Origin of the sequence: Streptomyces sp. T39, from assembly GCF_008042045.1 — a bacterium.
Lineage (GTDB): Bacteria > Actinomycetota > Actinomycetes > Streptomycetales > Streptomycetaceae > Streptomyces.
Map to the genome: position 1 here is coordinate 2,950,754 of NZ_RDBP01000012.1, position 57,671 is coordinate 3,008,424.

Here is a 57,671-nt window from a genome sequence, read left to right on the forward strand (position 1 = left end):
GGCGGTGACGGACAGCCTGGCCCGGTTCAACCGCCACGGCGTGCGCCGCTACGTCGTCCGCTACACCGACCAGCTCGTGGACGAGTTCGCCAAGACCGGCCGCGCCGACCTGGTCGCGGACTTCGCGCAGAAGCTGCCCATCCTGGTGCTCGCCCGGCAGTTCGGCGTCCCGGAGGAGGACGCGCTGCCGATCGGCGCCGCCGTCCGCGACATGGTCAGGGGCACCGAGACCGCGCTCCAGAGCAACCAGTACGTGCCGACCGTCATGTCCGACCTGGTCAAGCGCCGCAAGGAGAAGCCCGCCGACGACTGCCGCTCCTGGTGGCGGGCCCTGCTCCGCCCGGCGCCGTGCGAGGGGGCGCGTCCGGGACGTGCCAAACAGGCCAGGCCCGGGCTCCGACCACTCCATCCCGGACAAACGACCGTGCCGGTCCCCGGCCCTACCGTGTGCAGTGAACGACGCGACAGCACACTCCCCACCCCTCGGAAGGGCCGGAACCAGCGACATGACTTCCACCCACGCCTTCTGGCTCGCCGGCCGCCAGGCCACCGGCGAGACCGCCTTCGACGTCACCTCTTCGTGGGACGGCCGACTGGTCGGCACCGTCTCCGTGCCCACCGAGGCCCAGGTCGAGGAGGCCGTCGCGGCCGCGCACGCGGTGCTCGACGAGTTCGCCGCCACCCCGGCGCACGTCCGCGCCGCCGCCCTCGACCACGTGTCGAAGCGGCTCGCCGAGCGGACCGAGGAGATCGCGCAGCTGATCTCGGCCGAGAACGGCAAGCCGATCAAGTGGGCCAGGGGCGAGGTCGGCCGGGCCGTGTCCGTCTTCCGGTTCGCCGCCGAGGAGGCCCGCCGGTTCAACGGCGGCGAGGCCCAGCGCCTCGACACCGACCCCGGCGGCCAGGGCCGCCTCGCGCTCACCCGCCGGATCCCCAAGGGTGTCGTCCTCGGCATCGCCCCGTTCAACTTCCCGCTGAACCTCAGCGCGCACAAGGTCGCCCCGGCCATCGCGGTCGGCGCCCCGATCATCCTCAAGCCCGCGCCCGCCACACCGATCTCCGCCCTGATCCTGGGCGAGCTGCTGGCCGAGACCGATCTGCCCGCGGGCTCCTGGTCGGTGCTCCCCGTCCCCAACGACCGCATGCCGGCCCTGGTCCAGGACGAGCGCCTGCCGGTGATCTCCTTCACCGGCTCCGGCCCGGTCGGCTACGCGATCATGGACTCGGTGCCGCGCAAGCACTGCACCCTGGAGCTCGGCGGCAACGGCGCGGCCGTGGTCCTCGCCGACTGGTCGAGCGAGGCCGACCTGGACTGGGCGGCGACCCGCATCGCCACCTTCTCCAACTACCAGGGCGGCCAGTCCTGCATCTCCGTGCAGCGGGTCGTCGCCGACGCGAGCGTCTACGACCGCCTGCTGCCGAAGATCGTCGCCGCCGTGGAGGCCCAGGTCACCGGCGACCCCTCCGACGCCGCGACCGATGTCGGCCCCCTCGTCAGCGAGGACGCCGCCAAGCGCGTCGAGGCGTGGGTCGACGAGGCCGTGCGGGACGGCGCCAAGCTGCTCACCGGCGGCACCCGCGACGGCGCGAGCTACGCGCCCACCGTCCTCGCGGACCTTCCCGCCGGCACCACCCTCGCCTGCGAGGAGGTCTTCGGCCCGGTCCTCAGCGTGGCCAGGGCCGACGGCGAGGCCGAGGCGTTCGCCGCCGTCAACGACTCCCCGTACGGACTCCAGGCGGGCGTCTTCACCCACGACCTCCGGACCGCCTTCCGGGCCCACCGCGCCCTGGAGGTCGGCGGCGTGATCATCGGCGACGTCCCCTCCTACCGCGCCGACCAGATGCCCTACGGCGGCGCCAAGCAGTCCGGTGTCGGCCGCGAGGGCGTGGCCTACGCGATGGACGACTACACCTACGAGCGGGTGCTGGTCCTCACCGGCCTGGCGCTGTAACCCCCGCGTACCACCGGAGCGGCCGGAGCCCTATGTGCGGGGGCTCCGGCCGCTCCGGCATGCCCCGGGTGCCGTAGGCAGGCTGGTGGTGGTGCCCGTATTCGGGTAGTACGAACGAGTAGCACCGACTGGTACACGCCCCGGCAGACCCCCCGACTCGCGGCGAGGTGACCCTCATGTCCGCCCCACCCGACAAGCCGATCGACACCGCCCCCGGCACCGCGTCCCACAAGGACCCGGCTGCGCCCAAGGTCTCCGAACGCGAAGCACGCGAGGTCGCCGAGGCGGCGCGCGAACAGGACTGGCGCAAGCCCAGCTTCGCCAAGGAACTCTTCCTCGGCCGCTTCCGGCTCGACCTGATCCATCCCCACCCGCTGCCCACCGGCGAGGCCACCCGGCGCGGCGAGGAGTTCCTGGCCAAGCTGCACCGCTTCTGCGAGACACGGATCGACGGCGCGCAGATCGAGCGGGACGCCAGGATCCCCGACGACGTCATCGACGGCCTGCGCGAACTCGGCGCGCTCGGCATGAAGATCGACCCCCGCTACGGCGGCCTCGGCCTCACCCAGGTCTACTACAACAAGGCCCTCGCCCTGGTCGGATCGGCGAGCCCCGCGGTCGGCGCGCTGCTGTCCGCGCACCAGTCCATCGGCGTGCCCCAGCCGCTCAAGCAGTTCGGCACCCAGGAGCAGAAGGACGCGTTTCTGCCGCGACTGGCCCGCCACGACATCTCGGCGTTCCTGCTCACCGAGCCGGACGTCGGATCCGACCCCGCCCGGCTCGCCACCACCGCCGTCCCGGACGGCGACGACTACGTCGTCGACGGCGTGAAGCTGTGGACGACCAACGGCGTGGTCGCCGACCTCCTCGTCGTGATGGCCCGGGTGCCGAAGTCCGACGGGCACAAGGGCGGCATCACCGCCTTCGTCGTCGAGGCGTCGAGCGAGGGCATCACCGTCGAGAACCGCAACGCCTTCATGGGCCTGCGCGGACTGGAGAACGGCGTCACCCGCTTCCACCGCGTCAGGGTCCCGGCGGCGAACCGCATCGGGCCCGAGGGCGCCGGCCTCAAGATCGCCCTCACCACCCTCAACACCGGCCGCCTCTCGCTGCCCGCGATGTGCGTCGGAGCCGGCAAGTGGTGTCTGAAGATCGCCCGCGAATGGTCCGCGGAACGCGAGCAGTGGGGCAGGCCGGTCGCCCGTCACGAGGCGGTGGGCGCCAAGATCTCGTTCATCGCCGCCACCACCTTCGCCCTGGAGGCCGTGCTCGACCTCTCGTCGCAGATGGCCGACGAGGACCGCAACGACATCCGCATCGAGGCCGCCCTCGCCAAGCTGTACGGCTCCGAGATGGCCTGGCTGATGGCCGACGAGCTGGTCCAGATCCGCGGCGGACGCGGCTTCGAGACCGCCGCGTCGCTCGCCGCCCGCGGCGAGCGCGGGGTCCCCGCCGAGCAGTTGCTGCGCGACCTGCGCATCAACCGCATCTTCGAGGGCTCCACCGAGATCATGCACCTGCTGATCGCCCGCGAGGCGGTCGACGCCCACCTCGCCGTCGCCGGGGACATCATCGACCCCGACAAGCCGATGGCCGACAAGGCCAGGGCCGGCGCGAACGCGGCGGCCTTCTACGCCCGCTGGCTGCCCAAGCTCGTCGCCGGACCGGGACAACTGCCCCGTACCTACGCCGAGTTCCACCCCTCCGGCCACCCCGACCTCGCCCGGCACCTGCGCTACGTGGAGCGCACCTCCCGCAAACTCGCCCGCTCGACGTTCTACGCCATGTCCCGCTGGCAGGGCCGCATGGAGACCAAGCAGGGCTTCCTCGGCCGGATCGTCGACATCGGCGCCGAACTCTTCGCGATGAGCGCCGCCTGTGTGCGGGCCGAGCATCTGCGCGCGAGCGCGGACCACGGCCGGGAGGCGTACCAGCTGGCGGACGTCTTCTGCCGCCAGTCCCGGCTGCGGACCGAGGAACTGTTCGGCCGGCTGTGGTCCAACACGGACGACGTCGACCACCAGGTCGTCAAGGGCGTGCTGTCCGGCACCTACACCTGGCTGGAGTCCGGCATCGTCGACCCCAGCGGCGAGGGCCCCTGGATCGCCGACGCCACCCCCGGCCCCTCGGTCCGGGAGAACGTCCACCGGCCCATCGCCTGACACCGCGCACCGCCCGGCGGGGCGCGTCCACACACTGGACGCGCCCCGCCCGCGCGCGCCCGAGACGGCAGCATGGGCGCACGTGACCGTCATCGACATCCCCGGCTCCAAGTCCGTCACCGCCCGCGCCCTGTTCCTCGCAGCGGCCGCCGACGGGACCACCACGCTGCTGCGGCCCCTGGCCTCGGACGACACCGAAGGGTTCGCCGAAGGACTGCGCGCACTCGGGTACGGGATCGAACGCACACCCGGCGCCTGGCACATCGAGGGCCGGCCCGAGGGACCCGCCGCCGCCGAGGCCGACGTCCACTGCCGCGACGGCGCCACCACCGCCCGCTTCCTGCCCACCCTCGCCGCCGCCGGGGCGTTCGGCACCTACCGTTTCGACGCCTCGCCGCAGATGCGCCGCCGCCCCCTCGGACCGCTGACCGGCGCCCTGCGCACGCTCGGCGTCGACCTGCGCCACGAGCGGGCCGAGGGACACCACCCGCTGATCATCGCCGCCCACGGCATCAAGGGCGGTGACCTCACCCTGGACGCGGGCCAGTCCTCCCAGTACCTGACCGCGCTCCTGATGCTCGGCCCGCTGACGGCCGAAGGGCTGCGGATCACCGTCACCGACCTGGTCTCCGCGCCCTACGTGGAGATCACCCTCGCCATGATGCGCAGCTTCGGCGTCGAGGTGGCACGGGAGGGCGACGTGTTCACCGTGCCGCCCGGCGGCTACCGCGCCACCACGTACGCCGTCGAACCGGACGCCTCCACGGCGAGCTACTTCTTCGCCGCGGCCGCGCTCACCCCGGGCCGCGAGGTCACCGTCCCGGGCCTCGGCACCGGCGCCCTCCAGGGCGACCTCCGATTCGTGGACGTGCTGGGCCGGATGGGGGCCGACGTGCGGATCGCCGCGGACGCCACCACCGTCCGCGGGCCCGAACGGCTCGCCGGCCTCACCGTCAACATGCGCGACATCTCCGACACGATGCCGACCCTCGCCGGGATCGCGCCGTTCGCCGACGGTCCCGTCCGCATCGAGGACGTCGCCAACACCCGCGTCAAGGAGTGCGACCGGCTCGACGCCTGCGCCGAGAACCTCACCCGGCTCGGCGTCACCGCACGCACCGGCCCCGACTGGATCGAGACCGCGCCCGGCACCCCGCACGCCGCGGAGATCGCCACCCACGGCGACCACCGCATCGTCATGTCCTTCGCGGTCACCGGGCTGCGCACGCCAGGCATCACGTACGACGACCCCGGCTGTGTGCGCAAGACGTTCCCCGGCTTCCACGAGGCCTTCGCGGATCTGCGGAAAGCCTGGCGGGCCTGAGGGCCGGTGGCCCACAATCGTGCGGCGGTCACCCCGAGGCGACCGCACCGTGACGATCACGCACTCCAGGGGAACGGGGCAGGGATGTTCGGCAGCGGCACGGCCCGGACCGGGCGGCGGACGACCGGCGTCCTCGTCGCCGGGATGCTCGCCCTGACGGCGGCCTCGGCGGCGGCGGGTCCCTCGGGCCGGCCCTCGATGTGCCAGGCGCCGGGTGTGCGTTCGATCCCGTACCCGAGTGCGCGCAGTCCTTCGGCGAACCCTTCGGTGTCGTCCGAGGCCAGGGGCCGCAGCAGCGTGGTGGTCCCGTCGGCGGCCGCTGCGAGGAACAGGGCGCGGGCGGTGACGGACTTGGAGCCGGGGATGTCGATGACGGTCACGTGCGCCCATGCTGCCGTCTCGGGCGCGCGCGGGCGCCGCCCCCGACCCGGCACCGCCCGCGCCGGGCGGCCTCGACGCGGCGGCGCTCGCCGACGGGCGGCGCGTCGGCCCGTACACCGTGCGCAGGACGGACGATCCCCCGTTCAGCGAGACCTACACCGCCGATCCCGCCTCCTGCCAGCCGCTGGTCAGCCTCGCGGCGGGCGCCACCGCCCACGACCCCGTCGCCGAGGTCCACCGGCAGGCCGACATTCCCGAGGAGACGGCCGGCATCGGCGTCCTCGTCCAGCTGCGCCGTTACGAGGGGGACGGCGCGGCCGCCGTGCTCCGCGACCTCGCCGCCGCGGGGGAGTCCTGCGCCGCGGGCTTCACCGAGGTCCGCACCGTCGCCCGCGCGAAGGTGCTCGCGGTCGAACCGGCCGAGGCCCCCGCCCTCGGCGACGAGGCGAAGGCGTTCCGCATCACGGTCCAGGACGTCAAGGGCCGGCTGAAGCTGTACGAATACCTCACCGTCGTGCGGTCGGGGGCGACGACCCTCTCCTTCCGTGCCGAGTACCTGGGCACCAAGGACATCGGGGGCGTCCCGCGGGAGATCGTCGACGCCCAGTGGAAGCAGTTCACCGACGCGGGATCCGGCAGTGCGTAGCATTTGGCTGCCACGAGCGGGGGACACCCTGTCGGGAAGCACGGCTTCTGCGGCCACAATGGGGGGATGAGCGACAGCCCATCACCCCTCGCCGATCCGCACCTGGTCTTCGACGGCACGCCGGGACGGCGCGACATCGTCGTCCTCGGCTCGACCGGGTCCATCGGCACGCAGGCGATCGATCTCGTCCTGCGCCATCCCGACCGCTTCCGTGTCACCGCGCTGTCCGCCGCGGGCGGCCGCGTCGGCCTCCTCGCCGAGCAGGCACGCGCCCTGGACGTGCGGACCGTGGCCGTCGCCCGCGAGGACGCCGTGCCCGCGCTGCGCGAGGCGCTGCGGGAGCAGTACGGCACCGAGCCGCTGCCGGAGATCCTGGCGGGCCCGGACGCCGCCACCGACCTCGCGGCCTCCCCGTGCCACACCGTGCTCAACGGCATCACCGGGTCCATCGGCCTCGCCCCGACCCTCGCCGCCCTGGAGGCCGGCCGCACCCTCGCGCTGGCCAACAAGGAATCGCTCATCGTCGGCGGCCCGCTGGTCAAGGCGGTGGCCAAGCCCGGCCAGATCATCCCGGTCGACTCCGAGCACGCGGCCCTCTTCCAGGCCCTCGCCGCCGGCACCCGCGCCGATGTGCGCAAGCTCGTGGTGACCGCCTCGGGCGGCCCGTTCCGCGGCCGCACCCGGGCCGAGCTCGAACACGTCACCCCGAAGGACGCCCTGGCGCACCCCACCTGGGCCATGGGCCCGGTGATCACCGTCAACAGCGCCACGCTCGTGAACAAGGGCCTGGAGGTCATCGAGGCCCATCTGCTCTACGACATCCCCTTCGACCGCATCAAGGTCGTCGTCCATCCGCAGTCCTACGTCCACTCGATGGTGGAGTTCGCCGACGGCTCGACGCTCGCCCAGGCCACCCCGCCGGACATGCGGGGACCGATCGCGATCGGCATCGGATGGCCCGAGCGGGTGCCGGACGCCGCCCCCGCCTTCGACTGGTCCACGGCCTCGGCCTGGGAGTTCTTCCCCCTGGACGACGAGGCGTTCCCCTCCGTGGGACTCGCCCGGCACGTGGGCGAGCTGGGCGGCACGGCCCCGGCGGTGTTCAATGCGGCGAACGAGGAGTGCGTGGAGGCATTCCTCGCCGGACGGCTGCCGTTCAACGCCATCATGGATACGGTCACCGAGGTGGTTTCCGCACACGGCGTCCCCGCCGCGGGAACCTCCCTCACGGTGGCGGACGTCCTCGAAGCGGACGCCTGGGCCCGCGCCAGGGCCCGTGAGACGGCAGCGAAGTACGCCCACAGCGGCGACGAACGGCCTGCGGAGGCTCGCGCATGACGATTCTGTTGACGGTCCTCGGCATAGTGCTGTTCGGCGTGGGGCTGCTGATCTCCATCGCCTGGCACGAGCTGGGCCATCTGTCGACGGCGAAGATGTTCGGCATCCGTGTCCCGCAGTACATGGTCGGCTTCGGGCCCACCCTGTTCTCCCGGCACAAGGGCGAGACCGAATACGGCATCAAGGCCATCCCGATGGGCGGCTACATCCGCATGATCGGGATGTTCCCGCCGGGCGCGGACGGCCGGATCGAGGCCCGCAGCACCTCCCCGTGGCGCGGCATGATCGAGGACGCCCGCTCCGCCGCCTACGAGGAGCTCCGGCCCGGGGACGAGACGCGGCTGTTCTACACGCGCAAGCCGTGGAAGCGCGTGATCGTCATGTTCGCGGGGCCGTTCATGAACCTCGTGCTCGCCGTGGCGATCTTCCTCGGTGTGCTGATGACCTTCGGGACCCCGGTGCAGACCACCGAGGTCGCGGGCGTGCAGCAGTGCGTCATCGAGCAGAGCGAGAAGCGCGACACGTGCGCGGCCGGCGACCCCGAGTCCCCCGCCGCGCTCGCCGGGCTGAAGGAGGGCGACCGGATCGTCGCCTTCGCCGGCAAGCCCGTCGACGACTGGAACACGCTCTCCCAGCGCATCCGGGAGACCATCGGCCCCGCCACGATCACCGTCGAACGCGACGGCCGGGAGCAGACGCTCAGCGCGACGCTCATCGAGAACAAGGTCGTCAGGAAGGACTCCGACGGCGAGGTCGTCGAGGGCTACGAGACCGCCGGCTACCTCGGCTTCGCAGCGAAGACGGAGATCCTCCCGCAGTCCTTCGGCGCCTCCGTCGGCCGTATGGGCGACATGATCGAGAACGGCGCCGAGTCGGTGATCGCGCTGCCGACCAAGGTCCCCGACCTGTGGGACGCGGCCTTCGGCGACGGCGAGCGCAAGGACGACTCGCCGGTCGGCGTGGTCGGCGCGGCCCGGCTCAGCGGCGAGGTGCTGAACCTGGACATGCCGACGCAGAACATCGTCGCCACGTTCCTGATGCTGCTCGCAGGGTTCAACCTGTCGCTGTTCCTCTTCAACATGCTGCCCCTGCTGCCCCTGGACGGCGGCCACATCGCCGGCGCCCTGTGGGAGTCCGTCCGGCGCGGCTTCGCCAGGCTGTTCAAGCGGCCCGACCCGGGCCCCTTCGACGTGGCGAAGCTGATGCCCGTCGCCTATGTGGTGGCCGGCATCTTCATCTGCTTCACGCTGCTCGTGCTCGTCGCGGACATCGTGAATCCGGTCAAGATCAGCTGACGGGAGCATCCGTACGACGGCCGGACACCCTTCGTGTCCGGCCGTCCCCTTTGGGGGGACATCGGTGTGCGATGTGCCCGGCCGAACGCCAGTGCCGTAATCTCGGGTGCTGGAGCCCGCCGATCTCGGGACCTCGATCCATACCTTGGGGTTGCACAGCAGATGACTGCAATTTCTCTCGGAATTCCGTCCGTTCCGACGAAGCTCGCCGACCGGAGGGTCAGCCGGAAGATCCAGGTGGGCTCCGTCGCGGTCGGCGGCGACGCACCCGTCTCGGTGCAGTCCATGACGACGACGCGGACGTCCGACATCGGCGCCACGCTCCAGCAGATCGCCGAGCTCACCGCCTCCGGCTGCCAGATCGTGCGGGTGGCCTGCCCGACCCAGGACGACGCCGACGCGCTGGCGACCATCGCGAAGAAGTCCCAGATCCCGGTCATCGCCGACATCCACTTCCAGCCGAAGTACGTCTTCGCCGCGATCGACGCCGGCTGCGCCGCCGTCCGGGTCAACCCGGGCAACATCAAGCAGTTCGACGACAAGGTCAGGGAGATCGCCAAGGCCGCGGGCGAGGCCGGCACCCCCATCCGGATCGGCGTCAACGCCGGCTCCCTCGACCGGCGCCTGCTGGAGAAGTACGGCAAGGCCACCCCCGAGGCCCTCGTCGAGTCCGCCCTGTGGGAGGCGTCCCTCTTCGAGGAGCACGGCTTCCGCGACATCAAGATCTCGGTCAAGCACAACGACCCCGTCGTGATGGTCAACGCCTACCGCCAGCTCGCCGCCCAGTGCGACTACCCGCTGCACCTCGGGGTGACCGAGGCGGGCCCGGCGTTCCAGGGCACCATCAAGTCCGCCGTCGCGTTCGGCGCGCTGCTCTCCGAGGGCATCGGCGACACCATCCGCGTCTCCCTCTCCGCCCCGCCGGCGGAGGAGGTCAAGGTCGGCATCCAGATCCTGGAGTCCCTCAACCTGCGCCAGCGCCGCCTGGAGATCGTCTCCTGCCCGTCCTGCGGACGCGCCCAGGTCGACGTCTACAAGCTCGCCGACGAGGTCAGCGCCGGACTGGAGGGCATGGAGGTCCCGCTGCGCGTCGCCGTCATGGGCTGCGTCGTCAACGGCCCCGGCGAGGCGCGCGAGGCCGACCTCGGCGTCGCCTCCGGCAACGGCAAGGGCCAGATCTTCGTGAAGGGCGAGGTCATCAAGACCGTGCCCGAGTCCAAGATCGTGGAGACCCTCATCGACGAGGCGATGAAGATCGCCGAGCAGATGGAGAAGGACGGCATCGCCTCCGGCGAGCCGCAGATCTCCGTCGCCGGCTGACCTGCCCCCGGCATCCGTGGGCCCCGCGGCCGCGCCGCGGGGCCCACGCCTGTGCACGGCGGATTCCGGCCCCGGCGGACCCCGTCCGTTCCGGCCGGAAGCACACCGGCCGGGTCGGCGGGTACAGTGCCATGACCAGCGAACCGTATGGTGAGGCCCTTGTGTTGACGCACACCACCACCCGGGTCCTCGACCCGGGCGAACTCGGCGCCGCGCTCGCCGTCCTGGAGAGCGAGCCCGTGGCGAATGCTTTCGTCACCGCCCGCGTGCAGGTGGCGGGCCTCGACCCCTGGCGCCTCGGCGGCGAACTGTGGGGCTGGTACGAGGGCGGGACCCTGCGCTCCCTGTGCTACTCGGGCGCCAACCTCGTGCCCATCTGCGCCGGCCCGGAGGCCGTCCGCGCCTTCGCCGACCGCGCCCGCAGGACCGGCCGCCGCTGCTCGTCCATCGTGGGCCCCGCCGAGCCGACCGCCGCCCTGTGGCGGCTGCTCGAACCGAGCTGGGGACCGGCCAGGGACGTCCGCGCCAACCAGCCGCTCATGGTCACCGACCGCCTTCCGGCCGACATCGCCCCCGACCCCTACGTCCGCCGGATCCGCAAGGACGAGATGGACCTGATCATGCCCGCCTGCGTGGCCATGTTCACCGAGGAGGTCGGCGTCTCCCCGATGGCGGGCGACGGCGGACTGCTCTACCAGGCCCGGGTCGCCGAACTCGTGGCCGGCGGCCGCTCCTTCGCCCGCATCGAGGACGGCAAGGTCGTCTTCAAGGCCGAGATCGGGGCCGCCACCTCCCAGGCGTGCCAGATCCAGGGTGTGTGGGTCGCCCCCGAGTACCGGGGCCGCGGCCTGTCCGAGACGGGCATGGCGGCCGTGCTGCGCCATGCGCTCGCCGACGTCTCACCGCTCGTCAGCCTCTACGTGAACGACTACAACACCCCCGCCAGAGCCGCCTACCGCCGGGTCGGCTTCCAGGAGGTCGGCGCGTTCATGAGCGTGCTCTTCTGACCCCGCCCCGCGGCCGCGGCCCGCGCCCCCGGGTGGCCCGACCCCGCACGGCACGGGCCGCCGGGCCAGTAGGGTGCGGCCATGGCAGCTGATCCCGACGTCGCCACCGGCCCCCTCGATCTCGCGGACCGCGTCGACGAGGCCCTCGCCGTCCAGGCACTCGCCTTCGGACTGAGCGAGGAGGAGATCGACATCCGCCGCTACATCGTGCTGCGGCACCTGACCAGCCCGGGAGCCCGCGCCCTGGGCGCCACCACCCCGGACGGGCGCCTGGTCGGTTTCGTCTACGGGATGCCCAACGACCGCGGCCACTGGTGGTCCACGGTGGTCGAGCCCTATCTGCGGTCGGGCGGCAGCGAGAGCTGGCTCGACGACTCGTTCGTCATCACCGAGCTGCACGTCCACCCCGCCCACCAGGGCCGCGGCATCGGGCGCGAACTGATCACCACCCTCACCGACGCGGCGGTGCAGCCGCGTTCCATCCTCTCCGCCATCGACACCGAGAGCCCGGCCCGCGCCCTCTACCGCAGCCTGGGCTACCGGGACCTCGCCCGGCAGGTCCTCTTCCCGAGTGCGCCGAGTCCGTACGCGGTCATGGGAGCGCCGCTGCCGCTGCTCCGGGGCGGTGCCCGGGGCAACTGATTTCCGCCTGCCGGTGCCGCCCGGCTAACCTCCTGCACATCACACGTTCCGAGCAGGAGTTCACCATGGCCCAGGTCCAGCGCATGTCCCGTCTGATGGTCAAGACACTGCGCGACGACCCTGCGGACGCCGAGACGCTCAGCCACAAGCTGCTCGTCCGCGCCGGTTACGTCCGCCGCAACGCGGCGGGCATCTGGTCGTGGCTGCCGCTCGGCAGGCGTGTCCTGGAGAACGTGAGCCGCGTCGTCCGCGAGGAGATGGACGCCATCGGCGCCCAGGAGGTCCTGCTGCCGGCCCTGCTCCCCAAGGAGCCCTACGAGGCGACCGGGCGCTGGGACGAGTACGGCGCCGAGCTGTTCCGCCTCAAGGACCGCAAGGGCGCCGAGTACCTGCTCGGCCCCACCCACGAGGAGATCTTCACCCAGCTGGTCAAGGACCAGTGCACGTCCTACAAGGACCTGCCGGTGATCCTCTACCAGATCCAGACCAAGTACCGCGACGAGGCGCGTCCGCGCTCGGGCATCCTGCGCGGCCGTGAGTTCCAGATGAAGGACTCGTACTCCTTCGACACCACCGACGAGGGCCTCGCCGAGTCGTATGCGCTCCACCGCGAGGCGTACGTCAGGATCTTCGAGCGCCTCGGCCTGCGGCACAAGATCGTCTCCGCGGTCTCCGGCGCGATGGGCGGCTCGGCGTCCGAGGAGTTCCTCGCCCCCGCAGCGGCGGGCGAGGACACCTTCGTCTACTGCCCCTCCTGCGACTACGCGGCCAACACCGAGGCCGTCACCTTCGCGCTCGCCCCGGTGGACGCCGCCGGCCACGGCCCCGTCGAGGAGCTCGACACCCCGGACACCCCGACCATCGAGACGCTCGCCGCCCACCTCGGCGTCCCGGCCTCCGCGACCCTGAAGAACCTCCTGGTCAAGGTCGACGGCGAGATCGTCGCCGTCGGAGTCCCCGGCGACCGCGAGGTCGACCTCGGCAAGCTCGGCGACCACCTGGCGCCGGCGACCGTCGAACTGGTCACCGCCGAGGACTTCACGGGCCGCCCCGACCTGGTCCGCGGCTACGTCGGCCCCCAGGGCCTGGACAAGGTCCGCTACCTCGCCGACCCCCGCGTCGCGCCCGGCACCGCGTGGATCACCGGCGCCAACACGGAGGGCAAGCACGCGCGGAACGTCGTCGCCGGCCGTGACTTCGAGGTCGACGAGTACCTGGACGTCGTGGTCGTCGAGGAGGGCGACCCCTGCCCGGCGTGCGCGACCGGCCTGAAGCTGGACCGCGCCATCGAGATCGGCCACATCTTCCAGCTCGGCCGCAAGTACGCCGATGCCTTCCAGCTCGACGTGCTGGGGCAGAACGGCAAGCCGGTCCGCGTCACCATGGGCTCCTACGGCATCGGCGTCTCCCGCGCGGTCGCCGCCCTGGCCGAGCAGACCGCCGACGAGCAGGGCCTGTGCTGGCCGGCCGAGATCGCTCCCGCGGACGTCCACGTCGTCGCCGCCGGCAAGGCGCTCCAGACCGAGCTGGCCCTCGACGTCGCCGGACAGCTCGGCGAGGCCGGGCTGCGGGTCCTCGTCGACGACCGGGCCGGGGTCTCCCCGGGCGTGAAGTTCACCGACGCCGAGCTCATCGGCGTCCCCAAGATCCTCGTCGCCGGGCGCCGCTCGGGCGAGGGCGTCGTGGAACTCAAGGACCGCCGCACCGGGGAGCGCGAGGAGCTCCCGGTCGCCGAGGCCATCGCCCGCCTCGCCCACTGATCCCCGGAGCGGGCGGCGCACCCGGAGCCCGCCGGGCCCGGTTGCGGCCGCCCGTGCGGGGGCGCGATGCGGGCCCGGGCCGCTGCCCGCGTGCGGCCCGGTGGTCGCGGGGTGCCGCGACCACTGCCGTGGCGGGGACCCGGAGCCCGAGGCCCCCGGAACCCGCAGGCCCCGGAAACCGACGCCCCCAGGGGCCGGGAGACCCCCGGGAACCCGACGCCCCCAGGGCGTCACAGCCAGGAGGCGAACTCCAGGGTGAGTTCGGCCTCCGCGTGGCGTTGCTCCGACCGTGCGCGGGTGCCCGACTCCACGGCGCGGAACAGCGTCCACGCGCGCAGTCGCTCGCGGTCGACCTCCAGGGCGTCCGCCAGCTTGTTGAGCCGGCGGCGGATCGCCGAGGCCCCCGACGAGGAGGCGACCAGGTCCTCGACGCGGTCGCGGACCAGCCGCGCCAGGTCGTAGGCCGGCTCCCCGACCACCGGTTCCGGGCCCACCGCGAGCCACGGCGCCCGGTCGCCGGAGAGCACCTTGCCCTGCCGGAAGTTCCCGTGCAGCAGCCGGACGTCACCCGGCGCGGCCACCAGTTCCTCGCGTGCCGCGAGAGCGGCGGCGACGAGGGGGTCGTCGGCGGGGGAGGGCATCGCGGCGGCCTGGCGGGCGGTCRGCTCGGCCACGGTCTCGAAGGCATGGCCCGCGGGCGGCTCGATCCACAGCCTGCGCACCGTCCCGGCGGCCTCCAGCAGCGCCTTGGCCTCCGGCAGGGAGCGCAGGGAGACCTCGGGGTGGAGCCGTTCCAGGAGCAGATCCTCGCCGCCCCCGTCGCCGTCGAGCAGGCGTACGGCTCCCCAGCCGTTCCACGCGGTGAGCGCCGCGTGCTCCCGTGCGGGCGCGGCCGCCGGCGGGGCGAGCTTCAGCGCGGCGGGGGTGCCGTCGGGCTGCCGGACCAGCAGCACGACGCTGCTCCGGCCCCCGGGCGCCACCACGCGCTCGACGTCGAGCTTCCGCCGGTCCACCGCCTCCCGGACGGTCTCCGGGAGGTGTCCGAGCCACTCGGTGCGGTCCCCGAGGGCCCGGACCAGCCGCTGGGGCGGTTCGAAAGCCATACGTCGTGTGTTCCCTTTCCGGTTCCGTTCAGCCGCCGTTGCCCGCGGCACGCTCGGCGAGCCCCGGAAAGGCTACGCCGCCGCCGCGCCAGCGTGCCGCTCGCACGGCCGCCTCGCGCAGGGCGTCGGCGGCCCGCCGGCGCAGCGGGCCCTCGGACGCCCGTACGAGGTCGGCCCAGGCGCCCGCCACCCGGTCCTCCAGCTCCGCGGCGAGCCGCACCGCCGCCGCCGTGTCCGGGACGTCGAAGGGGAGCGCGTAGGCCGCCGACGCGGCGACCGGCTCGGCGCCCAGGTCGCGTGCGGTGCGGGCCAGGGCGTCGCGGTGCGCGCGGTGCGCGGAGTGCGCGGCGGTGGCCTCGTGCTCCCGGCTCTCGCCGACCCGGCCGCCGACCACGCCGTAGCCGTACACGACCGCGTGTTCGGCGGCGAGCGCGGCCTGCACCGCGGCGACCGTGCCGGCCGTGTCCACCCCCGTCATCGGGCGTCACCCTTCGTCAGCAGGTACGCGTGCGCCGACCCGGCCGCCGCGACGGAGGCGAGCAGCCTGGCCAGTTCGGGCTCCGCGTCCATCAGGGAGGCCGTGTGCTCGGCGGAGGTGCGGCGTTCGGCGGCGGCCAGCCCCCTGAGCGCCGCCGCGGGGTCCTCGGCGACCGATCCCCCCGCCACGGCCGCGGGCGCGGTGGCCGTGGCCGACGGTCGGGGCGGGACGGGCGCGGTCGCCGGGCTGCCCGACAGGGCCGCCGCGTGCTCCGCGACCGCCGCCCGCAGCGGCGCCAGCCGGGCCGTCAGCGCGGGATGCCGGGCGGTGACGGCGTCGTACTCGCCGAGCAGCGCGGTGCTGCGCGCCGCGAGGCGCCGGCGCAGGGCCCTGGCCGCCTCCGCGGGATCCGCGGTCGTGCCGGCCGTGCGAGGGCCGGCGGGCGTGTCGCTCGAACAGCCCGTCAACACGGCCGCGGCGGCCGCACCCGTCGCCAGCAGGGCACGTCGTCGTGTCGTCCCCGTGCGCCCCACGCCTGTCTCCTCGGCCCGAATGGTGATCATCGCCGCAGGCGAGCGTACCCGTGGCCGCGGCGCCGGTGGACGGCAACACCCCCCGCGACCGGATACCCTTTGACTCGACACGCGACGATCCCACAACAGCACACGCGGCCGAGGAGTCACCCGGATGAGCACCACCCAGAGCGAGAGGCTGCGCGGGCTGCTGGAACCGCTCGTCAGCGCCGCCGACCTGGATCTGGAGGAGATCGAGGTCTCCCGGGCGGGCAGGCGCCGCACCCTGAGGATCATCGTCGACTCCGACGACGGCGTGGAACTGGACGCGTGCGCGGATCTGAGCCGCGCGATCTCCCAGAAGCTCGACGAGACCGACGCCATGGGCGAGGACGAGTACGTCCTGGAGGTCACCTCCCCCGGCGCGGACCGCCCGCTCACCCAGCACCGCCACTACGTGCGTGCCGCCGGCCGTCTGGTGAGGCTCCAGCTGCACGAGGGCGGCGAACTGGTCGCACGCATCCTCACCGTCGACGACGAAGGGCTCGACCTCGAGGTCCCGGGCGTGAAGGGGCGCAAGCCCACCGCCCGCCGGGTCGCCTTCGACGAGATCGCCAAGGCGCGCGTGGAGATCGAGTTCAACCGCAAGGACAAGAAGGAAGAGGAGGCGTAGCCGTGGACATCGATGTGAAGCTCCTGAAGGGCTTGGCACAGGAGAAGGAGATCGCCTTCGACCTCCTGGTCGAGGCCATCGAGTCGGCCCTCCTCATCGCGTACCACCGCACCGACGGCAGCCGTCGTCACGCCCGTGTCGTGCTCGACCGGCAGAGCGGTCACGTGACGGTGTGGGCCAAGGAGGACCCGTCGGACCTGGAGGAGGGGCAGGAGCCGAAGGAGTTCGACGACACCCCGTCGGACTTCGGCCGGATCGCCGCCACCACCGCCCGCCAGGTCATCCAGCAGCGTCTGCGGGACGCCGAGAACGACGTCACCTTCGGCGAGTACGCCCGCCGCGAGGGCGACGTGGTGGCCGGCCAGGTCCAGCAGGGCAAGGACCCGAAGAACGTCCTGGTCAAGCTGGACGACAAGCTGGAGGCCATCCTGCCGGTGCAGGAGCAGGTCCCCGGCGAGGAGTACACCCACGGCCTGCGGCTGCGCACCTACGTCGTGCGGGTGGCGAAGGGTGTGCGCGGTCCGTCCGTGACGCTGTCGCGCACCCACCCGAACCTGGTCAAGAAGCTGTTCGCCCTGGAGGTCCCGGAGATCGCCGACGGCAGCGTCGAGATCGCCGCGATCGCCCGTGAGGCCGGTCACCGCACCAAGATCGCCGTCCGTTCGACCCGTTCGGGCCTCAACGCCAAGGGCGCCTGCATCGGTCCGATGGGCGGCCGGGTGCGCAATGTCATGGCCGAGCTGCTCGGCGAGAAGATCGACATCGTGGACTGGTCGGACGACCCTGCCGAGATGGTGGCGAACGCGCTGTCCCCGGCCCGGGTCAGCAAGGTCGAGATCGTCGACCTCGGGGCCCGTTCCGCACGGGTGACCGTGCCGGACTACCAGCTGTCGCTCGCGATCGGCAAGGAGGGGCAGAACGCCCGCCTGGCCGCCCGCCTGACCGGCTGGCGCATCGACATCCGTCCGGACACGGAGCAGGGCTCCGAGCAGGACTGAGGAATGAATCCGCGCGGGACCCCGTTGCCGCAGGGCAGGGGCCGTGTGGATCAGGACAACAACCGTTCGATTCTTGCCCCAAAGGGGTGAGGTCGGTGCGGGGAGGTAGACTTAAGCGTGTCTGGCCGGACGCATGCCCGCGTGTGCCCTGAGCGAACCTGTGTGGGATGCCGGGTGCGAGCGGCCAAGGACGATCTGCTGCGCATCGTGGTGATCGGGAACGAGTGCGTCCCCGATGATCGCGGTACGCTGCCCGGCCGGGGTGCTTACGTGCATCCCGCCGTGGTCTGTCTCGACCAGGCGGTTCGCCGCAGGGCGTTCCCACGGGCCTTCAGGGTCCAGGGACCGCTCGACACCGCCGGTCTCCGGCGGCACGTCGAGCAGACGGCACAGTGAACGAAAGAGAAGTACGGCACGGGTCCCCGTGCGGTCAGGTACCTCGCGAGTCGGAAGTAGGTCGAGATTGCGATGAGCACTCGATGAGTACGCGATGAGTACGCCCATGAAGTAGCGACGGTCCGGCGGTAACCCGGACCTAAAAGGAGCGAAGTGGCTAAGGTCCGGGTATACGAACTCGCCAAGGAGTTCGGTGTGGAGAGCAAGGTCGTCATGGCCAAGCTCCAGGAACTCGGTGAATTCGTCCGTTCGGCGTCTTCGACGATCGAGGCGCCGGTTGTACGCAAGTTGACTGACGCGCTGCAGGGTCCCGGCGGCAACGCCGGCAAGACCGCAGCAAAGCCGGGCGCGCCTCGCAAGGCGACGCCCAAGCCCCCGACGCCCGCCGCGCCCTCTCCGGCGCAGGCGTCACGTCCCGCTGCCCCCAGGCCCGGCGCACCGGCTCCCAAGCCGGCCGCGGCGAGCGGTGGCACCCCCTCCGCGGCCCCGGCTCCGGGTCCGCGTCCCACTCCGGGCCCGAAGCCCGCACCGGCCAAGCCCGCTCCGGCGGCTCCGGTGCCCGCTGCCGAGTTCTCGGCTCCGGCCCCGGCTCAGCCCAGCACGCCGCAGGCCCCGCAGGCCCCCCAGGCCCCGCGTTCCGGTGCCACCCCCGGCCCCCGTCCGGCCGGCGGTCAGCGCCCGGCTCCGGGAGCCGGTCAGCGCGGCGAGCGTCCCGCCCGTCCCGGCGGCGCCTCCGGCGCCCCGCGTCCGGGTGCCCGTCCCGCGGGTCCCCGTCCGGGCAACAACCCCTTCACCTCCGGTGGTTCCACCGGCATGGCGCGCCCGCAGGCGCCCCGTCCCGGTGGCGGCCGTCCCGGCCCCGGTGGTCCCGGCGGCGCCCCCGGCGCCCCGCGTCCCCAGGGCGGTCCCGGCGGCGCTCCGCGTCCCCAGGGCCAGGGCGGCGCCCGTCCGACCCCCGGTGGCATGCCTCGTCCGCAGGCCCCGCGTCCCGGCGGCGGTCCCGCCGGAAACCGCCCGAACCCGGGCATGATGCCGCAGCGTCCTGCTGCCGGTCCCCGCCCCGGCGGCGGTCCCGGTGGCGGCGGCGGTCGCGGTCCCGGCGGCGGTGCCGGTCGTCCCGGCGGTGCCGGTCGTCCCGGTGGCGGCGGCGGCTTCGCCGGCCGTCCCGGCGGCGGTGGCGGTGGCGGCGGTCGTCCCGGTGGCGGCGGCGGCTTCGCCGGTCGTCCCGGTGGCGGCGGCCCCGGTGGCGGCGGCGGCTTCGGCGGCGGTCGTCCCGGCTTCGGCGGACGTCCGGGCGGCCCCGGCGGCCGTGGTGGCACGCAGGGTGCGTTCGGCCGTCCCGGCGGACCGGCCCGTCGTGGCCGCAAGTCGAAGCGGCAGAGGCGCCAGGAGTACGAGGCCATGCAGGCCCCGTCGGTCGGCGGCGTGATGCTGCCTCGCGGCAACGGCGAAGCCATTCGCCTGTCGCGCGGTGCGTCGCTCACCGACTTCGCGGAGAAGATCAACGCCAACCCGGCGTCGCTGGTCGCGGTCATGATGAACCTCGGCGAGATGGTCACCGCGACGCAGTCCGTCTCCGACGACACGCTGCAGATGCTCGGCGACGAGATGAACTACACCGTTCAGATCGTCAGCCCGGAGGAGGAGGACCGCGAGCTCCTCGAGTCCTTCGACATCGAGTTCGGCGAGGACGAGGGCGGCGAAGAGGCCCTGGTCTCCCGTCCGCCGGTCGTGACCGTCATGGGTCACGTCGACCACGGAAAGACCCGTCTCCTCGACGCGATCCGCAAGACGAACGTCGTCGCGGGCGAGGCCGGTGGCATCACCCAGCACATCGGTGCCTACCAGGTCTCGACCGAGGTCAACGGCGAGGACCGCGCGATCACCTTCATCGACACCCCGGGTCACGAGGCGTTCACCGCCATGCGTGCCCGTGGTGCGAAGTCGACCGACATCGCGATCCTCGTGGTGGCGGCCAACGACGGTGTGATGCCGCAGACGATCGAGGCGCTGAACCACGCCAAGGCGGCCGACGTGCCGATCGTGGTCGCGGTCAACAAGATCGACGTCGAGGGCGCCGACCCGACCAAGGTGCGCGGTCAGCTCACCGAGTTCGGTCTGGTGGCCGAGGAGTACGGCGGCGACACCATGTTCGTCGACATCTCCGCCAAGCAGGGTCTGAACATCGACTCCCTGCTGGAGGCCGTGGTCCTCACCGCGGACGCCTCGCTCGACCTGCGGGCCAACCCGGAGCAGGACGCGCAGGGCATCGCGATCGAGTCGCACCTCGACCGCGGTCGCGGCGCCGTCTCGACCGTCCTGGTCCAGCGCGGAACGCTGCGCATCGGCGACACCGTGGTGGTCGGCGACGCGTACGGCCGCGTCCGGGCGATGCTCGACGACAAGGGCAACAACGTCGAGGAGGCGACCCCGTCGACTCCCGTCCTGGTGCTCGGTCTCACCAACGTGCCGGGTGCCGGCGACAACCTCCTGGTGGTCGACGAGGACCGTACGGCCCGCCAGATCGCCGAGAAGCGCGCCGCGCGTGAGCGCAACGCCGCCTTCGCCAAGCGCACCCGCCGGGTGTCCCTCGAGGACCTCGACAAGGTGCTCAAGGCCGGTCTGGTCCAGGAACTCAACCTCATCATCAAGGGCGACGCGTCCGGTGCGGTCGAGGCTCTCGAGTCCTCGCTGCTCCAGCTCGACGTCGGTGAAGAGGTCGACATCCGGGTCCTGCACCGCGGTGTGGGTGCGGTCACCGAGTCCGACATCGACCTGGCGATGGGCTCCGACGCCATCGTCATCGGCTACAACGTCCGTGCGGCCGGCCGTGCCGCGCAGATGGCGGAGCGCGAGGGCGTCGACGTCCGCTACTACTCGGTGATCTACCAGGCCATCGAGGAGATCGAGGCGGCCCTGAAGGGTCTCCTCAAGCCGGAGTACGAAGAGGTCGAGCTCGGCACGGCGGAGATCCGCGAGGTCTTCCGCTCGTCGAAGCTGGGCAACATCGCGGGTGTTCTCATCCGCTCCGGCGAGGTCAAGCGGAACACCAAGGCGCGCCTCATCCGCGACGGCAAGGTCGTGGCGGAGAACCTCAACATCGAGGGTCTGCGCCGCTTCAAGGACGACGTCACCGAGATCCGCGAAGGCTTCGAGGGCGGTATCAACCTCGGAAACTTCAACGACATCAAGATCGACGACGTCATCGCGACGTACGAGATGCGCGAGAAGCCCCGCGGCTGACGCACACCTCACCGGGGCCGGTCGGCGGAAGTATTTCCGTCGATCGGCCCCGGCCGTTGCGTGTACCGTTCTGATGTTCCTGCCAAGCGCTGGCAGGCGTCATGAACCCGCACCGGCGGGACATCCGGACATACATGTATGTGGGGACACTCTCCTTCGACCTGCTTCTCGGCGACGTACGGTCGCTGAAGGAGAAGCGGTCGGTGATCCGCCCGATCGTCGCCGAACTCCAGCGGAAGTACGCGGTGAGTGCGGCCGAGACGGGGGACCAGGACCTCCACCGGCGGGCCGAGATCGGCCTCGCGGTGGTCTCCGGCGACACCGGGCACCTCTCCGAGGTGCTCGACCGGTGCGAGCGGCTCGTCGCCGCCCGGCCGGAAGTGGAACTGCTCTCGGTTCGACGCAGACTCCACGGCGACGAAGACTGAATGAGCGGCACCACGAGCAGCAGTACCGGTGGCAGCACCACGGGCAGTAGCAGTAGCAGCAGCAGGAACAGCAGCAAGAGGAGAAGGACCAGTGGCCGACAATGCGCGGGCGAAGAAGCTGGCGGACCTCATCCGGGAGGTGGTCGCCGAGAAGCTCCAGCGCGGCATCAAGGACCCTCGTCTGGGTACGCACGTGACCATCACGGACACGCGTGTCACCGGTGATCTGCGGGAGGCCACGGTCTTCTACACGGTCTACGGCGACGACGAGGACCGCGCCAGCGCGGCAGCCGGACTCCAGAGCGCCAAGGGCATCCTGCGTTCGGCGGTCGGGGCGGCGGCGGGCACCAAGTTCACGCCCACCCTGACCTTCGTGCCGGACGCGCTCCCGGAGAACGCCAAGACGATCGAGGACCTCCTCGACAAGGCACGGGAGTCGGACGCCAAGGTGCGCGAGGCGTCCTCCGGCGCCGCGTACGCCGGCGAGCCCGATCCGTACCGCAAGCCCGAGGACGAAGCCTCGGAATGACAGAGCGCACCCCCACGCCCGACGGCCTCGTCATCGTCGACAAGCCGTCGGGCTTCACTTCGCACGACGTCGTCGCCAAGATGCGCGGCATCGCGCGCACCCGCCGCGTCGGCCACGCGGGCACCCTCGACCCGATGGCCACCGGGGTCCTCGTCCTCGGCGTGGAGAAGGCCACCAAGCTCCTCGGCCACCTCGCGCTGACGGAGAAGGAGTACCTCGGCACCATCCGTCTGGGACAGAACACCGTCACGGACGACGCGGAGGGCGAGGTCACCTCCTCCGCCGACGCCTCCGCGGTCACCCGGGAGGGGATCGACGCGGGCGTCGCCGGGCTCACGGGCCGGATCATGCAGGTGCCGTCCAAGGTCAGCGCCATCAAGATCGACGGCAAGCGCTCGTACGCACGGGTGCGCGGCGGTGAGGAGTTCGACATCCCGGCACGGCCGGTGACCGTCTCGTCGTTCCGCGTGTACGACGTGCGGGAGGCCACCGCCGAGGACGGCACCCCCGTGGTCGACCTGGTCGTCTCCGTCGTCTGCTCCTCCGGCACCTACATCCGGGCCCTCGCCCGCGACCTCGGTGCGGGGCTCGGCGTCGGCGGCCACCTCACGGCCCTGCGACGCACCCGGGTCGGTCCGTACGGGATCGACGCGGCGAAGACGCTCGAAGGGCTCCAGGAGGAGCTGACCGTCATGCCGATCGCGGACGCGGCGGCCGCGGCGTTCGCCCGCTGGGACGTCGACGCCCGGCAGGCGAAGCTGCTGGCCAACGGCGTGCGGCTGGAGATGCCGCCGCAGGACCGGTCGCCGGTCGCCGTCTTCGGCCCCGACGGGCGCTTCCTCGCGCTGGTCGAGGAGCAGAAGGGCAAGGCGAAGAGCCTCGCGGTGTTCGCCTGAGGCGAGGCCGCCGTGGGCGGCCGGACCCGTCGCGTGCGGCGGCTCCCTCGTGGAACGGGCAGCTGTGCTGCCCGTTCCACGACCCCCCTCGTTTCCCCCACACCAGGTCTGTCCACCCGGCCGCCCGAATTCACCTCATCGTGCGGGCGCTCGGAGTCCCTGCGGGCGTGAAAGGGGGGCGCTTTCCGTCGGGGCCGGACACGGCGCCGGCTCGGGGCGGGGGAGCGCGGATCAGGAGCCGATGCCGACCGCGGAGGGCGGGCATGGCAGTCTTAGATCTGCGCAGTCGGTATCGGTATTCGGGAACAGTTCGGGCGAGGAGCGGTCACAGTGCAGCGCTGGCGTGGCTTGGAGTACATCCCCCAGGACTGGGGGCGCAGCGTCGTCACCATCGGTTCCTACGACGGGGTGCACCGCGGACACCAGCTGATCATCGGCCGTGCCGTGGAGAAGGCGCGCGAGCTGGGGGTGCCCGCCGTCGTCGTCACCTTCGACCCCCACCCCAGCGAGGTCGTCCGCCCCGGCAGCCACCCGCCGCTGCTCGCCCCGCACCACCGGCGCGCCGAACTGATGGAGGACCTGGGCGTCGACGCCGTGCTCGTCCTCCCCTTCACCGTCGAGTTCTCCAAGCTGTCGCCGGCCGACTTCGTCGTGAAGGTGCTGGTCGACAAGCTCCATGCCCGTGCGGTGATCGAGGGCCCCAACTTCCGCTTCGGACACCGGGCCGCGGGGAACGTCGACCTCCTGCGGGAACTGGGCACGACCTACGACTACGAGGTCGAGGTCATCGACCTCTTCGTCAGCGGCGAGGCGGGCGGCGGGGAGCCGTTCTCCTCGACCCTCACCCGCCGTCTCGTCGCCGAGGGCGACGTGACCGGAGCCGCGGAGATCCTCGGGCGGCCGCACCGGGTCGAGGGCGTCGTCGTGCGCGGCGCGCAGCGCGGCCGCGAGCTCGGGTTCCCCACGGCCAACGTGGAGACCCTGCCGCACACGGCCGTCCCCGCGGACGGGGTGTACGCGGGCTGGCTGACCGCCGACGGCGAGCGGATGCCGGCGGCGATCTCGGTGGGCACCAACCCGCAGTTCGACGGCACCGAGCGCACGGTGGAGGCGTACGCCATCGACCGGGTCGGGCTGGAGCTGTACGGGCTCCATGTGACGGTGGACTTCCTGGCGTACGTCCGCGGCCAGAAGAAGTTCGACTCGATCGAGGCGCTGCTGGTGGCGATGGGCGACGACGTGAAGTGCTGCCGCGAGCTGACGTCCGAGTAGCCGCCGGGGCTCCGGGGCGCGTCGGGCCGCGGTTCCCGGCCCCCGCCGGCCGGTGGCGGCGGCACCGCGCTGCCGCGCGGTGTCCTCGATCGCCGGACGGGCCGGGCACCCCCGGCCGGGCCGCCCGCCCGGCGAAACCGCCCCGCTACGCGGACCAGTGGCAGGCCACCTGGGCGGCCGTGGTGTGGGGAAGGACCGGGAGCGGCTTCGTGCGGCAGGCGTCCGCGACCCCCGCCCGCGCGGCCTCCCCCGAGGCCAGGATCTGGCAGCGGGCGTGGAAGCGGCAGCCCTCCGGGATGCGCGCGGGGTCCGGCGGCTCGCCCGTGAGGACGACCGGCGGCTTCCCGGACTCGGGCAGCACCGAGAGCAGCGCCTGCGTGTAGGGGTGCCGGGGCGCGGTGAGGACCTCCTCCACCGGACCCGACTCCACGATGCGTCCCAGGTACATGACCGCCACCCGGTCGGCGATGTTCCAGGCGAGCCCCAGGTCGTGGGTCACGACCAGCGCCGACAGCCCCAGCTCGTCGCGCAGGCGCAGCAGCAGCGCCAGGATCTCCCCGCGCACGGAGGCATCGAGGGAGGCCACCGGTTCGTCCGCCACGATCAGTTCGGGCTCCAGGACGAGCGCCCCGGCGATGACGACACGCTGCCGCTGCCCGCCGGAGAGTTCGTGCGGGTAGCGGAGGAAGAAGCGCTCCGGGGGCCGCAGGCCCGCCCGGGAGAGGGCCCCGGCGACGGCCTCGCGTTCGTCGCCCGTGTACCCGTGGATCCGCAGGCCCTCGGCGACGGCGTCGTAGACGGTGTGCCGGGGATTGAGGGAGCCGCTGGGGTCCTGGAGGACGAGCTGGACGCGCTTGCGGTACTTCTTCAGGGCGCGGCTGCCGTAGTCCAGCGGCGCGCCGCCGAAGGTGACCCGTCCGTCCGTGGGCGGCACCAGCCCCAGCAGGGAGCGGGCAAGGGTCGTCTTGCCGCAGCCGGACTCGCCGACCAGGGCGACTATCTCACCGGCGCCGATGTCCAGGTCCACGCCGTCCACGGCGCGGGCGGGCGGGGCGCCGCGCCGCCCGGGGAAGGTGACGTGCAGACCGGTGGCCGAGAGCAGGTCGGGAGTCCCGGTCACGGCGGCGCCCTTCTCGATGGATGCGGTCACGGCTGCTTCACCCCGGTCCCCACGTGGACGCAGGCCGCGCGGCGCAGGTCGCCGGCGGCCAGCAGGCTCTGGTCCTCGTGCGCGCAGCTGTCGAGCGCGACGGGGCAGCGGGGATGGAAGGTGCAGCCGCCCGGCAGGTCGGCCGGGTCCGGCGGGTCACCGGGCAGGCCGCGCGGCGCGCGGCGGGAGGCCGGATCGCCGATCCTCGGGAACGCGGCCGAAAGCGCCTGACCGTACGGGTGGCGGGCCGCGTCGTAGACCGCCCGCGCCGGACCCTCCTCGACCACGCGTCCCGCGTACATCACGGCGAGTTCGTCGCAGGTGTCGGCGAGGACGCCGAGGTCGTGACTGATCATCAGGAGGCTGATGTCCTTCTCGGCGACGAGCTGTTCGATGAGGCGCAGGATCTGCGCCTGGATCATCACGTCGAGCGCGGTCGTCGGCTCGTCCGCCACGATCAGCCGCGGGTCGCAGGCCAGCGCCATGGCGATCATGACGCGCTGCCGCTGTCCGCCGGACAGCTCGTGCGGGTAGGCGTCGGCGCGCGAGACCGGCAGCCCCACGTGCTGGAGCAGTTCGCCCACCCGGGCGCGGGCCGCAGCGGGGGTCGTGGTGCCGTGCAGCAGCATCGGCTCGGCGATCTGTTCCCCGACCCGGTGCACTGCGTTCAGCGAGTGCATCGCGCCCTGGAAGACGATGGACGCCCCCGCCCAGCGGACGGCCCGCAGCCGGCCCCACTTCATGGTGAGCACGTCCTCACCGTCCAGCAGGATCTCACCGGACAGCCGCGCGGACGCGGGCAGCAGGCGCAGCAGTGCGAGCGCCAGCGTGGACTTGCCGCAGCCGGACTCGCCGGCGATCCCCAGCTTGCGGCCCGCGGCGAGGGTCAGGTCCACGCCGCGCACGGCGGGCACCGCCGTGCGGCCGCTGCCGTATGTCACCTGCAGGTCCCTGACCTCCAGCACGCTCACCGCGCGACCCCCAGCTTCGGGTTGAGAACGGATTCGATGGCGCGTCCGCACAGGGTGAAGGCCAGGGCCACCAGGGCGATCGCGATCCCGGGAGGTGCCAGGTACCACCAGTGACCGGAGGAGACGGCGCCGGCCTCGCGGGCGTCCTGGAGCATGCCGCCCCAGGAGACGACCGTCGGGTCGCCGAGGCCGAGGAACGCCAGGGTCGCCTCGGTGAGGATGGCACTGGAGATGCCGAGGGTGGTCTGCGCGAGGACCAGCGGCATCACGTTCGGCAGGACGTGGCGGTTCATGATGTGCCCGTGCCCGCCGCCGAGCGCCCTCGCCCGTTCGATGTAGGGGCGGGACTCGACGGCGATGGTCTGGGCGCGGACCAGACGGGCCGTGGTGGGCCAGGTGGTGACGCCGATGGCCACGATGACGGTCCACATGCTGCGTGACATCACGGTCGCCAGGACGATGGCGAGCACCAGCGTCGGCATCACGAGGAACCAGTCGGTGATGCGCATGACGACGGTCGAGAACCAGCCGCCGTAGTGCCCGGAGACCACGCCGACCAGGGTGCCGATGGCGACCGACAGGGCCGCGGCCAGCAGCCCCACGGTCAGCGAGATGCGCGCGCCCCAGACCAGCAGACCGAGCAGCGACCGCCCGAACTGGTCGGTGCCGAGCGGGAACTCCCCGCTCGGACGCTCCAGGGCGCTGCCGGGGGCGTTGGTCACGCTCTGCACGTCGGAGCCGACCAGCAGCGGCGCGGTGAGCGCCACCAGGGCGATCAGCGCGAGGGCGCCCAGCCCGAAGAGGCCCGCCCGGTGGGTGCGGTACTCCGCCCAGAAGCGGGCGAGCGAGTGCCGCCTGCGCGCCCAGGCGAGGGAGCGGGCGGAGCGGGGGCTCCCGGCGGCCGGTGCGGCCGGTGTCGTCGTCATCGGCCCACCCGGGGATCGAGCAGCGGATACAGCAGGTCGGCGAGGAGGTTCATCACGATCATCGCTCCGGCGAAGACGACGAACAGGCCCTGCACCAGCGGCAGGTCCGGCACGCTCAGCGCCTGGTAGAACAGGCCGCCGAGACCGGGCCAGGAGAACACCGTCTCCACCAGGATCGAACCGGCGGCCACATGGCCGAGGTTGATGAAGACCATGGTCACGGTGGGCAGCAGCGCGTTCGGCACGGCGTGCCGGCGGCGGACGGCGTCGTCCCGCAGCCCCTTGGCCCGTGCGGTCGTCAGATAGTCGCTGCCCATCTCGTCGAGCAGCGAGGAACGCATCACCAGCAGGGTCTGCGCGTACCCGACCGCGACCAGGGTGATCACGGGCAGCACCATGTGGTGCGCCACGTCGAGCACATGGGCGAAACCGGTCTCGTCGCCGGACTCCATGCCACCGGTCGGGAACATGCCCGGGATCGGGCCGATCCCCACCGAGAAGGTGATGATGAGCAGCAGTCCCAGCCAGAAGGACGGCACCGACCACAGGGTCAGCGCCACACCGGTGTTGACCCGGTCGCCGAGGCTGCCGTGCCGCCACGCCGACCGGGTGCCCAGCCACAGGCCGATCGCCGAGTAGAGCAGGACGGCGACACCGGTCAGCAGCAGGGTGGCGGGCACCTTCTGCAGGATCAGGTCGCCCACCGGCGCTCGGAACTGGTACGACATGCCGAGGTCGCCGGTCAGGGCCTTGGCGCAGTAGTCCGTGAACTGCTGCCACAGCGGCTGGTCCAGTCCGAACTGACGGCGCAGCGTGGCCATCTGCTCCGCCGACGTCGGCACGCCGTGGGTCATGGCCTTGACCGGGTCGCCGGGGATGATCCGGAAGAGGAAGAAGCTGGTGACGAGCACGGCGATCAGGGAGACCGCCGCGCCGCCCAGCTTGGCCGCCGCATGGGCGAGATAGGCGCGTGCGCCGGCGCCGCTCGCGGCGCGGGCCTCGGGGGCCCGCGCCACGGCGGTCGTGGTGCCGGTGGTGCTCGTGGTGCTCATCGACTATTCACGGTCTTCCGCGGTGGAACGGCGCCGCATCGCGACGAAGACACCGGCGGCCGCGGCCAGGACGACGACCGCGCCGATCCCGATCACGATCCCCGTCGAGGAACCGCCGCCGGATCCGCCGCCGGAGCCGGCCGGCTCGGCCGACCACCAGCTCCAGTAGCCGTCCTGACCGTAGATGTTGCCCGCGGCCTCGGGCATCGTCGTGATGGACTTGATCTGGTCGGTACGGTACGCCTCGAGCGCGTTCGGGTACGCGAGGACGTTCATGTACGCCGTGTCGTAGAGCCGGGACTCCATCTTCTTGACCAGTTCGGTGCGCTTGGCCGGGTCGTACTCGGCGGCCTGCTGCGCGTACAGCTCGTCGAACTGCTTGTCGCAGATGAAGTTGTCCGTGGCGCCGGTGTCCTTCGGGGTGGCCGGCAGGGCCGCGCAGGTGTGGATCGACAGCACGAAGTCCGGGTCCGGGTTGACGGACCAGCCGTCGAACGCCAGGTCGTAGTCGCCCGCGAGCCACGGGTCGGAGACGTTGTCCAGGCACTCGACCTTCAGGCCGACGCCGAGCTCGCCCCACCACTCCTGGAGGTACTTGCCGATGGCCTTGTCGTTGGGGTCGGTGGCGTGGCACAGGATCCGGAAGTCGAGCGGCTTCCCGTCCTTTCCGGTGCGCTTGCCGTTCCCGTTCTTCTTGTAGCCCGCCTGGTCGAGCAGCTGCGCGGCCTTGGCGGGGTCGTAGCCGATCTTCTGCTCCGCCGACGGCTTCCAGAAGTACGAGGAGAAGCGCGGCGGGATGTATCCCTCGCCCTCGACGGCGTGGCCCTGGAAGACCTTGTCGACGATGGTCTTGCGGTCGGTGGCGTGGAACAGCGCCTTGCGCACGGCCGGGTCGAGCAGCGCCTTGTGGCCGTTGCCGAAGGTCTTGCCGTCCTTGGAACGGGCCCCGGGGTTGGTGGCCAGCGCGAAGAAGCGGCGGCCCGGCGCGTCGTTGACCTTGATGTTCTCGGCGCTCTTCAGCGCGTCGGCCTGGGCGGGCGTCAGGCCCTGGACGAAGGAGACCTCGCCCTTCTGGAGCGCGGCGACCGCGGCGTCACCGTCCTTGTAGTACTTGAAGACCAGCTCGTCGAACTTGGGCGCGCCGCGCCAGAAGTCCTTCTTGGGGGCGAGCTTCACGTACTGGTCGACCTTGAAGTCCGTGATGACGAACGGCCCGTTGCCGACGATCGGGAACTGCTTGTCGTTGTTGAAGGTGGAGAAGTCGCCGACCTTCTCCCACACGTGCTTCGGCACGATGGGCACGTCGAGCGCGGTCATCGTCGCCTGCGGCTTCTTCAGCCGGATGACCAGCGTCTTCGGGTCGGGTGCGGTGACCTTCTCGAAGTTGGCCGTGAAGCTGCCGTTGGCGGTCGCGGCGTCCGGGTCGGTCATCATCTTGTTGAAGGTCCAGGCGGCGTCCTCGGCCGTGGCCTTCTTCCCGTCCGACCAGGTGGAGTCGTCCCGGATGGTGTACGTCCAGGTCAGCTTGTCGGCGGACGGCTTCCACTCGGTCGCGAGACCGGGGACGGTGCGGCCGTCCTCGGGGTCGTAGTTCGTCAGGTACTCGTAGGTGAGCCGGTGGATCGAGGTGCTCAGCAGCCGGGACGCGAGGAACGGGCTCAGCGAGTCCACGCTCTGCGACACGGCGACGGTGAGCACGTTCTTGTCGTCGGCGGCCTGCGCCGGGGCGAGGGCCGCGGTGCGGTCCTGCGGCGCCGCCTGGGCGTGCGGGACGATCAGGCCCGCCAGCAGCAGCGCGGACGCGGCGGTGCCGGCGGCTGCGGTCCGCCGGAAGCGGGAACGGTGCAGGGCGGTGGGTGGTGGAGCCTCTGTGACCATGGGACGGTGACCTCGCGTCATGACTCGCTCGGAGAAGGCGGGTTGGTGATCTCGGGTTCGCCAGCTGGTGAAGCGAAGGTTTATCAGTGTGGTCATGCCGCGTCAACGGCCGTCCAAACCCCGTGTGGGCTGCGGGAATACGCCGAGGGCCCGCACCGGGAAGCCGGTGCGGGCCCTTATTGGTTCAGACCTCTGCAGCCCTACTGCTGAGGGGCTGGCGGCGCTTGCGGAGGCTGCTGCTGCGGCCATCCGGGAGGCGGCACCGGAGCCTGGGAATCCGTCTGACCTGGGGCGCCGGGATGTCCGGGCGCACCCGGCGGCGGACCCGCGGGAGCGGCGGGAGGCTGCGGCTGGGCCGGCGGCGACTGCTGCCAGCCCTGGGGCGGGTAGGGCTGCTGGGGGCCACCGTACGGCTGCTGCGGCTGCTGGGGGTACGGCTGGCCGGGCGCCGGCTGGTGCGGCACCTGCTGACCGGGCATGGGCTGCCCCGGCACCTGCTGTCCCGGCATCGGCTGCCCCGGGGCGGGCTGCTGCTGCCACGGCTGGCCCTGGTGGCCCGGCATGGGCGGCGCGGACTGCGGCGGCGGGTTGCCGTCCGCCGTCCACAGGCCCTGCTGCTGCTGGGCGCGGGCGAAGTCCTCGGCGATGAGCGCCGACAGATTGAAGTACGCCTCCCGGGTCTTGGGACGCATCATGTCGAGGTCGACCTCCGCGCCCGCGGCCAGGTGCTCGTCGAACGGCACGACCACCACACCGCGGCAACGGGTCTGGAAGTGGGCCACGATGTCGTCCACCTTGATCATCTTGCCGGTCTCGCGCACCCCGGAGATGACCGTCACCGAACGCTGTACGAGCTCCGCGTAGCCGTGGGCCGACAGCCAGTCCAGCGTCGTCGAGGCGCTGCTCGCACCGTCCACGGACGGCGTGGAGATGATGATGAGCTGGTCGGCGAGGTCCAGCACCCCGCGCATGGCGCTGTAGAGCAGGCCGGTGCCGGAGTCGGTGAGGATGATCGGGTACTGCTTGCCGAGCACGTCGATCGCGCGCCGGTAGTCCTCGTCGTTGAACGTCGTCGAGACGGCCGGGTCCACGTCGTTGGCGATGATCTCCAGGCCGGAGGACGCCTGCGAGGTGAACCGGCGGATGTCCATGTACGAGTTGAGGTACGGGATCGCCTGCACGAGGTCGCGGATCGTCGCCCCGGTCTCCCGGCGGACCCGCCGGCCGAGCGTGCCGGCGTCCGGGTTGGCGTCGATCGCCAGGATCTTGTCCTGCCGCTCGGTGGCCAGGGTCGAACCGAGCGCCGTGGTCGTGGTGGTCTTGCCGACGCCGCCCTTGAGCGAGATGACCGCGATCCGGTAGCAGGAGAGGACCGGCGTGCGGATCAGGTCGAGCTTGCGCTGCCGCTCCGCCTCCTCCTTCTTGCCACCCAGCTTGAAGCGGTTGGCGGCGGCGGGATTGCGGCTCGACTTGGGCTTCGGCCGGTTGTTGCGCAGCAGCCGGTCGGAGGAGAGCTCCACGGCCGCGGTGTAGCCGAGCGGCGCGCCGGGAACCGAGCGCTCCCGCTGGTCGTGGGTGACCGGCGAGGGCCACGCGCCGCCGGCCCGCGGGTCGGCCGGAGCGCCGGGGGCGTGGGGCGTGCCCTGGGCCTGCGGAGGCACCTGGCCGGGAGCACCCGGCGGCACCTGGCCGGGGTACGGGTGGCCGGGGTGGCTCGCACAGGCGGCGGTCGCCACGGTGGAGTTGAGTTCCTCCTGGTCGAGCACCACGGCCTGGAAGCCCGCGCCGGTGATGCGGCTGGCGACGTGGTCGGCGATGCGCACCAGGCAGCGCTGCGCACCCTCCAGACCGCCACCGCGGGCCTGTACGGCCTCCGGGCACAGCTCCGGGTCCAGCTTCACGGCGACCCAGGTCATGCGCAGCGCGGGTGCGCCGGTCTTCTCCTGGAGCGGGGCGTAGGACAGCCGGGCCACCGACTGCTGCGGCAGATGCGGTGCGGGAGCCGCGCGCACCTGCTGCACCAGCTGCACCGACTCCATGACGATGTCGTCGACCTCGAGCGCGTCACCGAGCAGCGACAGCGGGAGCGCGCGGGCGCCGAAGGCGGGGCGCAGGGCCGAGCCGCTGGCCTCGACGCGCACCACGGCCGTCAGGAAGGTGCCGTCCCCGAGCATGCCGACGGTGCGGCGGTTGCGGTCGATGTACGGAGTGGCGGCGAAGCCGGGCAGGCTCTCGGTGACGGGAGCCAGCGACGGGTCGGTGTCCGGGGCGGCGGGGGCGCTGTTGCGTCTGCGCGTGCGCAACGCGAGGGCCGTCGCCAGCCAGTCGGGAAGTGCGTGCCCGCGGCGCCGGATCACGGCGAGCAGGGCGAGCAGGCCGGCGACCGTGCACGTGGGGACGAGCCAGAGGCCGCCGAGTGCGAGACCGATCGCCACGAGGGCCAGCGCCGACTCGACGAGGAACAGCTGACGCAGCTGGACGGGGCCGATCCGGCTCGTCCGGGACAGGGGCCGGAGCGTGGTCGCCGTGGGCGCGCCCTGCGTCGCGGAGGCGGGTCGGGGGGCGTTCCCTCCGGGGTCGTTGCTGCGTTGCCCTCGGGAAGTTCCCGTGTCCCGGCCGGTGGTCCGCCCGTTCCGCGTACGCGTCGCCGTACCCATCGCCGCGTTGCCCCCTCGTGTCCGTAATAAGCAATTTCCTATGGGCGTTGACCGGGCGATCAGCCTACCTGAGCAGTAAGACGCAAGCGCCGACAGGCATAGTAGGGGCGGCACGGCGGCAGGCCGTCACGATGAGTGTGGGAACCTGGTCGCCCAGCGGGGAGAGGGACTGCGTACAGATGGCATCACGTCGGGACGAACTGAACGCCTACACCTTCGCGAAGCGAAGGCTCATCGCGCAGTTCCTTCAGCCGAACGCGACGGGCTCCGAGGAGGGCGCTCCGCGTCCCCTGCGGGCGGTCGTCCCCGGTGTCATCGTGGGCGTGGTGGTCCTCGCCGTTTTCGGCGCCTGGGGGATGTTCAAGCCCGTGGCGCCCAAGGGCTGGGACACTCCGGGCGAGAACGTCATCATCGCCAGCAAATCGACCACCCGGTACGTCGTCCTGAAGACGGGCGACAAGGTCCAGCTCCACCCGGTCCTCAACATGTCGTCGGCGAAGCTGCTCCTGGACCCCGACAAGGGGAAGGTCATCAACGTCGACGAGTCGGTGCTCGACAACGGCAAGATCCCGCACGGCGCCACCCTCGGCATCCCCTACGCCCCCGACCGCCTGCCCGACGCGAAGCAGGCCGGCGCCGCCAAGCGCTGGGCGGTCTGCGAGCGCCCGGGCGAGGGCGGCCGGGCGATCCAGAAGGCCGCGTTCGTGCTCGCCGAGCGGGACGCGAAGAAGACCGAGGGCGCCAACCAGCTCACCGGCGGCGAACTCCTCTACGTCGAGGGCCCCGACGGGACCAAGTACGTCGTCGACGCCGGCGGCACCGCCTACCGGGCCGCCGACGACGAACTCCTCCTGCGCCAGCTCGTCGGCCACAACCGGGCGGCGCAGCGCGTCTCGGCGGCCTGGCTGGAGACCCTGCACCAGGGCGACACCATCTCCTTCCCGGAGGTCCCCGGCACCCCGGGTGCCCCGGCCGGCGCCCCCGGCCTCGCCGAGGCCGTCAACAGGATCGGCATGGTGCTGTCCGCCACCGACGGCACCAGGAAGCAGCGGTACGTGGTCCTCCAGGGCCGTGTCGCCCCGGTCTCGGACTTCGTCGCCAAGCTGCTGCTGAACAGCCGTCAGCTCGTCGACCTCGGCCAGAACGGCCAGGAGACCGCCGTCAGCGCCGGCGCCTTCGCGCCGGGCGGACCGTTCGGCCAGGACAAGAAGTGGCCGGCCGCCGAGCCGAAGCCCGTCAACGAAGCGAGCACCGCGCAGGGCAGCAGGAACACCGTCTGCAACGTGCTCCGGGACGTCGACGAGGACGGCGGCGCCACCACCCTGACCACCTGGGCCGGCACGGACTTCCCGGCCCCCCTGCCCACCGGGTCCACCAGCGCCTACGTGACCCCCGGATCCGGGCAGCTGTTCCGCCAGTTCAAGGGATCCGACACGAAGACCGGCTTCCTGTTCCTGGTCACCGACACGGGCCTGCGGTACGCGATGCAGTCCAACGGCGACAGCGCCACCGACGAGTCCGGCATCGGCTCCTCCGGCTCCGAGGAGGAGAAGCGGGCACGGCAGCAGGAGGCGGCCCAGGCGCAGAACCGTCTCGGCTACAAGGAGGTCACCCCGCTGCCCGTCCCGGCGCAGTGGTCGACCTTCCTGCCGACCGGGCCCCGGCTCTCCACCGGAGCGGCCACGCAGCCGCAGGGTTCGTGAGGGCGGCGGCGATGACCAACAGGAGCATGGACCGGGCGACTTCGCCGGCCGGCGCCGCCACCCGCCGCCTGTTCACCGTCGCGGCGGCCACCGCGCTCACCGTGATCGGCCTGCCCCTGTCCACCGCGGCGGCGGACGACATCACCCAGTGCACCTACCCCGGCAAGGTCTACGAGGGCCGCCCCTGGTCGCTCCAGCGGGTCCTCCTCGACGAGCTCTGGAAGCAGTCCACGGGCAAGGGCGTCCGGGTGGCCGTCATCGACACCGGGGTCGACGTGCGCCACCCGCAGCTCAAACCGGCCGTCGACACCCGCGCCGGGATCAACCTCCTCCCGAAGGACGCCAAGGACGACAACGGCAACAAGATCGAACGCGGCAAGGAGGACGGGACCACGGACACCGTGGGCCACGGCACCAAGGTCGCCGGCATCATCGCGGCCCGGCCGGCCAAGGGCACCGGCTTCAGCGGACTGGCTCCCGCCGCGACGATCATCCCGATCCAGCAGAACGACGCGGACGGCCGCGGCACCGCGGCCACCCTGGCCCAGGCGATCCGGCACGCGATCGCCGAGAAGGCCGACGTGATCAACATCTCGCAGGACACGGCCAACGCCGTGGAGCCGGCCCCCGCGCTGAAGGAGGCCGTGGACGCGGCCCTCGCCAAGGAGATCGTCGTGGTGGCCTCGGCGGGCAACGACGGCCTCGGCGGCAACGTGAAGCGGACCTACCCCGCCTCGTACGAAGGCGTCCTGGCGGTGGCCTCCTCCGACCGGAACAACGAACGCGCCCAGTTCTCCCAGTCGGGAGACTTCGTCGGGGTCGCGGCGCCCGGTGTCGACATGATCTCCACCGTGCCCGGCGGCGGCCACTGCGCCGACAGCGGCACCAGCTTCTCCGCCCCCTACGTGGCCGGCCTCGCCGCGCTCGTCAAGGCCAAGCACGGTGACTGGACGCGGCAGCAGATCGTCGCCCAGATCCAGCAGACCGCGGAGCGCTCGGTCGCCGGTCACGACCGGCTGGTGGGCTGGGGTGTGGTCGACCCCGTCCGTGCGCTGACCGAGGACGACCACCCGATCGAGAAGCCCGAGGCCCACGAGGGCGTCACCCGCGCCGAGGCGCCGACACCGGCCGAACTCCACCCCGGCGAGAGCCCCGAGGAGCGCTCGGCCCGGCTCGCGACCTATGTCGTCGTGGGCGGGGCGGTCCTGGTCGCGGCGGTCTCCGGAGGCGCGGTGGCGCTGCGGGACTCCCGGCGGCGCAGGCGGAGGATCGCCCGCGGGGCGCTGGGATGAGGCGTTGCAGCACAATCGGTACGGCACGGTGACTTTGCGGCAGCACATGAACTGTCGTACAGGTTTTGACGAAGTCCTGTGACGAACAAGCCACTTGGGAGTGTCGTAACCGGTGGCTAGAGTGGTACCCGCGGCGATCACGGGAAGCAGGACAGCACGATCGCAATGTATGGCAGTGGTAGCAAACGGGGAGGAATGACTCGTGCCCAGGGCATGTGGTGACGGGGGCGGCAATGGCCGGTGACCTCGAGCGCGGTGTCGGTGAGCTGAAGAAGTTCCGGGCCAAGGTCGACGAGGTGCTCTCCACGCTGGAGAGCAGTGACGGCGGCAAGACCAAGGTCGCGGCCGAGCAGGTCACCCGCGGATCCTTCGGCGTCGGTCTCCCCTTCGCCGAGGCGGACGGCTTCTACACGGAGTACAACCGCGTCCATCAGGCGCTGGTCTCGCTCTCGAAGTCGCTCGGCGACCAGATCGAAGTGCTCACCATCGGTGTGCACGGGGCCGACGTCGGCTACGACAACGTCGACAACTACGAGCGCTCCCGCTTCCACGCGATCAACGCGCGCCTCGACGAGGAGCGCGACGCGATGGAAGAGGCACAGAAGCCGAAGCCGGCCGCGCCACAGCAGCCGCGCACGGATTCCAAGACCGGCACCACGGATCTGGGGTGATGCATGATGAGTGACGAGAAGCAGCCGAACCCCGGAACGCAGCCCGCTCCCGGCACCGAGAAGCCCCTGACGCCGGAGCAGCACGTTCAGGAGCAGGCCGAGCAGCAGGAGCAGATCGAGGGCCAGTTCGCGGCCACCGACATGCTGGAGCGCCTGCCGGACTTCCTCAACTTCTTCGGCTCCTCCACCGGCAGCGTCTTCGGTTCCACCGTCTTCGACGGCCGCAAGCTCAACGAGATGCTGGACTTCCTGGAGAGCGCCAACCCCGAGCAGCTGGAAGGCGCCGGCGAAGCCCTGAACAAGGCCAACACCGACATCAACCGTGCGGCCGAGGACCTCGCCAAGTTCGTCGCGGACGTCAAGTGGACGGGCCAGGGCGCCGAGGAGTTCCGCCGCTACGGCGCCGAGGTGGTCAGCTACGCCTGGGCGATCGCCAAGATGGCCAACGCGGCGGGTGCCCAGATGAAGGTGGCCAGCACCGGCCTCGCCTCCGTCCGCAACGCCCGCCCGCCCCGCGACGACCGCGCGGTGCAGAAGGACGCCAAGGACTTCGCGGTCCCGGAGCAGACGGCCGACAACCCGGAGTACCAGAAGGCCCTGCAGGTCGAGAAGAACCGGCAGGAGGCCATCAACCAGATGAACCGCCTGGCCTCGTTCTACGCGGTGTCGGAGAGCACCCTGGCGCGCCAGGAGCTGCCGAAGCCGCCGCAGGCGTACCAAGCGGCGGTGCCGCTGCCGACGAGCCGTATCACGGCCGGCGAGATGGGATCCGGTGAGGCGACGTCGCGGCAGCCCACCGGGTCCTTCGCCTCCGCCGGCGAGACCGGCCAGGGCGAGGCCGTCCAGCGCACCGGCACGCCCGGCAAGGTGGACGCCGTCACCGACACGTCGATGACGATCGACAGCACCACCACGGCGCCCCCGCCGACGACCACCGGCCCCACCCAGTCGCAGCCCGTCGTGACCACGACAAACCCCACCACCGGCCCGGTCGCCGGCCCGCCGATCACCTCCTTCGGTCCGCCCAGACGTTCCACCGGCCCCATCACGGCCAACGGCAAGACCTTCAAGTCGGTCGGACGCGAAGGCGTGCCCGGCCCTTCGCAGCAGACGGGTCGGTCCGCCCAGGGTTACGGCAGGCCCATGACGCCCACGACCACGGGCCCGACCTCCAACGCGACCGGCCGCAGCCAGTCGCCGATGGTGGGGCGCCCGGGAGGTCCGGGCATGCCCGCCGGCGGCGGGCAGAACCGTCAGACCTCCGCCACGGGCCGCAGTCAGTCGCCGATGGTCGGCCGCCCCGGCGGTCCGGGCGTGCCGGGTGCGGGGCGTCAGAATCCCGCGACCGGGCGCAACCAGCCACCGATCGTGGGGCGTCCCGTCAGCGGCCCGTCGTCGGCCACCGGTCGCACGGCGCCGGCCTCGCCCGCCGCCGGCCGCGGTACCGGGATCGTCGGTGGCACGCCCCAGCGCACCACCGGGCAGAGCGCGGGATCGCGGCTGCCTCGCGGCACAGTCGTCGGCGCCGACTCCCAGAACACCGGACGTCCTGTGGCGGGCCGGCCCAGCCAGGCGGGCGTCGTGGGCGCCAACGCGCAGAACCGGCCCGTCCGGCAGACGGGCCGTGGCACCCCCAGCGCGAACGGTGTCGTCGGCACCCCGCGCGCGGCCGGTGCCCGCCCTGACGCTGCCGGTGCGCGAGGTGACGACCAGCGCTCCGAGCACCCCATCGACGACGAAGAGACAAGGACGAATCACCGGCGCGGCCCCGTCCCGCCGGTGATCGGCTGACCACGGGAAGGCTCGGAAGTCAGAATGACGGCACGTACGATCGAGGGCCGCGCCGCGCGGCGCGGCCTCGGCACCGTGGCAGCGTTGGTGGCGCTGACGGCAGGGCTCGCCGGCACCGCCCCCGCGGCGCATGCTGCAGACGCACAGTCGAACCAGTGGTACCTGGACGCGATGAACGCCGAGGAGATCTGGAAGTCCACCACGGGCCAGGGCATCACGGTCGCCGTCATCGACACCGGCGTCGATCCGTCCACCACGTCCCTCAAGGGGCAGGTGCTCAAGGGGTGGGACGCGGCTGAAGCCGAAGGCGACGAGACCGACGACTACACAGGCCACGGAACGACGGTCGCCGAACTCATTGCCGGCACGGGCGCGGGTGGTGGGATCAAAGGGCTGGCCCCTGGCGCCAAAGTGATCCCCTACCGGGTCAGTGACACCGAGCTGCAGGACGAACAGAAGGTCAACGCCTTCGACATGCGGGAGGCGATCCGGGCCGCTGCGGACAGCGACGCCCAGATCATCAATGTCTCGATGGCCACCGACTTCTACAACTCGGAGATCCGCAAGGCGGTCGAGTACGCCCAGGCGAAGGGCAAACTGCTCTTCGCCGGCACCGGTAACAACGCCGACAAGGTCAACAAGATCCAGTACCCCGCCGGTTACGCGGCGGCTGTCGCGGTGGGGGCCACCGGCAAGGACGGCAAGGTCGCCCCCTACTCGACCCACGGCGACTTCGTGGACATCGCCGCACCCGGTACGGGTGTGCCCCAATGGTGCGACAAGAACCTCCGCAGTTACTGCGTCGCGAAGGGCACCAGCTACGCCACGGCCATCGCCTCCGCCTCCGCCGCCCTCATCTGGTCCAAGAACCCCGACTGGACGGCCAATCAGGTCCTCCGTGTCATGTTCGAGTCCGCCGGGCGCGGCGAGGACTGGAAGGAGGGCACCGTCAGCAACTACCTCGGGCACGGCATCGTCCGCCCCGGTGCCCACATCAACCGCGGCGTGGGCGAGCCCGGTGACCCGGGCATCAGCCCGCTGACCAACACCAAGGTCGGCGGGGGGACGGGCACCGCCGGTGGCGACGCCTCCTCCGCCACACCCGACCCGTCTGCACCAGCTTCGTCACAGGCCCCCGCCGAGGAGCCCGGGGACGACGCCGTCGTGGCAGGCTCCTCCACGGAGTCGGACGACAGCGGCCTGCCGGTCTGGGCCATCGGCGCCGCAGCCGCTGTCGTGGTGCTCGCGGGCGGAGCCTTCGCCGTCGTACGGAAGCGCCGCAGCGCCTGACGGAACGACCGGGCCCGCCGGGCCCGTTCAGACCTTCACCTCACGGTCGTGCCGCGCTGCGCCATCCGGGGCACGGCACGACCAGCCAGCAACCAAGAAGTTCAGAAGGGAACCCCATCGTGTCTCAGGGCCAGCGGCTTTCAGACCAGCAAGTCATCCAGCTCGAGAAGCAGCTCTTCGAGAAGTTCAACTCGATCAAGGGCCAGCTCAGCCAGATCCAGGGCACGATCGACAGCCTCGAGGGTCAGTGGAAGGGCATCGGCGCCGGGGCCTTCAACTCGAAGCAGCAGGAGATCAACACCTCCATGGTGCGCCTCGGCAACATCCTGGCGAAGTTCCTCGACGCCATGAGCCAGTCGCGGAAGATCAAGGACGGCACCGAGGACGACGTCCGCGCCGCCGTGCAGGCGATCAACGTCGACCTCGGCGTCGGCACCAACGCCGCTCCCAAGTCCGGCATCGCCGGCCTCTAGAGCCCGCTGGGCGCACTCCACCCCGGCGCGCGTACGCCGGGTGACCACACCAACGTGAGATGAGGGAATCATGGGCATGAACTCGGGCGACGAGCTCGTCGTCAAGTACGACGGTCTCGACGTGGCGGCGACCACACTGGGCAACCAGGCCAAGAAGCTCGAAGAGGACCTTCGGGAGATCAAGACGGCCATGGCCACCGTCGCCGCCGGCTGGGAGGGCGAGGCGCACAACGCGTACGTCCAGGAGCAGGTGAAGTGGGACAAGGAAGCCGCCGACATCCACAAGGCCCTGATGCAGATCGGTCAGGTCGTGGCGAACGCGGGCGGCGACTACATGGGTGGCGACAAGAAGGCCGCCAGCTACTTCGCCTGATCCGTTCCCGGCCACGGCCGGACGCATCGGTACACCGCACAGGGGTGGGCACGCGCGAGGGGTGCCCACCCCCTGGTGTTCCCGCGATCCTCTCCGGTCGGGTCCGCGGGAGCACCATGACCGGAATCGCGGGCAGCGAAGGTGTGTGTGACGACAGCACCCGGTTCCCTGCCCACACGGGCAGGGAACCGGGTGCTGTCGCGAGGGTGAAGCGGTCGGCGGTCAGGAGGCAGAGCCTGTGCAGGCCGAGGATTCGGCCACAGCCTCCGCGTAGTCGAGCAGCAGCCTCTTGGCCGCATCGGAGTTCTCGAACTCCTTGTCGTAGATCAGCACCCTGACGAACAAGTCCCTTTCGGGATGTTCCTTCTCAGCCACCGGACAGGGGACGATCCGAACCCCGCCTCGGTTGCTCCATGCGTATGTCCCGTCGGCGCTCGTGTACTCGTCCAGCGAGACGAAGGGATTGCTCCTGGCCACCTTGGTCAGGGAATCGCCCTTCTTCCACTCCGAGAAGGCGCTGACAGCGAGTTTGCCGTCGACGATGACTTCGCAATGAGTGCGACCCACCTCACGTGACGCCGCACGTGTCGTCAGATTCTCACCGGTCTCCGGCAGTACGCCGTCCAGGGTCGAGCTCGGCGTGGGCGTTCCGCAGAGGTCGGAAGGCACCGTGAAGGACCGGGCCTCCTCGGGTTCCGAGCAAGCGGTGAGAACGAGTGTGAGCTGTGCGGTGAGGCCGACAGCCGCGAGCAGTCGCCGGCGTCGTCGCCTCGATGCCGAGTGCCGGGCACCGGCCTTCCGCTCACGTCCTGCATGTGCGATGGCCGACGTCATGCGGGGGGAACCTCCGTGGTGAGATGGTCCGACATGTGCCTGACGTTGGACGCCGCGTCCGAGAATCCGTCGTCACGCCCCTTCGTGGCCCAGTCGGCGACCTGGTTCGCGTAGTCGTGCCCGTGAATCTCAGCTGCCTTGATCGCGGCCATCTGGCTCTGGTCGCCGCTCAACTCCTTCCCCTTCTCCCACAGGCCGCTCGCCTCTTGGCTCGCGGCTGTCAGCACGTCAGTCTCGGACTGCTGGAAGATGTGCTCAAGCACCATGCTGCTGACGGTGCTTGCCGCACCGCCGGCGATGGCGCCACCGATGGGGGTGGCGATGTAGCTCACGCCGACACCGATTCCCGTACCGATCGCGCCGGACCAGGCGTTCTTCTGCTGGGCGACGGAATCGGAGAATTCCTTGGCTTCCTTGGCGGCGGGTCCCAGGACGGCTTCCTGCATGCCGATGGTGATCGTGCCGCTCACCTCGCCGGAACGGCGGGTGATCGCTTCGATGGTGTTCTCCGGCGACTGCGGGTACCGCTGGTCCTCCGGCAGGTTGGGGTTGAGGTGATAGTCCATGAGGTTGGACATGTAAGCGTTCTGTCCGACCTCGATGGCGGCGTATCCGTCGGGGCTCTGCCCCACAGTGACCAGGAATGCCGAGAGGTCGCTGTGGGCGAGCTGGGCCTGCGTACCCGACACCGGGAAGAGCTTGTCCGTGTTGCCCTGACTGTCGTCGGAGATCCCCCGGTTGATGTCCGGCAGGTACTCGGACGCGATCTGCCCCATGCTGTCGGACATGTGCGGGTGGTCGGTCAGGCGCTTGGGATCGTCGGCGACGGAGGCGACGATGTCTTCCATGAGCGCGGCCTGCGCGTCGTTGTGCGGGGCCAGGTCCGGCGTGGGCATCTCGCCGGCCGGGTGGCCCGTCGTCGCGGCTTCCAGAGCCATCGCGAGGTTATTGCGCCCCGCGATGCTCTCCTCGTGGTCCTTGTCGTAGTCGTGCGGCCAGTCCCGCTCCTCGAAGAAGTACTCGAAGTTGCTGAGTGCCCGCTTGTCGTCCTTGCCCTCGACCTTGAAGTCGTGGTCCTCGTCCTTGGTGACGAAGGTGTCGCCGAAGAACTCCGTGGAGGCGTCCGGACTGTTCGCGAGTGCCTTGAAGAAGCCGGTCATCGGATCCCAGCCGGAATCCGTACCCGTGTGGTTCAGCTGCGGATCGACGCCCATCGGCTGCCACGCGACGTGGGCACCGTTGTGGGTCAGTTTCTTCTCGGCCTCGACCAGCTTGTTGCCGTAGTCGTTGAGGAACTTGTCGTCGTAGTCGCCCCACCGCATGAGGTTGCTCATGACCTGGCCGCCGAAGGGCATTCCGCCGTTCTTCTCCAGGGGCTTGTCCGCGTAGGCGACGACGTCACGCTTCCACGTCTCCATGGCCGCGGTGTCGCTCTGGCTGGCGGTAGCCAGAGTGAGACTCAGGTTCTTCTGCAGCTCGCCCATCTGATCGCGACGTTCATGCATCAGTTCCGGGTTGATCATCGGCCTGTTCAGCTCGGACCAGAAGTCGAGCGTGCCCTTGCCGGTGAGGGCGGTGGCGAAGCGTTCGGCGAAGAGATCGTCGTTGGCGTACTTCTTCAAGTCGGTGTTCAGCCGATCGAACTCTGCGACGGTGAGGTCCTCAGGGTCCTTCTTCGCGATCTTCGCCAGGTCCTCGGCGGCCCTGAGAGCATCCGCCGCGCTGTCCCGGTCCGTGTAACTGGCGTCCGAGAAGCCGAGCTTGCTCTGGTCGACGAGCGCCTTCAGCACTTCGGCCGCCGAACTGTCGCTCTGGGTCGCCGCGTCGAGAATCTTCTGCACTTCACCCCGGAGTTCGGTCACATCCGACGCGGTGTGATCCGGGACGGTGGTCCCCTTGGCGGCCCGGTCCGGGTGGATGTTCATCGTCACGGTGAAACCGCCACCTGACGTAGAGGTGACGGTCAGGTTCTTCTTGAGGCCGCGGTCGATGGCCTCGATCAGCTTCGTGTGATGGCCCCTCAGTTCATCGCGGGTGTCCCTCAGGATGTTCCGAATGGACGTCGCCTGGGTGTGTGCGTCGGCGAACTCGCCTGCCGTTCGACCGATGAACTGTTTCGTGACCTTCTGGTTGTCGCCCGACCAGTTCGCCTTGTTGGCCTGACCCCGGAGCCCGTCGTCGGCGTCCTCCTTCAGGCTCGCCAGCTTGGCGATCAAGGTCGTCCAGTCGGTGACGGCTTCGTCGAGAAGTCCGAATTTCGCGAAGCGAAGGGTTTCCAGATCCATGGCTAGTCCTTGCCCTTCTCTTCCTTCTTCTCGCCGTAGATCTCGTTCTTCTTGCCCGGTTCCCCGACCCGCTCGTCGAAGCCACTGTCCAGCGTGGCGATGCTGCTCAGTTGCCCGGTGATGTAGTGCTCGTCGTCCTTGTGAATCTTCTTCGTCACTCGCATGTGGTTCGAAATGTGAGAGCACCCGTCACGCAGAGACCTGAGCTGTTCGTCCCAGCGCTTGGCCACATGTGCGAGTCCGCCACCCAGTTCGAACCCCTGCGCCTTGAGGTCCTCCGCGGCCTTGGAACTGCTGGGGCCCGCCACACGCGCCTCGTCCCACAGACGGTTGAAGAGCTTGTACGCGTTGTTGCCGATCTTCGCGAGGTCGGACTGGGAGGCGGTGAGGTCCCCGTAGGTGCCGCCGCCTTCTTGTGCCGGTGCCTCGTTGAGCTGCATCTGCGCCGCCCCCTTGTCGGCCGCGGATGCCTTCAGCTGGTCCCATTCGTCCCAGGACATTCGCAGGGCTCCTTCCCCCGTACAACGATGGACGTGTCAATTCCGTTTCAACCTATGCGATGTGGCGTGACTACCCGCAAGGGGAGTCGACGACATCGGTGGTGACGCCGTACAGCAGGTTGCCGATCGCGGCGTCCCGTTCGGACTGCCCCGCCAGCGGGACGGCATGGACGGTCAGGCAGATCCCGTCGATCTCGTACCGCTCGGTGAACGGGCCTGCCGGATCCGCCTCGCTGCCGGGCTCCGGGGACGGTCCGCCCTCGCGGCTCGCCTCCGAGTCCCAGTCGCCCTCGTCCTCCTCCTCGTCCACCAGCACCGCGACCGGGTCGTCCCGCTCCGGGCCCTTCAGCCGCGGATCGATGAACGCGTCCCACGCCCCGTCGCCACCGGGCCACTTGTGCCGTCCCTGGCCGTCCTCGGTGTCGAGGTTCAGCGCCGCGTACTCCACGCGGTCCAGGATCTCCGCGTGGTCGGCGCCGGTCTCGAAGACCCCCGCCAGGCGCAGGGCGCCGACCGCCTGCCACCCGAGGAACAGCCCGAGTCCCACGAGGATCACCCGCCGCCACAGGAACGACGCACGGGAGGGCTCGTGCGCCTCCGGGTCGTCGAGTTTCGGCGCCCGGTAGCGCCACCACAGCCTGCGCGGGTCGACGAACAGCCCGAAGGCCGTGAACGCCACCGCGAAGACTCCTGCGAACACCGCCGCCCCGATCACGACGCGTACTCCGTCTGCACCGACCCCGTCTGCGTCGGCGGATTGCCCCGCCGGCGCGGGATGATGCCGCGGCCGGGCAGTGTGGGGCCCTGCCCGGCCGCGGCATCATCGGGCAGGGAGAGATTCTCGGCTCTCAGGTTCATCGCAATCTCCACCACTTTCCTTCAGGTGTCATCCGCCGCTGGCGGAGGGCGAGGGCGCCGGGGTGTTCGCGGACCAGAAGGGGGACTCGATGTAGGGCAGTCCCTCGGCCTCCGGGGAACCGGGAGTGGGGGTCGGCCGGGGAGGCACCGTGACCTCGGATTCCGTCACGCAGGGCGAAGCGACGTTGAAGAAGGCCTGCCCCGCGTGTCCGATCTTGGCCGTGAGCTGGAAGCCCTCCGGGGTGCGCGCGAAGATGGCCGGCCTCTCCTTGTGCGGTCGCACTGCGGTGATTTCGTACCCTTCCTTCTTCCAGTAGCGCTCGATCACGCCCATGAAGCTGCCACGCCGCTCGGCGGAGATCACCGTCACGATGTACCGGCCGCGCTTGACCTGTCCGGTTCCTGTCGCGTCGTTCTTGAAGTCGGTGCAGATCGGGTTGCTGGACGGTCCCTGTCGTGCTTCGACACTGGGTGAGACGGAGGCGATCGTGCTGTCCAGGAGCTTCTCCGCCAGGTCTCCGGCCTGCTGCATGTTCGCTTTCAGAATCTCTTCCTCGGGTCCGGAGCCGTTGCCGACATGACCGCAGCCGGACATCGTCGACACGGCGAGTGCCACGAAAAGAACGCGATGCTGCTTCATCGGTGTTTCTCCGGAACGCCGAACCAGATGTCGTCGTCGCCCTGATCGGCGATGTCTCCGAAAATGTAGGAACCGAGAGGTCCGCCCCCGAAGAAGCCGGCCGTGCCCGCGACGGCCTCGTTCTTGGACGGCAGCATGGTGACCGGGTCGTTGCCCGCGGCGCCCACGTACACGTGGTCCTTCCCGACGCCGAGGCCTTCCGCCCGGTCGACGCCGACACCGGGGCTGCCCAGCAGCACGATGTCGTCCGCCCCCGGTATGCCGCCGCTCTCCTGCGTGGCGGCCCCTGCTACTCGCGAGCCGTAGGAATGCCCGACCGCCGTCAGGTGCGGATCCCCGTGGTCGTCGGTCGCCGCGAGACCGCTCATGAACGAGTGGTGAGCCGGAGCGCCCTTCTCGGCTCGGTCGGCGGACATGACGTCGGCGTTCGCGAGCAGGTTGGCCGCGTCCACCCCACCCAGTTGCGGCGGATCGTAGCCGAGCCACACGATGGCGGCCCTGGAGGGATCGTTGTCGCGTGACAGCGCGGCCGTGTCGTGCGCTCCCTTGACATCGTTCCTCGCGAAGTCCGCGTCCAGGGATGTACCGAGACCAGGCACGTAGGCCGCGACGTTCCTCGACGCATCCGGTTCCCGATGTCCCGAGGCCCGGTCGGCCGCCCCGATCACGACGCGTAGTCCGTCGGCACCAGTCCCGTCTGCACCAGCGGGTTGCCCCGCTGGCGGGAGATGAAGATGCCGCGGCCGGGCGGCATCGGGCGCATCCGCACGCCGCCGAGCACATCGCCCTCCGTCGGGTCGCCCGACAGCAGCACGCCCTGGGCGCCCAGCTCCATCATCCGCTGCATGAACGCCTCGTAGCCGGCCCGGGACGCGCCCGCCGAGCTGCGGGCGATGACGAAGCGCACGCCCACGTCCCGGGCGAACGGCAGCATCTCCGTCAGCTTCGCCAGCGGGTTGCCGCTCGACGTGGACACCAGGTCGTAGTCGTCGACGACCACGTACACGTCCGGACCCTGCCACCAGCTCCGGTCCCGCAGCTGCTGGGCCGTGACCTCGGCGGACGGCGCGCGCCGCTGCATCAGCTCCGCGAGCGCGTCCACGTGGTGGTCCATGTTGTTCGACATCGGCACGTACTCGGCGAGGTGCGAGGCCGGGGTGACGTCGAGCAGGGCGCGCCGGTTGTCGATCACGAAGAACTTCGCGGAGTTGCCGTCGTACCGCTCCGTGATCTGCTTGATCAGCAGCCGCAGCAGGTTCGACTTGCCGGACTCGCTCTCGCCGAACACCAGGAAGAACGGGTCGCGCTCGAAGTCGACGAAGACCGGCTCCAGGTTGTTCTCGTCGATCGCGAACGCCACCCCGCGCCGGGGCTCGGCGAAGCCCGCGGGGAGTTGCTGCGCCGGGAACTCGCGCGGCAGCAGGCGCACCTTCGGCGCCGTCGGCCCCGTCCAGTGGCGGCTGATCTCCTGCACCATCGCCGCGGTGGCCTCGGCGAGGTCGCTGTCCGACTGGATGCTGTCGATACGCGGCACGGACGCCATGAAGTGCAGCTTCTCGGGGACCAGACCGCGGCCGGGCACCCCCTGCGGCACGTTGACGGCGAGCTTGCGGTCTACCTCGGAGTCCATGGTGTCGCCGAGCCGCAGTTCCAGGCGGTTCAGCAGCTGGTCCTTGATGTTGGACCGCACGTCCATCGACCGCGAGGCGGTGAGGACGACGTGGATGCCGTAGCCGAGCCCGCGCACCGCCATGTCGACCACGGCGGACTCCAGCCCCTCGTAGTCGTTGCGGAAGTTGCCCCAGCCGTCGATGACGAGGAAGACGTCGCCCCACGGCTGGTCGGTCACCGAGATCTCGCCCCGGGTGCGCAGCCTGCGGTAGGTGTTGATGGAGTCGATGCCCGCGCTGCGGAAGTACTCCTCGCGGCGGGACAGGATCCCGTACACCTCGGCGACGGTGCGCCGCACCCGCTCGGGGTCCAGGCGGGAGGCGATCCCGCCGACGTGCGGCAGGCCCGCGATCGAGGACATGCCGCCGCCGCCGAAGTCCAGTCCGTAGAACTGCACCTCCTGCGGGGTGTGGGTGAGCGCGAAGGCGGAGATGAGCGTCCGCAGCAGGGTCGACTTGCCGGACTGCGGACCGCCGATGATCTGCAGATGGCCCGCCGCTCCGGAGAAGTCCCGGTACAGCACGTCACGGCGCTGCTCGAACGGCTTGTCGACGACGCCCAGCGGGACGACCAGCTTGCCCGCGCCCTCGAACCCGGGCTGGGTGAGCCCGCGCCCCTCCACCCCGGCGAGGCCCGGCAGGATCTCGTCCAGCGGCGGCGGGTTGTCCAGCGGCGGCAGCCACACCTGGTGGGCCTCCGCGCCCCGGCCCTCCAGCCGGCGGACGATCACGTCCAGGACGGAGTCGGCGAGCGCGTCGTCCTCCGGGGCCCGCGCGTCCGGCACGCGGGGCTGCGCGGCGGGCTCGATGTAGCGGACCGGGACGGGCGCCGCGGTGAACGCGACGGGCCGCCGGTCGACGGGCAGCGGGCCGCCGGGGACGGCGGCGTGCTGGTTGGTGCGGTAGACACCCGAGACGTACGCGGCCTTGAAGCGCACCATCTCGTCGGTGCCGTACTTCAGGAAGCCCGAACCGGGGACGTTGGGAAGGGTGTACGCGTCCGGCACACCGATCGCCGCGCGGGACTCGGCGGCCGAGAAGGTCCGCAGGCCGATCCGGTACGACAGGTACGTCTCCAGGCCGCGCAGCCGCCCCTCCTCCAGCCGCTGCGAGGCGAGCAGCAGATGCACGCCGAGCGAACGGCCGATACGGCCGATCTGCACGAACATCTCGATGAAGTCCGGCATTGCGGTGAGCAGTTCGCTGAACTCGTCGATCACCAGGACCAGCGAGGGGATCGGCTGGAGCGGAGCGCCCGCGGCGCGGGCCTTCTCGTAGTCGTGGATGTTCGCGTAGTTGCCCGCGTCGCGGAGCATCTCCTGGCGGCGGTTGAGCTCGCCGCGGATGGAGTCGCCCATGCGGTCGACGAGGGTGAGGTCGTCGGCGAGGTTGGTGATGACGGCGGCCACGTGCGGCATCTGCGACATGCCGGCGAAGGTGGCGCCGCCCTTGAAGTCGGCGAGGACGAAGTTCAGCGTCTCCGACGAGTGGGTCACGGCCAGGCCGAGCACGAGGGTGCGCAGCAGCTCCGACTTCCCGGAACCCGTGGCGCCGACGCACAGGCCGTGCGGGCCCATGCCCTCCTGTGCGGCCTCCTTGAGGTCGAGCATGACGGGGCTGCCGTCCTCGCCGACGCCGATCGGGACGCGCAGCCGCTCGGACTGCGAGCGCGGCCGCCAGGTGCGGGCCACGTCGACCGACGCGGCGTCGCCGAGGTTCAGCAGGTCGGTGAAGTCGAGGTTGGCGAGCAGCGGCTCGTCGTCGTCCCCGCCGCTTCCGATGCGCAGCGGCGCGAGCTGTCGGGCGAGGGCCTCGGCCGCCTCCAGCCCCAGACGGTCGGGGGAACCGTCGTAGACGAGGCCGTGCCCGGACTCCAGCTGCAGCGAGTCGGGGTGCACGGTCACCGAGAGACCGCCGCGCGGGCCGGTGTGCTCGCCGGGCACCACCTCGATGATGGTCACGCCCTGAAGGCCTTCGGGGGCGGCGAGCGCGGACGCGGGGGGCACCGACTGCCCGTCCAGCACGACCACGATGTGCGGCTGGTCGAGGAGCGGGTGGTTGCCGCCCTGGAAGCGGGGCCGGCCCTCGAGCCGGGTGGCGAGCATGTCCTGGAGGTCGCGCGGGTCCGTGGTGATCAGGCGGCGGGAGCCCGCGCCGTCGCCGGGCCCGGTGTCCTGGACGTGCGGGAGCCACTTGGCCCACTCCCACCCCGGCGCCGCGGACGGGGCCGTGGCCACGGCGACGACCAGGTCCTCGGGGGAGTGCAGCGCCGCCAGCGACCCGACCATGGCACGGGTCGCCGACCGGGCGGACTCGGCGTCCCCGGTGACGGTCAGGTGGTAGAACGCCCGCAGCGACACCGCCATCGGCAGACCGTCCACGGTGCCGTGCGCGTTCAGGAACTGCTGCATCGCCCCCGCGGTGAGCGGCTCCAGCTCGTCGACGGGCGCGGTGTCGGGCTCGATGAGCGGGGTGGCGAGCTGCTGGCTGCCCAGTCCGATGCGCACCTGCGCGAAGTCGACGTCGGCCACGCGCCGCTCCCAGACCCGGCTGCCCTCGGCGACGAGCGCCCACAGCTGTTCGGGGGAGGGGTGCAGATAGAACTGCGCGTCACGCTGGAGGTGCGCCGTCCGCAGCACCGAACGGCGGGTCTGCGTCAGATACTTCAGATAGTCGCGCCGCATGTCGGCGAGCTGTCCCTGGGTGCCGCGCCGGTAGCGGACGAGCATGGCGATGGCCATGGCGACCGTGGACGCGATCATCACCATGCCCATGATCCGCATGATGGGGTTCGGCGTCATGAAGAAGAAGACGACCGAACCGCCCATGCCGAGCATCGGCAGGAGCTGCATCAGAGCGCCCTCCTGCTGTCCGCGGGGCAGCTCGGGCGGTGGTTGCAGCTGCACCTGCTCGCCGGGCACTTCGGACGGCAGGGCCCGTGGTGGGCGCTTGACGACGATCTGACTCACAGCTCACCAATTCCCTTGGCGGAGGGAAACTTCCTATCGGCGCCCCCGTGGCGACGGGCTCCCTCCGCGGTCAGGGATCCTACTTGCGTCAGGTGTGACGGGTGGGCGGTAGGGTGGCGCGACGGATTTGCGCAGCCATGAACTACCGCAAAAAAAGGGTCATTCGGAGCGCATTGTCAGGCCAGCCGGCCAGGATCACCACGAGGGGAAGCAACAGGTGAGTATGACGGCCCCAGCCACGACCGGCGGACCCGGCCGGTCCGCCCCCGCGACCGTGTCCGGCGGCGGCACGGGATTCTGCCGGGTGACGGTGGTGGCACCCGACGGCCGCGTCGACGTCGCGCTGCCGGAGGACATCGCCGTCGCCGATCTGTACCCGGAGATCCTGCGGCTGTCCGGCCAGACCCCCGAGCCGGGCGCCCCCGTCGGCTACCACCTGGTGCGCCGCGACGGCACCGTGCTCGACGGCGGCCTCTCCCTGTCCGCGCAGCGCATCCTCGACGGCGAGCTGCTCTCGCTGCGCCCCTTCGCCGACTCGCTGCCGCCCGCCGTCTTCGACGACGTGTCCGACGCGGTCGCCTCCGCCGTGGCCAAGGACCGCACCCTGTGGAGCGACGCGCTGATGCGCGGCGCCGGCCTGGTCGGCGGCTCGGTCCTGATGGTGCTGCTCTCCTTCGTGCTGTGGTCGGCGGACCCCCGCCACGACATGCACGGGCTGCCCGGCATCCTCGCCGCCGTCACCGCCGTGCTGCTGCTCGCCCTCGCCGGCGTGCGCGTGCGGGTCTACGACGACCGCGGTTCCGCCGTCGCCCTCGGCATCGGTGCGATGGCGAACGCCGGGGTCGCGGGCGCCGGTCTGCTGCCGCTCGGCCAGGGCGAGGGCATCGGCAAGCTCCAGTTCCTGCTCGCCTGCGCGGCCGTCCTGCTGTGCTCGGTGATCCTCACCATCCTGGCCCCGGCCGGCGACGGCCCCTTCGTCGCCTTCGTCTTCGCCTCCGCGATCGGTCTGCTGGTCACCTTCGTCGCCATCCTGACCGAGCTGCGGCCCTCCGAGACGGCGGCCGTCTGCGCCCCGCTCGCCGTCGGCCTGCTCGCGTTCCTGCCCGGGCTGTCGACCCGTTTCGCCCGCCTGCCGATCGGATTCGAGCCGCCCCGCACCGGCACCGGCGGCTACGGCACCGATCCCGAGCAGCAGCAGGGCCCGGTGGACGCCGTCCGCATCGCCGCGCAGGCCCGCCGCGGTCACGAGCTGCTCGTCGGCCTCGTCGGCGGCTGCGCCCTGGTCGCCGTCGGCGCCTCGGCCGTGCTCGGCTTCTCCGACAGCATCTGGGGCCAGCTCCTCGCCCTCGCGACGGGCGTCGCCATGCTGATGCGAGCCCATCTCTTCCGCTACACCGCGCAGGTCGGCTGCGCACTCGCCGCCGGGCTGGGCGCGCTGGTGCTCCTCGGGCTCGGCCTGTGCCTCAACCCGCCGGTGGAGATGATCCAGGCCGCGTTCAAGGGCGACGGCACCGCGCTGGACATCCGCACCGTCTGGCTGTCCGCCGCCATCGCCGGCGTCGCCGCGGTCATCACCGCGATCGGCCTGGTCGTGCCCCGCAAGGGAGTCACCCCCTTCTGGGGCCGCTTCCTGGAGGTGGCGGAGACGTTCGTGCTGCTCACGCTGGTGCCGCTGACGCTCGCGGTCTTCGACGTCTACCACTCCATCCGTGCGCTGACCTCCTGATCCGGGCTGGTACGCTGTACGACGGCCGTTTGTGTACGCGATCTCCGGAAGCTCCGCGCCTCTGGGATCCGCGCCCATCGGACCTTCGCCTCCGAGTCACGGAAGCTCCCCTGAGACCAAGACCAGGGGCACTCGCGGGCGCATCGAACACCATGAGGAGTACCGCGTGTCTCTCGACGCCGCTACGAAGAAGCAGATCATCGGCGAGTTCGGCACCAAGGAGGGCGACACCGGCTCCCCCGAGGTCCAGGTCGCGATGCTCTCCCGCCGCATCTCGGACCTGACCGAGCACCTCAAGACGCACAAGCACGACCACCACTCCCGCCGTGGTCTGCTGATCCTGGTCGGCCAGCGCCGCCGCCTGCTGCAGTACCTGGCCAAGAAGGACATCCAGCGCTTCCGTACGCTGGTCGACCGCCTCGGCATCCGCCGCGGTGCGGCCGGCGGCGCCAAGTAGCTCGCACGCAGGGGAGCGGTTCCCGACGGGGACCGCTCCCTTTGCCGTACATGCGTCTGTGCGTGCGCGACGTACGGCACGGCAATTAGTCTGGTCACACAACGCACCATTCGACGCGCGAGAAGACGCCTGATCGCCGCCGGTCCTCGGTAGTGGCCCCCGGACGACAACGACCCGGGTGCTTCGATCGAAGACCGGCCCGCACCCAAGGCGCTTCTCCCGCAGACGGTCCGCCGCCACACGGGCGGCGGACGAAAAGACGAACGTAGGAGACATCGCTAGTGGAGAACGAGACCCACTACGCCGAGGCCGTCATCGACAACGGCACCTTCGGCACCCGCACCATCCGCTTCGAGACGGGCCGCCTGGCCAAGCAGGCCGCCGGCTCCGCCGTCGCGTACCTGGACGACGACACGATGGTCCTCTCGGCCACCACCGCGTCCAAGAAGCCCAAGGACCAGCTCGACTTCTTCCCCCTGACGGTGGACGTCGAGGAGCGGATGTACGCGGCCGGCAAGATCCCCGGCTCCTTCTTCCGCCGGGAGGGCCGCCCCTCCGAGGACGCGATCCTCACCTGTCGGCTGATCGACCGGCCGCTGCGCCCCTCCTTCAAGAAGGGCCTGCGCAACGAGATCCAGATCGTCGAGACGATCATGGCGCTCAACCCCGACCACCTGTACGACGTGGTCGCGATCAACGCCGCCTCCTGCTCCACGCAGCTGGCCGGCCTGCCCTTCTCCGGCCCCATCGGCGGCACCCGTGTCGCACTGATCAAGGGCCAGTGGGTCGCCTTCCCGACGCACACCGAGCTCGAGGACGCCGTCTTCGACATGGTCGTCGCCGGTCGCGTCCTGGAGGACGGCGACGTCGCGATCATGATGGTCGAGGCCGAGGCCACCGAGAAGACGATCGAGCTCGTCAAGGGCGGCGCCGAGGCGCCGACCGAGGAGGTCGTCGCCGCCGGTCTCGAGGCCGCGAAGCCGTTCATCAAGGTCCTGTGCAAGGCCCAGTCGGACCTCGCCGCCAAGGCCGCCAAGCCCACCGGCGAGTTCCCGGTCTTCCTCGACTACCAGGACGACGTCCTGGAGGCGCTCACCGCCGCGGTCAGGAGCGAGCTCGCCCAGGCGCTCACCATCGCCGGCAAGCAGGAGCGCGAGGCCGAGCTGGACCGCGTCAAGGAGCTCGCCGCCGAGAAGCTCCTCCCGGCCTTCGAGGGCCGCGAGAAGGAGATCTCCGGCGCCTACCGCGCGCTGACCAAGAAGCTGGTCCGCGAGCGGATCATCAAGGACAAGGTCCGCATCGACGGCCGCGGCATCACGGACATCCGTACGCTCGCCGCCGAGGTCGAGGCCATCCCGCGCGTGCACGGCTCGGCGCTCTTCGAGCGTGGCGAGACCCAGATCCTGGGCGTCACCACCCTCAACATGCTCCGCATGGAGCAGCAGCTGGACACCCTCTCCCCGGTGACCCGCAAGCGCTACATGCACAACTACAACTTCCCGCCGTACTCCGTCGGCGAGACCGGCCGCGTGGGCTCGCCCAAGCGCCGCGAGATCGGCCACGGTGCGCTCGCCGAGCGCGCCATCGTGCCGGTGCTGCCGACGCGCGAGGAGTTCCCCTACGCGATCCGCCAGGTGTCCGAGGCCCTCGGCTCCAACGGCTCGACGTCCATGGGTTCGGTCTGCGCCTCCACCATGTCGCTGCTGAACGCCGGTGTGCCGCTGAAGGCCCCCGTCGCCGGTATCGCCATGGGTCTGATCTCCGAGGAGATCGAGGGCAAGACCCACTACGTCGCCCTCACCGACATCCTCGGTGCGGAGGACGCCTTCGGCGACATGGACTTCAAGGTCGCCGGTACGAAGACCTTCGTCACCGCGCTCCAGCTCGACACCAAGCTCGACGGCATCCCCGCCTCGGTCCTGGCCGCCGCGCTGAAGCAGGCCCGCGACGCCCGCCTCCACATCCTCGACGTGATGAACGAGGCCATCGACGTCCCGGACGAGATGTCCCCCAACGCCCCGCGGATCATCACCGTCAAGATCCCCGTGGACAAGATCGGCGAGGTCATCGGCCCCAAGGGCAAGATGATCAACCAGATCCAGGAGGACACCGGCGCCGACATCACGATCGAGGACGACGGCACCATCTACATCGGTGCCGCCCAGGGCTCGCAGGCCGAGGCCGCCCGCGCCACGATCAACGGCATCGCCAACCCGACCATGCCGGAGGTCGGCGAGCGCTACCTGGGCACCGTCGTGAAGACGACGACCTTCGGTGCGTTCGTCTCCCTGATGCCCGGCAAGGACGGTCTGCTGCACATCTCGCAGATCCGCAAGCTCGCCGGCGGCAAGCGCGTGGAGAACGTCGAGGACGTGCTCGCCGTGGGCGCCAAGGTCCAGGTCGAGATCGCCGAGATCGACTCCCGTGGCAAGCTCTCCCTGATCCCCGTGGTCGAGGGCGAAGAGGGCGACGAGAAGGACGACACCGACAAGTGACGTCCCGTAGTCCGCAGGCGACGGCCCGCACCTCCTCGGAGGCGCGGGCCGTCGCCCGTACCCAAACACTCCTCAAGGGCAAGGACGGCATCGGCACCGTCCGCCGCACGGTGCTGCCCGGCGGTCTGCGCGTCGTCACCGAGACACTGCCCTCGGTGCGCTCCGCGACCTTCGGCATCTGGGCGCACGTCGGCTCCCGCGACGAGACACCCTCCCTCGGCGGCGCCACCCACTACCTCGAACACCTGCTGTTCAAGGGCACCCGCAGCCGCTCCGCCCTCGACATCTCCTCGGCGATCGACGCCGTCGGCGGCGAGATGAACGCGTTCACGGCCAAGGAGTACACGTGCTACTACGCACGTGTGCTCGACACGGACCTGCCGCTCGCCATCGACGTGGTGTGCGACATGCTCACCGGGTCGCTGATCCTCCAGGAGGACGTGGACGCCGAGCGCGGCGTCATCCTCGAGGAGATCGCGATGACCGAGGACGACCCGGGCGACTGCGTGCACGACCTGTTCGCGCACACCATGTACGGGGACTCCCCGCTGGGCCGCCCGGTCCTCGGCACCGTCGACACGGTGAACGCCCTGACCGCCGACCGCATCCGCCGCTTCTACAGGAAGCACTACGACCCCACCCACCTGGTGGTCGCCGCCGCGGGCAACGTGGACCACGCCACGGTCGTGCGCCAGGTCCGCCGCGCCTTCGAGCGCGCCGGCGCGCTCGACCGCACGGACGCCGTGCCCATCGCCCCCCGCGACGGGAGCCGGGCCCTGCGCACCGCCGGCCGGGTGGAGCACCTGAACCGCAGGACCGAGCAGGCGCACGTCGTCCTCGGCATGCCCGGCCTCGCCCGCACCGACGAGCGGCGCTGGGCCCTCGGCGTGCTCAACACGGCACTTGGCGGGGGCATGTCCTCCCGGCTGTTCCAGGAGGTCCGGGAGAAGCGCGGTCTCGCCTACAGCGTGTACTCGTACACCTCGGGCTTCGCCGACACCGGCCTCTTCGGGGTCTACGCCGGCTGCCGGCCCAGCCAGGTCCACGACGTGCTGAAGATCTGCCGCGGCGAACTGGACCGGGTGGCCTCGGAGGGGCTGTCGGACGAGGAGATCGGCCGGGCGATCGGCCAGCTCTCCGGCTCGACGGTCCTCGGCCTCGAGGACACCGGCGCGCTCATGAACCGCATCGGCAAGAGCGAGCTGTGCTGGGGCACCCAGATGTCGGTGGACGAGATGCTCGCCCGGATATCCGCCGTCACGCCCGACGAGGTGCGCGCGGTGGCCGGGGACGTGCTGGGGCAGCGCCCGTCGCTGTCGGTCATCGGCCCCCTGAAGGACAAGCAGGCCGACCGCCTGCACGAAGCGGTCTCCTAACCCGTAAGGAAGCACATCGATGAGCAAGCTGCGCGTGGCCGTCCTCGGTGCCAAGGGCCGTATCGGCTCGGAAGCCGTCCGGGCCGTCGAGGCCGCCGACGACATGGAACTGGTCGGGGCCCTCGGCCGCGGCGACAAGCTGGAGTCGCTCGTCGAGTCCGGCGCACAGGTCGTGGTCGAGCTGACCACCCCGGCGTCGGTCATGGGCAACCTCGACTTCTGCGTACGGCACGGCATCCACGCGGTCGTCGGCACCACCGGCTGGACCGACGAGCGCCTCGCGCAGCTCGACACCTCGCTGGCCGCCTCCCCGGAGACCGGTGTGCTCATCGCGCCGAACTTCTCCATCGGCGCCGTGCTCACCATGACGTTCGCCCAGCAGGCGGCGCGGTACTTCGAGTCGGCGGAGGTCGTCGAACTCCACCACCCGAACAAGGCGGACGCCCCCTCGGGCACCGCCACCCGCACCGCCCAGCTGATTGCCGCGGCCCGGGCCGAGGCCGGCCTCGCCGCGCAGCCCGACGCCACGGTGACCGCCCTGGAGGGCGCCCGGGGCGCGGACGTCGACGGCGTCCCGGTGCACGCCGTGCGGCTGCGCGGCCTCCTGGCCCACCAGGAGGTCCTCCTCGGCGGCGAGGGGGAGACCCTGACCATCCGGCACGACTCGCTGCACCACAGCAGCTTCATGCCGGGCATCCTGCTCGGCGTCCGCCGTGTCACCTCCGCTCCCGGCCTGACCTTCGGCCTGGAGCACTTCCTCGACCTGGGCTGACCGGTACCTCGATGCGCGCAAAGATCACCTACTTCGTCACGGCAGCCGTCCTGGTCGTCTACTTCGTCCTGGCCGGCAGCCGCGGTGTGATGCTCCTGAAGCAGGGCACCGCCCTCACCGCCGTCTTCGGCGCCGCGGTGCTGATCCTGCCGGTCATCGGTGTCTGGTTCCTGTGGAAGAACACCCGGTTCGTCACCCGCGCCAACCAGCTGGCCGCTGAGCTGGACGCGGAGGGCGGACTGCCCGTCGACGAGCTCGTCCGGACCCCGGGAGGCCGGATCGACCGGGACTCCGCGGACGCGGTCTTCGACAGGCGCCGGGCCGAGACGGAGGACTCCCCGGACGACTGGCGCTGCTGGTTCCGGCTCGCCGTGGCCTATCACGACGCCCGGGACACGCCGCGGGCCCGCAGGGCGATGCAGCGGGCGATAGCGCTGCACGACGGCAAGCCGGTCCCCGGCTGACCGTGCCCGCCGGATCGGCGGGCCGCGGCCACGGCGAGCGGAC

The 57,671-nt window shown here is 71.2% G+C and carries 49 protein-coding genes and 1 pseudogene; 31 read left to right on the forward strand and 19 right to left on the reverse strand.

What is annotated here, in order from left to right; translation table 11 throughout:
- Positions 1 to 409: hypothetical protein (locus EAO77_RS39455; protein ID WP_222723654.1), on the reverse strand; the 409-nt coding region annotated here is incomplete at its 3' end.
- A gap of 97 nt (positions 410 to 506) precedes the next feature.
- Between EAO77_RS39455 and EAO77_RS14460 the strand changes: the two genes are divergently transcribed.
- The 3 genes from EAO77_RS14460 (at position 507) to aroA (ending at position 5,438) form a co-directional block, all read left to right on the forward strand.
- Positions 507 to 1,952: an aldehyde dehydrogenase family protein gene (locus EAO77_RS14460; protein WP_147988385.1), complete on the forward strand. Its 1,446-nt coding sequence runs from the start codon at positions 507 to 509 to the stop codon at positions 1,950 to 1,952.
- Positions 1,953 to 2,128: 176 nt separating this feature from the next.
- Entirely contained in the window at positions 2,129 to 4,114 is a 1,986-nt protein-coding gene (locus EAO77_RS14465) for an acyl-CoA dehydrogenase family protein (protein ID WP_147988386.1), read from the forward strand.
- An 82-nt stretch (positions 4,115 to 4,196) separates the two neighbouring features.
- Complete coding sequence (gene aroA, locus EAO77_RS14470) at positions 4,197 to 5,438, forward strand: 3-phosphoshikimate 1-carboxyvinyltransferase (protein ID WP_147988387.1); 1,242 nt, start codon at positions 4,197 to 4,199, stop codon at positions 5,436 to 5,438.
- A 134-nt stretch (positions 5,439 to 5,572) separates the two neighbouring features.
- Here the strand turns inward: aroA and EAO77_RS14475 are convergent.
- A pseudogene (locus tag EAO77_RS14475) lies at positions 5,573 to 5,818 on the reverse strand (3-phosphoshikimate 1-carboxyvinyltransferase); the annotation flags it as partial.
- 8 nt (positions 5,819 to 5,826) lie between these two features.
- Here EAO77_RS14475 and EAO77_RS14480 point away from each other — a divergent pair.
- The 7 genes from EAO77_RS14480 (at position 5,827) to EAO77_RS14510 (ending at position 13,827) form a co-directional block, all read left to right on the forward strand.
- Positions 5,827 to 6,465 (forward strand): hypothetical protein, encoded by a 639-nt coding sequence (locus EAO77_RS14480; RefSeq protein ID WP_147988388.1) that lies wholly within the window; start codon positions 5,827 to 5,829, stop codon positions 6,463 to 6,465.
- A 66-nt stretch (positions 6,466 to 6,531) separates the two neighbouring features.
- On the forward strand, positions 6,532 to 7,803 hold the full coding sequence (gene dxr, locus EAO77_RS14485) for a 1-deoxy-D-xylulose-5-phosphate reductoisomerase (RefSeq protein ID WP_147988389.1): 1,272 nt from the start codon (positions 6,532 to 6,534) through the stop codon (positions 7,801 to 7,803).
- Entirely contained in the window at positions 7,800 to 9,098 is a 1,299-nt protein-coding gene (locus tag EAO77_RS14490) for a M50 family metallopeptidase (RefSeq protein ID WP_147988390.1), read from the forward strand. Before dxr ends, EAO77_RS14490 begins: the two co-directional genes overlap by 4 nt.
- 162 nt (positions 9,099 to 9,260) lie before the next feature.
- Positions 9,261 to 10,418, forward strand: coding sequence for a flavodoxin-dependent (E)-4-hydroxy-3-methylbut-2-enyl-diphosphate synthase (gene ispG / locus EAO77_RS14495; RefSeq protein WP_147988391.1), 1,158 nt, complete (start codon positions 9,261 to 9,263; stop codon positions 10,416 to 10,418).
- A gap of 164 nt (positions 10,419 to 10,582) precedes the next feature.
- Positions 10,583 to 11,425, forward strand: a complete 843-nt coding sequence (locus EAO77_RS14500) for a GNAT family N-acetyltransferase (RefSeq protein WP_147989130.1) — start codon at positions 10,583 to 10,585, stop codon at positions 11,423 to 11,425.
- A gap of 81 nt (positions 11,426 to 11,506) precedes the next feature.
- Positions 11,507 to 12,067 (forward strand): GNAT family N-acetyltransferase, encoded by a 561-nt coding sequence (locus EAO77_RS14505; protein WP_147988392.1) that lies wholly within the window; start codon positions 11,507 to 11,509, stop codon positions 12,065 to 12,067.
- Between the two features lie 65 nt (positions 12,068 to 12,132).
- The gene (locus EAO77_RS14510) at positions 12,133 to 13,827 is read left to right on the forward strand and encodes a proline--tRNA ligase (RefSeq protein ID WP_147988393.1); all 1,695 of its coding nucleotides are present in this window, start codon (positions 12,133 to 12,135) and stop codon (positions 13,825 to 13,827) included.
- Positions 13,828 to 14,057: 230 nt separating this feature from the next.
- On the opposite strand, the gene EAO77_RS14515 is transcribed toward EAO77_RS14510, so the two are convergent.
- The 3 genes from EAO77_RS14515 to EAO77_RS14525 are packed head-to-tail and all read right to left on the reverse strand — an operon-like array spanning position 14,058 to position 15,971.
- A complete protein-coding gene (locus EAO77_RS14515) occupies positions 14,058 to 14,930 on the reverse strand; it encodes an aminoglycoside phosphotransferase family protein (protein WP_147988394.1) in 873 nt (290 codons plus the stop codon).
- Positions 14,931 to 14,958: 28 nt separating this feature from the next.
- Complete coding sequence (locus EAO77_RS14520; RefSeq protein ID WP_147988395.1) at positions 14,959 to 15,408, reverse strand: ferritin-like domain-containing protein; 450 nt, start codon at positions 15,406 to 15,408, stop codon at positions 14,959 to 14,961.
- Positions 15,405 to 15,971: a hypothetical protein gene (locus EAO77_RS14525; RefSeq protein WP_261993901.1), complete on the reverse strand. Its 567-nt coding sequence runs from the start codon at positions 15,969 to 15,971 to the stop codon at positions 15,405 to 15,407. The genes EAO77_RS14520 and EAO77_RS14525 overlap by 4 nt, the downstream gene beginning before the upstream one ends.
- A gap of 124 nt (positions 15,972 to 16,095) precedes the next feature.
- Here EAO77_RS14525 and rimP point away from each other — a divergent pair, with 124 nt between their 5' ends.
- The 8 genes from rimP (at position 16,096) to EAO77_RS14565 (ending at position 24,355) form a co-directional block, all read left to right on the forward strand.
- On the forward strand, positions 16,096 to 16,593 hold the full coding sequence (gene rimP / locus EAO77_RS14530; RefSeq protein ID WP_147988396.1) for a ribosome maturation factor RimP: 498 nt from the start codon (positions 16,096 to 16,098) through the stop codon (positions 16,591 to 16,593).
- A 2-nt stretch (positions 16,594 to 16,595) separates the two neighbouring features.
- Positions 16,596 to 17,591 carry a transcription termination factor NusA gene (gene nusA / locus EAO77_RS14535; RefSeq protein ID WP_147988397.1) on the forward strand — a complete coding sequence of 332 codons (996 nt, stop codon included), beginning with the start codon at positions 16,596 to 16,598 and terminating at the stop codon, positions 17,589 to 17,591.
- 117 nt (positions 17,592 to 17,708) lie between these two features.
- Positions 17,709 to 17,987, forward strand: coding sequence for a YlxR family protein (locus EAO77_RS14540; RefSeq protein ID WP_147988398.1), 279 nt, complete (start codon positions 17,709 to 17,711; stop codon positions 17,985 to 17,987).
- 153 nt (positions 17,988 to 18,140) lie between these two features.
- Positions 18,141 to 21,230: a translation initiation factor IF-2 gene (infB, locus tag EAO77_RS14545; protein ID WP_147988399.1), complete on the forward strand. Its 3,090-nt coding sequence runs from the start codon at positions 18,141 to 18,143 to the stop codon at positions 21,228 to 21,230.
- Positions 21,231 to 21,364: 134 nt separating this feature from the next.
- Complete coding sequence (locus tag EAO77_RS14550; protein WP_147988400.1) at positions 21,365 to 21,658, forward strand: DUF503 domain-containing protein; 294 nt, start codon at positions 21,365 to 21,367, stop codon at positions 21,656 to 21,658.
- Between the two features lie 91 nt (positions 21,659 to 21,749).
- The gene (rbfA, locus tag EAO77_RS14555; RefSeq protein ID WP_147988401.1) at positions 21,750 to 22,187 is read left to right on the forward strand and encodes a 30S ribosome-binding factor RbfA; all 438 of its coding nucleotides are present in this window, start codon (positions 21,750 to 21,752) and stop codon (positions 22,185 to 22,187) included.
- Positions 22,184 to 23,083 (forward strand): tRNA pseudouridine(55) synthase TruB, encoded by a 900-nt coding sequence (truB, locus tag EAO77_RS14560; RefSeq protein ID WP_147988402.1) that lies wholly within the window; start codon positions 22,184 to 22,186, stop codon positions 23,081 to 23,083. Before rbfA ends, truB begins: the two co-directional genes overlap by 4 nt.
- Positions 23,084 to 23,413: 330 nt before the next feature.
- On the forward strand, positions 23,414 to 24,355 hold the full coding sequence (locus EAO77_RS14565) for a bifunctional riboflavin kinase/FAD synthetase (RefSeq protein ID WP_147988403.1): 942 nt from the start codon (positions 23,414 to 23,416) through the stop codon (positions 24,353 to 24,355).
- 145 nt (positions 24,356 to 24,500) lie between these two features.
- On the opposite strand, the gene EAO77_RS14570 is transcribed toward EAO77_RS14565, so the two are convergent.
- The 6 genes from EAO77_RS14570 to eccE all read right to left on the reverse strand — a co-directional run bounded on the left by EAO77_RS14570 (position 24,501) and on the right by eccE (position 32,989).
- Entirely contained in the window at positions 24,501 to 25,475 is a 975-nt protein-coding gene (locus EAO77_RS14570; RefSeq protein ID WP_147989132.1) for an ABC transporter ATP-binding protein, read from the reverse strand.
- A 26-nt stretch (positions 25,476 to 25,501) separates the two neighbouring features.
- Positions 25,502 to 26,476: an ABC transporter ATP-binding protein gene (locus EAO77_RS14575; RefSeq protein ID WP_147988404.1), complete on the reverse strand. Its 975-nt coding sequence runs from the start codon at positions 26,474 to 26,476 to the stop codon at positions 25,502 to 25,504.
- Entirely contained in the window at positions 26,473 to 27,402 is a 930-nt protein-coding gene (locus EAO77_RS14580; RefSeq protein ID WP_147988405.1) for an ABC transporter permease, read from the reverse strand. Before EAO77_RS14580 ends, EAO77_RS14575 begins: the two co-directional genes overlap by 4 nt.
- Positions 27,399 to 28,454: an ABC transporter permease gene (locus EAO77_RS14585; RefSeq protein ID WP_147988406.1), complete on the reverse strand. Its 1,056-nt coding sequence runs from the start codon at positions 28,452 to 28,454 to the stop codon at positions 27,399 to 27,401. The genes EAO77_RS14580 and EAO77_RS14585 overlap by 4 nt, the downstream gene beginning before the upstream one ends.
- 3 nt (positions 28,455 to 28,457) lie before the next feature.
- Positions 28,458 to 30,332 (reverse strand): ABC transporter substrate-binding protein, encoded by a 1,875-nt coding sequence (locus EAO77_RS14590; RefSeq protein WP_147988407.1) that lies wholly within the window; start codon positions 30,330 to 30,332, stop codon positions 28,458 to 28,460.
- 200 nt (positions 30,333 to 30,532) lie between these two features.
- Positions 30,533 to 32,989, reverse strand: a complete 2,457-nt coding sequence (gene eccE, locus EAO77_RS14595) for a type VII secretion protein EccE (protein WP_147988408.1) — start codon at positions 32,987 to 32,989, stop codon at positions 30,533 to 30,535.
- A gap of 179 nt (positions 32,990 to 33,168) precedes the next feature.
- Between eccE and eccB the strand changes: the two genes are divergently transcribed.
- From eccB to EAO77_RS14630, 7 genes are all read left to right on the forward strand, one after another.
- Positions 33,169 to 34,692: a type VII secretion protein EccB gene (eccB, locus tag EAO77_RS14600; protein ID WP_147988409.1), complete on the forward strand. Its 1,524-nt coding sequence runs from the start codon at positions 33,169 to 33,171 to the stop codon at positions 34,690 to 34,692.
- Between the two features lie 11 nt (positions 34,693 to 34,703).
- Positions 34,704 to 35,984, forward strand: coding sequence for a type VII secretion-associated serine protease mycosin (gene mycP, locus EAO77_RS14605; RefSeq protein ID WP_410088457.1), 1,281 nt, complete (start codon positions 34,704 to 34,706; stop codon positions 35,982 to 35,984).
- A gap of 233 nt (positions 35,985 to 36,217) precedes the next feature.
- Positions 36,218 to 36,655: a hypothetical protein gene (locus tag EAO77_RS14610; protein ID WP_147988410.1), complete on the forward strand. Its 438-nt coding sequence runs from the start codon at positions 36,218 to 36,220 to the stop codon at positions 36,653 to 36,655.
- A gap of 3 nt (positions 36,656 to 36,658) precedes the next feature.
- Entirely contained in the window at positions 36,659 to 38,446 is a 1,788-nt protein-coding gene (locus tag EAO77_RS14615; protein WP_222723655.1) for a hypothetical protein, read from the forward strand.
- Between the two features lie 24 nt (positions 38,447 to 38,470).
- Positions 38,471 to 39,736, forward strand: coding sequence for a S8 family serine peptidase (locus EAO77_RS14620; RefSeq protein WP_147988412.1), 1,266 nt, complete (start codon positions 38,471 to 38,473; stop codon positions 39,734 to 39,736).
- A 119-nt stretch (positions 39,737 to 39,855) separates the two neighbouring features.
- Complete coding sequence (locus EAO77_RS14625; protein ID WP_147988413.1) at positions 39,856 to 40,209, forward strand: WXG100 family type VII secretion target; 354 nt, start codon at positions 39,856 to 39,858, stop codon at positions 40,207 to 40,209.
- Positions 40,210 to 40,279: 70 nt separating this feature from the next.
- Complete coding sequence (locus EAO77_RS14630; RefSeq protein WP_147988414.1) at positions 40,280 to 40,582, forward strand: WXG100 family type VII secretion target; 303 nt, start codon at positions 40,280 to 40,282, stop codon at positions 40,580 to 40,582.
- Between the two features lie 222 nt (positions 40,583 to 40,804).
- Here the strand turns inward: EAO77_RS14630 and EAO77_RS14635 are convergent, their stop codons facing one another.
- The 8 genes from EAO77_RS14635 to eccCa form a co-directional block, all read right to left on the reverse strand.
- Entirely contained in the window at positions 40,805 to 41,416 is a 612-nt protein-coding gene (locus EAO77_RS14635) for a hypothetical protein (RefSeq protein WP_147988415.1), read from the reverse strand.
- Positions 41,413 to 43,701, reverse strand: a complete 2,289-nt coding sequence (locus EAO77_RS14640; protein WP_147988416.1) for a hypothetical protein — start codon at positions 43,699 to 43,701, stop codon at positions 41,413 to 41,415. Before EAO77_RS14640 ends, EAO77_RS14635 begins: the two co-directional genes overlap by 4 nt.
- 2 nt (positions 43,702 to 43,703) lie before the next feature.
- Positions 43,704 to 44,201, reverse strand: a complete 498-nt coding sequence (locus tag EAO77_RS14645) for a hypothetical protein (protein ID WP_147988417.1) — start codon at positions 44,199 to 44,201, stop codon at positions 43,704 to 43,706.
- A 70-nt stretch (positions 44,202 to 44,271) separates the two neighbouring features.
- Positions 44,272 to 44,916 (reverse strand): hypothetical protein, encoded by a 645-nt coding sequence (locus tag EAO77_RS14650; RefSeq protein ID WP_147988418.1) that lies wholly within the window; start codon positions 44,914 to 44,916, stop codon positions 44,272 to 44,274.
- Positions 44,913 to 45,059: a hypothetical protein gene (locus EAO77_RS38615; RefSeq protein ID WP_187283214.1), complete on the reverse strand. Its 147-nt coding sequence runs from the start codon at positions 45,057 to 45,059 to the stop codon at positions 44,913 to 44,915. Before EAO77_RS38615 ends, EAO77_RS14650 begins: the two co-directional genes overlap by 4 nt.
- Positions 45,060 to 45,087: 28 nt before the next feature.
- Complete coding sequence (locus EAO77_RS14655) at positions 45,088 to 45,699, reverse strand: hypothetical protein (RefSeq protein WP_261993902.1); 612 nt, start codon at positions 45,697 to 45,699, stop codon at positions 45,088 to 45,090.
- Complete coding sequence (locus tag EAO77_RS14660) at positions 45,696 to 46,367, reverse strand: alpha/beta hydrolase (RefSeq protein WP_147988419.1); 672 nt, start codon at positions 46,365 to 46,367, stop codon at positions 45,696 to 45,698. The genes EAO77_RS14655 and EAO77_RS14660 overlap by 4 nt, the downstream gene beginning before the upstream one ends.
- On the reverse strand, positions 46,364 to 50,338 hold the full coding sequence (gene eccCa / locus EAO77_RS14665) for a type VII secretion protein EccCa (RefSeq protein ID WP_147988420.1): 3,975 nt from the start codon (positions 50,336 to 50,338) through the stop codon (positions 46,364 to 46,366). Before eccCa ends, EAO77_RS14660 begins: the two co-directional genes overlap by 4 nt.
- Before the next feature lie 223 nt (positions 50,339 to 50,561).
- Between eccCa and eccD the strand changes: the two genes are divergently transcribed.
- The 6 genes from eccD to EAO77_RS14695 all read left to right on the forward strand — a co-directional run bounded on the left by eccD (position 50,562) and on the right by EAO77_RS14695 (position 57,628).
- Complete coding sequence (gene eccD / locus EAO77_RS14670; RefSeq protein WP_147988421.1) at positions 50,562 to 52,064, forward strand: type VII secretion integral membrane protein EccD; 1,503 nt, start codon at positions 50,562 to 50,564, stop codon at positions 52,062 to 52,064.
- 166 nt (positions 52,065 to 52,230) lie between these two features.
- The gene (gene rpsO / locus EAO77_RS14675; RefSeq protein WP_147988422.1) at positions 52,231 to 52,521 is read left to right on the forward strand and encodes a 30S ribosomal protein S15; all 291 of its coding nucleotides are present in this window, start codon (positions 52,231 to 52,233) and stop codon (positions 52,519 to 52,521) included.
- 281 nt (positions 52,522 to 52,802) lie between these two features.
- Positions 52,803 to 55,016 (forward strand): polyribonucleotide nucleotidyltransferase, encoded by a 2,214-nt coding sequence (locus tag EAO77_RS14680; RefSeq protein ID WP_147988423.1) that lies wholly within the window; start codon positions 52,803 to 52,805, stop codon positions 55,014 to 55,016.
- On the forward strand, positions 55,013 to 56,392 hold the full coding sequence (locus EAO77_RS14685) for a M16 family metallopeptidase (RefSeq protein ID WP_147988424.1): 1,380 nt from the start codon (positions 55,013 to 55,015) through the stop codon (positions 56,390 to 56,392). Before EAO77_RS14680 ends, EAO77_RS14685 begins: the two co-directional genes overlap by 4 nt.
- Positions 56,393 to 56,411: 19 nt before the next feature.
- Positions 56,412 to 57,164 carry a 4-hydroxy-tetrahydrodipicolinate reductase gene (gene dapB / locus EAO77_RS14690; protein ID WP_147988425.1) on the forward strand — a complete coding sequence of 251 codons (753 nt, stop codon included), beginning with the start codon at positions 56,412 to 56,414 and terminating at the stop codon, positions 57,162 to 57,164.
- A gap of 11 nt (positions 57,165 to 57,175) precedes the next feature.
- On the forward strand, positions 57,176 to 57,628 hold the full coding sequence (locus tag EAO77_RS14695) for a tetratricopeptide repeat protein (protein ID WP_147988426.1): 453 nt from the start codon (positions 57,176 to 57,178) through the stop codon (positions 57,626 to 57,628).
- Positions 57,629 to 57,671: the final 43 nt, after the last annotated feature.

Coding starts and splice junctions, on each gene's coding strand:
- EAO77_RS14460 (WP_147988385.1), top strand. CDS start 507: ATGACTTCCACCCACGCCTTCTGGCTCGCCGGCCGCCAGGCCACCGGC.
- EAO77_RS14465 (WP_147988386.1), top strand. CDS start 2,129: ATGTCCGCCCCACCCGACAAGCCGATCGACACCGCCCCCGGCACCGCG.
- EAO77_RS14480 (WP_147988388.1), top strand. CDS start 5,827: ATGCTGCCGTCTCGGGCGCGCGCGGGCGCCGCCCCCGACCCGGCACCG.
- dxr (WP_147988389.1), top strand. CDS start 6,532: ATGAGCGACAGCCCATCACCCCTCGCCGATCCGCACCTGGTCTTCGAC.
- EAO77_RS14490 (WP_147988390.1), top strand. CDS start 7,800: ATGACGATTCTGTTGACGGTCCTCGGCATAGTGCTGTTCGGCGTGGGG.
- ispG (WP_147988391.1), top strand. CDS start 9,261: ATGACTGCAATTTCTCTCGGAATTCCGTCCGTTCCGACGAAGCTCGCC.
- EAO77_RS14505 (WP_147988392.1), top strand. CDS start 11,507: ATGGCAGCTGATCCCGACGTCGCCACCGGCCCCCTCGATCTCGCGGAC.
- EAO77_RS14510 (WP_147988393.1), top strand. CDS start 12,133: ATGGCCCAGGTCCAGCGCATGTCCCGTCTGATGGTCAAGACACTGCGC.
- EAO77_RS14520 (WP_147988395.1), bottom strand. CDS start 15,408: ATGACGGGGGTGGACACGGCCGGCACGGTCGCCGCGGTGCAGGCCGCG.
- EAO77_RS14525 (WP_261993901.1), bottom strand. CDS start 15,971: ATGATCACCATTCGGGCCGAGGAGACAGGCGTGGGGCGCACGGGGACG.
- rimP (WP_147988396.1), top strand. CDS start 16,096: ATGAGCACCACCCAGAGCGAGAGGCTGCGCGGGCTGCTGGAACCGCTC.
- EAO77_RS14550 (WP_147988400.1), top strand. CDS start 21,365: ATGTATGTGGGGACACTCTCCTTCGACCTGCTTCTCGGCGACGTACGG.
- truB (WP_147988402.1), top strand. CDS start 22,184: ATGACAGAGCGCACCCCCACGCCCGACGGCCTCGTCATCGTCGACAAG.
- EAO77_RS14580 (WP_147988405.1), bottom strand. CDS start 27,402: ATGACGACGACACCGGCCGCACCGGCCGCCGGGAGCCCCCGCTCCGCC.
- EAO77_RS14585 (WP_147988406.1), bottom strand. CDS start 28,454: ATGAGCACCACGAGCACCACCGGCACCACGACCGCCGTGGCGCGGGCC.
- EAO77_RS14590 (WP_147988407.1), bottom strand. CDS start 30,332: ATGGTCACAGAGGCTCCACCACCCACCGCCCTGCACCGTTCCCGCTTC.
- eccE (WP_147988408.1), bottom strand. CDS start 32,989: ATGGGTACGGCGACGCGTACGCGGAACGGGCGGACCACCGGCCGGGAC.
- eccB (WP_147988409.1), top strand. CDS start 33,169: ATGGCATCACGTCGGGACGAACTGAACGCCTACACCTTCGCGAAGCGA.
- mycP (WP_410088457.1), top strand. CDS start 34,704: ATGACCAACAGGAGCATGGACCGGGCGACTTCGCCGGCCGGCGCCGCC.
- EAO77_RS14610 (WP_147988410.1), top strand. CDS start 36,218: ATGGCCGGTGACCTCGAGCGCGGTGTCGGTGAGCTGAAGAAGTTCCGG.
- EAO77_RS14615 (WP_222723655.1), top strand. CDS start 36,659: ATGATGAGTGACGAGAAGCAGCCGAACCCCGGAACGCAGCCCGCTCCC.
- EAO77_RS14620 (WP_147988412.1), top strand. CDS start 38,471: ATGACGGCACGTACGATCGAGGGCCGCGCCGCGCGGCGCGGCCTCGGC.
- EAO77_RS14630 (WP_147988414.1), top strand. CDS start 40,280: ATGGGCATGAACTCGGGCGACGAGCTCGTCGTCAAGTACGACGGTCTC.
- EAO77_RS14635 (WP_147988415.1), bottom strand. CDS start 41,416: ATGACGTCGGCCATCGCACATGCAGGACGTGAGCGGAAGGCCGGTGCC.
- EAO77_RS14640 (WP_147988416.1), bottom strand. CDS start 43,701: ATGGATCTGGAAACCCTTCGCTTCGCGAAATTCGGACTTCTCGACGAA.
- EAO77_RS14645 (WP_147988417.1), bottom strand. CDS start 44,201: ATGTCCTGGGACGAATGGGACCAGCTGAAGGCATCCGCGGCCGACAAG.
- EAO77_RS38615 (WP_187283214.1), bottom strand. CDS start 45,059: ATGAACCTGAGAGCCGAGAATCTCTCCCTGCCCGATGATGCCGCGGCC.
- EAO77_RS14655 (WP_261993902.1), bottom strand. CDS start 45,699: ATGAAGCAGCATCGCGTTCTTTTCGTGGCACTCGCCGTGTCGACGATG.
- eccD (WP_147988421.1), top strand. CDS start 50,562: ATGACGGCCCCAGCCACGACCGGCGGACCCGGCCGGTCCGCCCCCGCG.
- dapB (WP_147988425.1), top strand. CDS start 56,412: ATGAGCAAGCTGCGCGTGGCCGTCCTCGGTGCCAAGGGCCGTATCGGC.
- EAO77_RS14695 (WP_147988426.1), top strand. CDS start 57,176: ATGCGCGCAAAGATCACCTACTTCGTCACGGCAGCCGTCCTGGTCGTC.